Below are 51,523 nucleotides of genomic sequence, written 5' to 3'. Positions count from 1 at the left end.
ATCAACTCCTGATCACCGGGATTATTAAAAGGGGCGGCAAGGACGCTGCTTGGCACAATGCTCAAGCACAACAGGCAAGACAATACCTGACACAACCTCATCCCGAGGGTGGAGAGAGACATATTCGATCCTTCGAAATACAGCTACAGCGTCTGGCGTGAGCGGCGATGCTAAATAGCCACTACTTGGACGTCAAATGAGCTGCCCGCGAGATAGACCCACGGAGAAAGATCGAAATAAACCACTCAATCGGAAATGGAAATAAAAATCCTTATTAATCATGAAGTTAAAAAAATCAGGCAGACCAGCCACCGAGTAGACCTTCAGAGCCCCGTAGCATTTGGACCAACGCTCAATTTCGGGATAGAACACACCGGTCAGACTTTTGAAGTATCAAGAGAAACCAAACTAAAACAGAGGGTTATAGGACATATAGTGATTTATTATTAGAGGGCAATAGCGATGAAATGGCCGTTATAAAAGCCTACAAATCAACTAAGACACAATTACTAATAACTACACTAACAACTTGATAACTAACTACTTTTCAAGAATTCAAAGAAAATTCGAGTGCCGTACCAATAAAAACAGACGAACGGTATATAGCAAAAAGTCTGGATAGCGCGCTCAGGCCTCTCGCCTGGAGTTGCATCACAACAATGCTGGTGGGAGCGCACTGGAGGTTTCCGACCTGAAACCAGGCCCTACCTCATAACTTGCCCTCATCACCCTCCGAACGCAGATGAATCACCCGGGCTGGCGGCTCCACGATCAGCGGCGGATGCTGTACGTCCTCAGGACTGATCCGGAAAAACTGCGTGGTGACATGGCTGATACCGCCCTCTTCATCGTTGTGCACGATTATGGTTCCGGGCTGGCGCATCTGGGCGAAGGTCTCGTCGCTGAGCTTGAAGCTTTCACTCAAGCGCTGGTTGTCCACCACCGGTGCCGGCAGCCGCGCTGGATAACTCTTGTTACGGCGCTGGCGGTAACGCGCCCAGGAAATCAACAGCACCGCATTGAGCAGCGCGACCCAGGCATAGAACTGCAAGGTGGTCAGGGCATCGAGCATGCTCGCTTCGATGCGCGGTCCCTCGTGGCTGTCCAGCAAGGGGATGAGCCCGCGAATGAGCAAATACAACAGGCCCACCCAGGCCAGCACGGTGAGGATAACGTCGACCACAACCATGAAGGGACGTTGGCGAGTCCGGATGATTTTCATCAGCGCACCTCCTCTTCGTCATCTCTGGGCTTGATACCGCGATCCGGGCTGACCCAGCGCGCACGCTTCTGATGCTCGCCGAACAACACTCTGGGGAAGCTGACCAGGGTGGTGAGCAAGCTGATCAACCAGAACACCAGGGGGTACCAGACCACCCAGAACATGGTTTTCCACAGGTCTTTTTCATAACGCCGGTCGATCAGGATGCTGACCGCGAATTGGGCCAGGCAGACAATCGCCAGCACCAGGCCGGTAAAGGCTGGCGGCACAATGCTGTGCACCGCGATGGCCTCGGGCATGACGATGAACTTGCCCAATGCCCAGAAGATCACCGACAGCAGAAAGGTGAAGGCCCAGCCAGTGGACAGGCAGTAGTCGAAGAGCAGTGTCCACAGATAGCGATGACGCCACTCCCAGATGCCCCGGATGTTCTTGAACAGCACCTCGGCGCCGCCCTGCGCCCAGCGCAACCGCTGCTTCCACAGGCCCTTGATGGTTTCCGGCATCAGAATCCAGCACAACGCCCGGGGCTCGAAGAACACGTACCAGTGATCGAGTTGTAGCTTCCAGCTGATGTCGATGTCTTCGGTGATCATGTCCGGGCTCCAATAGCCCACCCGGTGCAGTGCCGTGCGGCGAAAGGCGACGATCACCCCGGAGACGGTGAAGACTTTGCCGAACACTCGCTGGGTGCGCTTGATCAGGCCGATGATCGACGAAAACTCGCCCACCTGAATCCGTCCCACCAGGGTCGAGCGGGTACGGATCCGTGGGTTGCCGGTCACCGCGCCGAGGCGCGGGTTGACCAGCATCGGTGCCACCAGGTACGCCGCAGTGTTGGGTGCCAGCAGTGCATCGCCATCGATGCACACCAGGTATTCACTGTGCGCCGCCACCGCACCCATGCGCAGGGCCACGGCCTTGCCCTGGTTCTGTGCCAGGTGCAGCACCCGCAGGCGCGGGTCCTGGGCGGCAATGGTGTCCAGGACCTGGCCGGTGTTGTCCTTGGAACCATCGTTGATGGCGATCACCTCAATGTTCGGATAATGCTGGGCCAGCGCTGCCTGAATGGTGTCGGCGACGTTGTCCCCTTCGTTGTAGCAAGGGATCAGAATGCTGATCAGCGGCTCACCGGCCAGGGGCGGCGGCAGGGTGTCGTCGGTCCAGGGCCAGTGACGTTCCCAGTGCAGCCAGAAATACAGGCCGCCAGAGATCCACAGTGCGGACATGAACAGCGGGTAATAGAAGACGAAGTCCATGAGGAACTCGCCGGTCACCAGGAAGATCAGCCCCAGGGGTACCCCGAGCACCAACGCCAGCACTACCAGGGCGAAGACTCTATCCATCATGATTCAAGGACTCCATTTGTTGGAGAGTGCGGGCCGCAGGGTTTTCAGGTCCGGGGTGTTGTCGAGGAAGTTGTCCGGGTAGTAACCGAAGTGGATGGCGCCCTGGCGCTTGAGCCGGCCCATCCAATCGGCCAGTTGCGCGGCGGGCAGGTCAGTGGTCGGTTGCCGGCTCCAGTCCCGGGCCTGAAGCTCGAACACCGTGCGCTGCAAGGCTCCGGGCCGGGTCCGCACCTGGTCCACCAGGGCCTCCAGCCAGGGCCCGGAATGCCGTGGGCTCTGGCCTTCCATCAGCGGCATGGCCATGGGCGCCGTCCAGTCGTAGCTGGCGAGGAAATCATCGAGGTTCTGGGCGAACCAGGTTTCGCTCTGGGGATTGATGATCGGTTCGGCATATATGTTTCGCGCCGTCAGTACCTGAGGCCCGCGAATCGCCCGGACCTTGGTGGTCAACTCGTTGGTGAAGTCGATCAGGTAGCGGCTCTTGAAACGGGTCCAGCGCTGCAGGGTCGCCGGATCATCACGCAGGGCCGCGATGGAGCCGGGCAGGCCATTGGCTGCATAGGCACGCAGGGCTTCGGGGCTGGCGTCTTCGTAATCCGAAAGCAGCGCATCATCGTGAAACAGGACGCCGTCGACCGAGGTCATGCGTGCCATGTCTTCATAGAGCTCGCCGATCAGCCGCCGGACGTTCGGATCGAAGGGCGACAGCCGCTGATACTGCTTGGGATCGAGCGCTGCCTGGCCAGTGGCCGGGTCCCAGCGAGTGACCCTGGGCAACCGCGCATCCAGGGCATAACTGAGCACCGGCATCCAGGCGAAGACCTTGACGTGGGCCCGGGTACGCAACTGCCAGGCAACCCGGTTGAACAGGTCGGCCCGCATCGGCAGATGCCGGTTGGGGAAGTACAGCTCGCGCGCCAGCCCATCGCCCTGGGGATCGGCAAAAGCCTGGAGGAACACGGTGCTGGCTCCCAGGTCGGCCATGCGTTGCACCAGCTTGCCGAGATTGATCTCCTGCTGTTTAGGGTCCGGGTCGTAGACGTTGTCCAGGTCCACATGCACCACGCGCATCGGCGCCCTGCTCTCGACACCGACAATACTGTTGGAGAAGTGCGAGCCATCAGGATCCGACACCACCAGCAGGCGCGGACTGCTCATCAGGTTGTCGAGAGTATCGAGGCCATCATCCAGGGTCATCGCCATCTGGAATCCCTGGCCATCGATCACCTGCAGGGTAGTGCCGTCGGCGGTACCGTACGGCCAGACCCAGACCCGGGGACGGTAGCCGGCGACGGCCTGGATCTTGTCGGCGATAGCGGTGATGTCGTTGCGCATCCGCGCCTGGAACTGTATTTCGCTTTCATAGCGGCCACTGGCTGCATCGTAGCGTCGAGTCGCAGCCGCCGGCTGCAGGTTACCCTGCGGATTGGCCAGGATGCCCAAATGGCTGTGGTCAGTATGGGCGGCCAGTTCTACCAGCCCGGAACGGGAGATCTCACCGATCTGTGCCCAGTTCAGAAACTGTACACGCGGGCGCATGTCGCCGGAAAAATCCACCAGCCGGTTGGCCGGGGTATCCATCCACATGCCCACCGGGGCCAGCAGCGCGTGCCACTGATAGGCACGCAACACCGGCAATACCCGGGTGTAGAAGCTCGAAAAACCATCGTCGAAGGTCAGCAGGATGGCCTTGGCCGGCAGCTCCGGGCCGCCTTTGCGGGCCGCAAGGATCTGGTCCACAGTGACCGGCCGGTAGCCGTTCTCCCGCAGCCACGCCAGTTGCTGGATCATCCGTTCGGTGCGCACACCCACTACCCGTGGATCAGGGTCGCGATCGGCGATGTCATGGTAGGCAATCCCCAGCACATGGTTCTTCGGCCATGGCGCCTCGGTATGGGGCAAGGGTCGTTGTGCCGGGACGACAAAGTTAGCTGCAGGCTGGGAACAGGCGCTGAGAATCAAGGCTCCCAACAGGAGGACGCAACGGTTGATCAAACTCATCGTCCCACTCTCCTCTAGAAGCGATAGGTAAGGTCGACCGCCAGGCGCAGATCGGTTTCCCGCTCGCCGTCGTAAGGCCGGTTGATCACGCTCAGCACACCGCCGATATCGAACACGTCGTTCCAGCTGTAGCGCTGGCCGTAGCTGAGCAGCCCGACGGCCCCCGTGGAGTAGCCACGCTCGCTGTAGGTCCCGGCACCGGCCTGGAACTGTTGACTCCAAGTGGTTTCATAGCGGTGATAAAGCACGTGGTTGACGGTCACGGTAGGCAGGACGCTTAAATCCGCCTCGGGGTTGTAGTAGGGCGTGTCTTGCAGCGTGTTATGACTGGCGCCCACTTCCAGTCCGAGATCGACCTGCACTTTCGGTGAGCGGTAAACCCCTTCACGCCCGGTGAGCAATGCTTCGAAACGGTTGTTACCGTCACTGAAATGCGAAGGGCTGAGGGACAGTTTCCATTCGCGGCTTTCATTGGCGCGCCAGCGCAGGAAGGCACTCCCGCCATTGGCGCTGATGTCACTGTTGAGCGCCCGCAGCGGGGTGTTGGCCGAGAGGTAGTCGAGGCTGCCGCCGTATTGCCAGTGATCGTCGATATCACGGGCCAAGGACACCCGGGCACCGGTCTTGTCGCCGTAGCCGTAGGAGTGATTGGAGACTTCGGCTTCCAGGGTCATGTCACGGGTTCGCCGCTCCACCCCCAGGACCTGCCAGCGGTGGTTGCCGATGCCTTCAGAGAAATCTCCCATGGCATAACCGATCCCGCCGAACAGTCGCCAGTCCTCGGCAATGGGCGGCGTATAAAGCCGGCTTTCGATGCCGAAATCCCGGCTCCCGGCCACGGCACCGGCACCACTGCTTCCCCCTCCGTAGCTCTTGCCGCCGTAGGTCGAGACTCGCAACTCGGCCATGTCATGCACTTCGCGCTCGCGGGCCAGGCGTTGCACCTGACGGCTTTCCGGGAAGCGCTCAAGCACGTCGTCGGTCAGGGCATCCAACTGCCGCCACTCTTGCAGGTCCAGAGCGGTGTGTCCCTGGGACACTTCCAGGTTGACGTCCCGCGGCGCCACGCTCTCGGTTTCCTTGAGCAGGCTTTCCGACAGCCGCGGCCACTCACGGGTCCGGTATAGGTCGGCCTGGGCCAGGCGCACACTGGTGTTGCCCGGAGCAAGCTCCGCCAGGCTCGCCAGACGTTGCTCGGTACCCGTCAGATCAGCCCCGGCAGCGGCGGTGGCACCGGCCTGGGCGGCCAGCAACTGAGCATCGACCCAGTCGTCGTTGAACTCGCTGACCGATTGCCTGGTCCGCTGAATTCGTTGCGGCACACTGTCGGCCAGTTCATTGGCGAGGTTCAGCGCCTCTTCCGGGCGTTCACTTTCCAACAAGGCGTAGTACAGACCGGTGGTGTCCTCCAGGCGGGACGTCGCATCGGCTTGCGGAGCAGCCAGCACCCGACGATACAAATCCGCGGCCTCTTCCGGCTGACGCTGATCAAGATAGGCCGCAGCCACCCAACGCAGGGCATAGGTGGGAATACTCGCCCCATCAGCGGTCAACTGCTGGTATTCGCTGATTTCCTCGGCGGTACGGGCACGGGCCTTGAGCGCTCCCAGGCGATCGATACGCCAGCGGGTGAGATCCTCCTTGGCCTGGGAGTCGGTGCCCCATGCGGCAAACAGGGCATCGTAATCCGCCAGGGCGCGGTCGGCGATCACGAAGCGTTCTTTCTCGCTGCGGGTGGCCAGCTCCGCCAGCCTTACCCGCTCGGCGGCCAGATCGCCCTGAATTCGTCGCTGAACCAGCGGATCGATCAACCCCGGGTGCTGCTGGGCCAGGCGCAGGGCCGGCTCCGGCAAGCGTGCCCGTTGCAGGGCATAGATGTATTCGCGGATGACGTCGGGCTTGTCACCGGCGCGGATAAAGGCCTGGTCGTATTCGCTCAGGGCATCGTAAGGCTGGTTGGCGCGGGTCAAGGCGTAACCCAGGGCCAGGCGCCGGGTCGGGTCGTCGGGCTTGGCCGCCACCAGGGCCTTGGCCCGAGCCACCGCTTCGGCCGGCTGGCCAGCATCGGCCTGGGTCAGGGCCAGGCCCAATTGCAGGTCGGCATTTTGCGGATCGCGCTCCAGGGCCTGGCGATACAGGCGAGTGGCGTTGTCCCATTGCTTGAGGTTGCGATAGGCCCTGGCGGTGGCTACCAGTGCCTGCACCGGCAGCGCGCGATTGCGTGCCTGGGTCTCATAGACGTTCACCACCTCGGCATCGAGCCCGGCCCAACTGGCGATCTGCAGGTGGTCGCTGACCAGGCCGCTGGTCAACTGACTGGCCGGCACCTGGCGCAAATGAGTCAGTGCCGGGGTATAGCTGCCGGCACGGGCCTGGATGATCAGTTGGTCATAGGCCGCGTCGGCGAACACCAACCCAGGCCAGAGCAATTGACTGCACAGCGCCAGACGAAACAACGGACGAAGGCCATAACGGCGAGCGGGATGAACAGTGTATTGCATTTCGTCAGCATCCTTACATGGCTAGCCGGAGTTCTGCGCCCCGCCCTTACGCCCCAGCAAACGGGATCAAATGATCCAAAAACGCTTTCTGGGTGAATTCTTCCACGAAGGTTAGTCGAGAAACTGGACTGCCATAATTATTCAGAATCAGCCGCAGCAAGCACTGTAGAAGCCCGATCTGCAGTGCCAGCCAGCCTTGCCCGGCAACCTCCAGACAGCACAACGCCCGACCTGTGCTCTGCACAGCGCCGGGCGCCGGGGATTGACCTGAAGGGTCGCCAAGGGCGACCCACACAGTGCTTACTGCAGGGCGCCTGCGCCCCCCAGCTTGCTCATGACAAAACCAACGAACTGCTCGACCGTCATTTTCTGGCCGTTGAAATTCACTTCGTTGTTGGCGTAGTGCAGGGTCGACACCACGTTATTGCCATCGAGCTTCGCCAACTGGGTAGCCAGGGCCATGGCGCTGAGCATTTCCGCGGTGGCGGCACTTTGCTCGGCGATCTGCTTGGCATCGGTCTGGCCTTCAGCCTGGGCCTGCAGCGCTGCAATGTCCGCCACCATCGGCTTGGACAACAGCAGTTTGGTGTCCAGCTGGCTGATCAGTTGCTTGCCCAGCTCCGCCGGAGGCAGTTCCAGGTTCTGCGGCTTGGCCAGGTCCAGGCTCAGGCTGAAACGGCTTTCGCCACTGCCGGTCTTGAGTGCCAGGCTTTCCAGGGCGATCTGTGGCTTGGCTTCCAGCACCTTGTTCACCGCACCACGAACCTTGGCCTGTTCGGCGTCGGTCATCTGCAGTTCCGGAGCCGGCTCGCCACGGGAGGCCGCATCGGTCGCGGCTGTCTGGTATGGCTGCAAGACAGTCTGGTAGACCTGCATCAAATCGAGCATGCCCTGGCTGTCAAGGTTCTTCATGCTCCAGAGCATTTCGGCCGAACCAACGCTCTTGCCGTCGAAAGCAATCTCACCGATCCGGTAATCCGCGCGCCCGGCCACTGTGCTACCGGCTTCTTCGCTGGAGGTCTTCTGCTCGAAGTTCTTCAGGGTCAGCACCGACTGCTTGTCACCGAAGGTGGCCTTGGCGCCGCTGAGTTCCACGGTGTTCTGGCCCAGGTAGTAGCCGAAACTGCTCTTCTGCAGGTTGCTGGCCAGGGTCAGGCCGTTGATTTCCAGCTTGCCCGGAGCCTGATCCGGCGCACTGATCGACAGGCTCAGGCTGTCCATGTAGCCATCGATCTTGGCCTTCTGTCGGCTGTCGCTGACGGAGACGTTGAGGTTCATGCCGGAGAACTTGAGGTTGGAGTTCTCATCCAGGACCAAGTCCATGGGGGCGAATTCCAGGGTGCCTTCAGCGGCGAGGTCGTAGCCGACATTGACGACGCCCTTCAACGGTGCCGCGCCCTTGGTGGCGGCGAACCACTTCTCGGTCTGTGGGCTTTTTTCCAGCTCATAGTGACTGGTAGCCATGACTGGCAACCACTTCAGGCGCACCAGTCGGGAGAAGGGCAGCGGACCGTGCTCGATGTGGTCGGAGACCAGCAGTTCCAGATCACCATGGAACACATCGCCCTGGCCCTTGACGCGATAGCGGGCGTTGCTGCTGAACAGGCCACGATCCAGGGACACCAGTTCCAGGGTTGCGGTGGCGTCGTAACCGAGCAGCGCCGCCTGCAGCTCCTTGTTGCTCTCGATGATCTGCTGTTGCAGAACCCCTTCCAGCTTGGTGCCGGTGTACCAGGCGCCGCCGGCACTGATGGCACCTACTGCGACGACGATTCCTAACAGTACGCCTGCTGATTTATTCATGTCTGACCCGATCAATATCCGTTGTTTGAAGGTGTGGTCGTCTTCCCTGAACCCATGACGGGTCGCGGCTCGACTCCGCGTAAAACCGGCGCAGATTACCACTGGCGGTGAGCGGGAGCCCAATCTTTGAGTGTGAAAAACCGTTGATGGGCCGCTAGGCAGGGCGCAGGAACACCCGTTGGAAGGCAGGATCGGCGCGCACTCCCACCGCTGCCGCAGGCTCGACCGCGGCAGCGCGACAAGATCCCGAAAGGGCTTCGACGATCTCAACAGCGCGTCAGTTTTGCTGCTACTCACAGCCTGCGACAGCGGCTCCAAAGAGCCGGGGCAGGCTTCAGGAATACTCGACTTCCAAGGCATCGAGCTGATGGTCGAAGCTCTTGAGCCGCGCGCTCCAGGTGTACACCAGCACTTCGAAATCCCGATCGATCACCGCGCTGTTGTTCCGCGACTCACCACGGGGGTCGCAGAAATCCAGCTGATAACGCTCCCGGGCCATGGCGGTGGCGACATCTGATAGCTCCCGGGCATTGCTCAGCCAGTGGCGACCGTCATCCGCCTGCTTGTCCAGCAGGATGCACTGCTTCTTCAGCGCTTCCAGGCTCTTTTCCAACGGCGTGCCGGTGAGCTCGCCCATGACTTCGGCGAAGGTCCGCCCCGGTTGCCAATAGCTGCCCCAGAAGTAGCGGTCAAACACGGTCTCAACCCGGCGCAAGGCCACCTTGGTGTCCCAGATGACCACCAGTGTCTTGCTCTGTTCGAGCTGTTTTTTCTTGATTTTCTGGCCCTGGAAGGAAGCCCAGGCCACCACGCCGATGGCCATTACCGCAATCAGCGCACTGGCGCTGTCGAGGAACACCAGGGCCTTGTCGATCTGGTGGGCCAGCATGATGCCGTAGAAGTAGGTGGCAGACAGCAGCACCAGGGCGCAGAGCGCGCACCAGAAGCCCGGAGCATAAGGGTTTTTCATTATTGGAATCCCCATGACCATCACATGCTTTGATCGCTTTAAGGCGCGTTGCACGCGGCGCCTTGGCAACTGATCAAAGCATAGCAACGGCCTCAGGGTTTCGCGTGCTGCGAGCCTTGCGTTCGTCCGCTTTCCCAACCACCGCCCAGGGCCAGGAACAGATCAATCTGACTCATTGCCACCTGGGTATTGGCGGACGCCAGTTGCGCGCGCATATCGGTGTAGGTGCGGGTGGCCTGCAGGTCGGCAAGGAACGAGGCACGACCGGCCTGGAAAAAACGATGGGTCTGGTCCGCCGCCAATTGCGCCGACTGCTCGGCGTCCGCCAGGGCCTCGCGACGCTGCAATTGCGCGCTGTACTGCGCCAGGCCGGTCTGGGTTTCACGAATGGCGTTGAGCACCACACCGTCAAAATGCGCCAGCGCGCCCTGGCTGGCCGCCTCGGCTTCGTGGATGCGCTCACGGGCACCATTGGCCGGCACGCTCCAACTGATCAACGGACCGAACCCCCAACGGTTGGTGGACGCCTTGCCAAGGTTGTCGAGGATGCCCACGGTACCGATGGTCGCGCCGATGCTGATATCGGGATACAAGGCCCCGGTGGCCACGCCGATTTGCGCCGTGGCAGCGGCCAGGTGACGCTCGGCCTGCCGCACATCGGGACGCCGCTTGAGCAACGCCGCACCGTCGCCCACCGGGAGCAGTTGGGCGATCTGCGGCAACTCGGCGCAACCGCCGGTGCCGGCCGGCAATTGCTCCAGCGGCTTGGCCAGCAGCATCGACAAGCGGAACAGTGCCGACTGGCGTGCCGCCTCGTAGCGCGGCAGTTCGGCGCGCAAGGACTTGAACTGGGTCTGGGAGCGGGTGACCTGGGTTTCGTCGCCACGCCCGGCATCGCGCAGGCGCTGGGTCAGCTCGGTGCTCTGGGCTTGCAGGCTCAGGGAATGTTCGGCGATTTCCCGCTCTTCATTGGCCGCGCAGACCTGGGTGTAGGCCCGCACCACATCCGCCACTAGGGTGATGCGCGCAATGTCTGCCGCGGCCTGGGTTGCATCGGCATTGGCCTGGGCCGCCTCGATGCCACGCTGCAAAGTGCCGAACAGGTCGAACTGATAGGAGGTGCTGATGGACAGGTTGCCGACATTGGCCACCGGTACCTTTTCCGGTAGCAGGAAGGCTTCCCCGGATTCCTGCAGGCGTTCGACCCCGGCCTTGACTCCGCCGCTCCAGCCGCCAGCGGCCTGGGCCTCATCCACCTGAGCTCGGGCCCGGGACAGGTTGGCCGCCGCCACCCGCAGGTCGGTATTGGAGGCCAGGGCCTGCTGCACCAGCTGGTCCAGGCGCGGGTCCCGGTACAGCCGCCACCAATCGGCAGGCACCGGCGCCGAGATCACATTGGCGCCCTTGGCCGCCAAGTCGCCCTGTAAGTCCTGGCGTTGTACCGCCGCGTCCTTGGGCAACTGGTAATCCGGCCCGACCATCTGGCAGGCAGACAGCATCAGGCCGAGTCCGGCCAAGGCCCAGCGTGTGCCGCCGTTCATTTCCCGGGCTCCTGCTTGGCCTGATCATTGAGGATCGACACGGTAGCGGTGCGCCCGGCGATCATGCGGAAATCCGCTGGCACGTCATCGAAGGCGATGCGTACCGGAATCCGCTGGGCCAGCCGCACCCAGCTGAAGGCCGGGTTGACGTTGGGCAGCAAATTGGAGCCGCTGCTGCGGTCGCGGTCTTCGATCCCCGCAACAATGCTTTGCACATGCCCGCGCAATCGCGCGCGGTCACCAATCACCCGGATATCCACCGTCTGGCCGACATGGATGCCGTCGAGCTTGGTCTCCTCGAAGTAACCGTCGATATGGAAGGAATTGCTGTCCACCACCGACAACACCGGGCGCCCGGCAGTGACGAACTCCTGAGTCCGCGGCGCGCGATCGTTGACGTAGCCGTCTACCGGGCTGCGCACCACCGAGCGATCAAGGTTGAGCTGGGCACCGTCCACGGCCACTTGAGCCTCGGCCAGCGCTGACTGGGCACGGGCCTCGCGGGACTGGCTCTCTTCCAGTTGCTCGCGTGGCACCAGGTTGCCCAGGCCACGGTTGCGCTTGGCCTCGCGCTGAGCCTGGGCCAGGGTTTCCTGACGATCGGCCAACCCCGCCCGGGCTTGGCGCAAGGCCAGCTTGAAACGGTCCTGGTCGATACTGAACAGCACCTGGCCACGTTTCACTAACTGGTTGTCACGCACCTCCACCTGCTGGATCAGCCCGGACACGTCCGGGGCGATCTGCACGACATCGGCGCGGATATGCCCGTCCCGGGTCCAGGGCGCGAACATGTAGTACATCACCATGCGCCAGACCACCACGACCGCGAAGGTCACCACCAGTAACGTCAGGACCACACGGCCAATGGTCAATAAAGGTTTTTTCATGTCATCAGGTATCGACTGAGAGAGTCCACAGCGCCCAGCAACAGAGCGTAGAGACCCACGTTGAACAGTGCCCGGTGCCAGACCAGGCGATAAAAGTGCAAGCGCGTCAGCACCCCGTGCACCAGCAGGTACAAGCCATAAGTGATACCCATCAGCACCAGTAGCGTGGGCAGGAACACCCCGCTGATATCCAGATCACCGATCATAAAGGCGCTCCATCGATGCCATGGGGAAGAGGTTCTTCGGGTTCGCCCGAGCCCACGAATTCCACCCCCGGCAGCAGCGCCAGGCGTAGGCCACTGAGGGCGTGCAGCAGGTGCAGGCGGGTTTCGTTATCGCCTTGCAGGCCCTGGCTGTTGAGGGCCCGGCGAGTACGGTCGAGGGTCATCAACAGCGCACTGGGCGCCGGCAAGCGTTCACCGGCCTTGAGGCACGCCTTGAAGTATTCGCCGACCTCGGCCACCACCTGGCGCAGCAGGCTTTGCGCTACCCCCAGTACCCGCGGCGCATAGGCCAGCAGGTCCAGCAGGTTGAGTGCCACCCGCAACTCCCGCAGAGCGGCGCCGGTGTCCTGGCCGGTCATGGCCAGGCGCGGCAAGTGTTGCATCAGCCGGTCGAGCATCTGCGCACCCATGTGCCGGTGCTCGGCCAGGGTCGCCGGCTCGGTAAGGCTGACGATGTCGCGCCAGCTGAAGCGAGTCAGGCGCTTGGCCGCCAGCTCCGAGCCGAACGGGCGGGCGATCAGGGTCCAGACAAAGGCGAACAGCAGGCCCATGGGTCCGGCCAGGTTGGAGTTGGCAAAGCTCAGGAAGTCAGCGTCGTAGGCGCCCTGGATGCTGATGAAGGATGAGGTGTTGACGATGGTCAGGAGCATCCCCAGGTAGAACCGCGGTTGCACCGTCAGGGTGCCGACGCAGATGAAGGGCACTGCGAAGGCCAGCACCAGCATCGGGAAATCATGCAGGTTGGGCAGGATCAGGAACAGATAGAGACTGGCGAACAGCACCGACATCGCGGTCCAGAAAAAGAACCGGTAGATCTGCGGCGCCGGGTCGTCCATGGCGGCAAAGAAGCTGCAAGCCACCGCCGCGAGGATGACTGCGCTGCCGCCGTCGGTCCACCCCAGGAGGATCCACAGCACCGAGGCAACGATGATCGCGAGCACCGTCGAGCCCGCCGAATACAGCATCAGCCCGCGGTCGAGAAACGGTGTCAGCCGGCCCAGTCGCCAATGCCGGTAGACCGCACGCCAGGTGTCTTGGCTCTCGCTTTGGATGGCGTGCTGCAGGCTGCGGCAGTCCTGCCACAGGTCGATCCACTCGCCGAGGCGGTACAAGGCGTTGGAGAACAGCAACTGGCGCCGGTCGTCCAAGGCTTCGGCGCTTGGCTGCAGGGCTTCGAGTTCACTGCGCAGGGCCTGCCAGCGTTCCACCGAGGCGTCCTCGGCGCTGGCCTGCAGCCATTCATCGGCCTTGGCCAGCAAGGGTGCAAACTGCGCCACCAGTTCCGGGGTGCGTCGCTCCAGGGCGTACAAGGCATCGTCAAGGGCATCCACCACCGGCAGCAGATGGATCATCCGTCCACGCAGCTCCTTGGTGTTACGTACCGTCTGCGGCCGAGCGCCTTCGTGGGGCAACTGGCCGATCATCAATTCCAGGGTGTTGAAGGTGCCTACCATCGACGCACGCAGGGCACTGACTGCTTCAGGTTGGACATTGCGGGCCAGGAAGCGCTGGCTGTAGATCGCGGCATCGGCGAACCACTTGGCGGCAGAATCGACGAACACCGGGGCCAGCCGCCGGGGCCAGAACATGCTGCCGATCACCGCGGCGCAAACGATGCCGAGGAAGATCTCCTCGGTCCGCGCCTCGGCTACGTCCCATACCGCCAGCGGGTTGTCCACCACCGGCAGGGCGATCAGCGGCAAGGTGTAGCCGGCCAGCATCAGGGCGTAGTTGTTGGCGGTGCGCAAATGCATGGAGAGGAACAGCAGGATGCCGGTCCACAGGGCGATGATCACCACCAGCAGGTAGGGGCTCTGCACGAACATCGGCACCAAGAGCACCGCCGCGGCCGCGCCGAGAAAAGTACCGATCGCCCGATACAGAGCCTTGGAGCTGGTGGGACCGACAAAGGGGCTGGAGACGATGTACACCGTGGCCATCGCCCAATAAGGACGGGGCATCTGCATCAGCATGGCGATGTACAGCGCGACCATCGACGCGGCGAAGGTGCGTACCCCATAGAACCAGTCGCGTGCGGGGGGCATGTCGGTGAAAAAGCCTTTCAAGAGGGCAGCACCGGCACGTGGCTAGCGGACTCGAAGGCACGGATCACCCGCAACGCCGCTTCCAGGTCGGGTGCACTGATGCCTTCGAGGACTTCCTGGCGCAGCCGCACCAGCTCGCCCTCCACCGCCTGCACCAGCTCGCGGCCGGTGTCGGTCAGGCTCAGGCACTTGGCCCGGCGGTCGTGAGGGTCTTCGCTGCGGCACACATAGCCGGCGCTGCACAGCTGATCCAGCAGGCGCACCAGGGACGGGCTTTCCATCCCCGCGGCCTGAGCTACGGTGACCTGGCGCACGCCCTCGCCCAGGCGCCCGATCATCAACAGGGGCACCGCGCAGGCTTCGGAAATACCGAAATTGACCAGGGTGGTCTGGCAGATCCGCCGCCAATGCCGCGACGCGACCACCATGCCACTGCTGATATTCATGTGGAGTGATTCAAGGGAGTTGGACACAAGACGGTTTGCACACTGTTAGCTTGCTAACTATCAATATGTCATTGCCGGATAAATCCAGTCAAGTTTTGTAACAAATACCCAGGCCATGCATCCGCTTGAGCGGTTCCAACACAGAGCCCGTACTGAAAAGGTATATACCTTTTCAGCACTATTTGAGGAAAGCTCCCATGTCCAAGCACGCCGTCTTTACCATGAAACTGGAAACGGAACTGCGGGATCAGTTCATGGCAGAAGCGCAGGCCTCGCATCGCCCTGCCTCGCAGATCGTTCTGCGAAATGATGCGCGAATTTGTCCAGAAGCAGCATGAATCCCGGGAATACGAGGCATTTTTGCAGCAGAAATTTCAGCTGGCCCGAACCTCCGTCGACGCTCAACGCGGGCACAGCCATGAAGAAGTTGAAGCAGAGTTCGCTGCCAGGCGCGCCCGGGCATAGAGGCTGGAATGAAAGTTGTATGGGTTCCCGAAGCCATACATGACCGCACGGACATCTGGGATTACCTGTAAGCCCTCAACCCAAGGGCAGCGCTTGAAATGGACCAGCGTTTCAGCGAATGCCTCGGACATCTGATCCTCAATCCCCATATAGGCTCTACGGGGCGGGTGGCCGGAACCCGGGAACTGATTCCCCACCCCAGCTATCGCCTGGTCTATCAGATCGGCCAGGACAGAATCTGGATCCTGACCCTGGTACACACCACGCGCCAATGGCCGCCACTGGCTTAGCCCCCGCGCCCCGTCCTCAACAACACATCCAGTTGATCCACCACCTCCGCCCAGTCGGAATCATCCAGCACTTCCGTGCGCAAAAAGTCGGCCTGGCTCTCGCTCCAGAAAAACGCATCCGCCAGGTGCAGCGCAGGCTTCAACGGCGAATGGGTGGCGATGAAACGCTCGATGCTCACCGGGTCATCAGCCAGCCCCAACTGCTTGAACAGCGCTGGCAGGGTGTGTGTCGGTGACTCCATGGTCGGCTCCTGATCAGTGAGAGACTTCGCAGACTTCGGCGTGGGGCACCATTTTCAGATACTGAGCCACGCTCATGTGCACCAGGTTGTGGTGATTGCCGGCCTCCAGGTAAATGTCTTTCTGCCGGGTCAGCAACGGGTCGATGACCACGTCCAGCCCATAGGATTCGCCCAGGGCCGGCACCGCGCCGCGCTCGCAGTCGTTGAACAGATGGGCCAGGGTGCTTTCCCGGGTGACCTGCCATTCGCCGCTGCCGCGTACCTTGCTCAGGTCCAGGTGACGACTGGCGGGCAAGACTGCCATCAGATAGTGACCGTGGTGATCGTCGAGGATCACCGACTTGGCCACCCGCTCCGCAGGCACCCCTGCCACTCGCGCCGTTTCCAGGCTGCTGGCCGAGTGCGGGTGGGTCACCAGGTCAAATTCGCAATGTGCCTGTTCCAGGCTACGTTGCACGGTTCTTGCCATACGCATGATGCACCTCAGTGCCCCGAGATGGATTCGAGACGGTAGGTTGACGTCCTGTTGCTCCCTGCGATGAGTCTAGATCCGGCAACGAGGCGTACGGGCATTAACTTCCGAACGGCAATCCCCCTGCGTCACGCGGGTAGCAGCGCTCAACTAAACTCAGGTCAGAGCCGTTAGACGCCCCGTGAAACAAGGTGCGTGCTGCACCGGGAGGTGTCGGATGAACAGAGGTGGCTGGCTAGCGTTGTGGTTGGGACTGCTGATCGGATCAAGCGCCGGAGCCGCCCAGGCTGTGGACCCGGTGGTGGTGCTGACGGTCAGCGACGTGATTACTCCCGCCAGTGCTGATTACCTGGTACGAGGCTTGAACCAGGCCGCCGATGAACATGCGCAACTGGTGGTGATCCGCCTCGACACACCGGGCGGCCTCGATACATCGATGCGCACCATCATCCAGGCCATTCTCGCCAGCCCCGTGCCAGTGGCCAGTTTCGTCGCCCCCAGCGGTGCTCGGGCCGCCAGTGCCGGGACCTACATTCTCTATGCCAGCCACATTGCGGCCATGACCCCAGGCACCAACCTGGGCGCGGCGACACCGGTGCAACTCGGCCTCCTGCCGGAGCCGCCCAGCGCAGCACCAAACACCCACAACCCGCCCACCAACGCCAGCCACAGCAGCCTGGAGCTCAAGCAAATAAACGACGCGGCCGCCTACATCCGCAGCCTGGCGCAACTGCGCGGGCGCAATGTCGAGTGGGCAGAGCAAGCCGTACGTGAGGCCGTCACCCTCTCGGCCCAGGAAGCACTCAACATCAAAGTCGTGGACTATGTGGCCAACGATCTCGACAGCCTGCTCAAGCAAGCCGACGGCAAGACTCTGGTGGGCGCAGGGCATGAGGTGCAGTTGCATACCCAGGGGGCGGCACTGATCCAGCACGACCCCGACTGGCGCACCCGGCTGCTGTCGGTCATCACCCATCCCAGCATCGCGATGATTCTGATGATGATCGGCGTGTATGGGCTGTTCTTCGAATTCGTCAATCCCGGCACCACCCTGCCCGGGGTACTGGGCGGGATCTGCCTGTTGCTGGGGCTGTATGCGATGCAACTGCTGCCCGTGAACTACGCCGGCGTGGCATTGATTCTGCTGGGCATCGGCTTGATGGTGGCCGAAGCCTTCCTGCCGACCTTCGGTGTGATCGGCTTGGGCGGCATCGCCGCCTTTGTCGTCGGCTCGGTGATTCTCATCGACACCGACGTGCCGGGGTACGGCATCCCCCTGCCCCTGATCATCGGCCTGGCGCTGCTCAGCGCCATCGTCCTGGTGGCATTGGCCGGCCTGGCCATCAGGTCCAGACGACGCCCCACGGTCAGCGGCGATGCCGGGCTGGTGGGCAGCCTCACCCCGATCAACAGCGTACAACCCGGCAACGCCTATGCCGGCCGGGTGCTGTTGCAAGGTGAGCATTGGCAAGTCGCAAGCGCCACGCCTCTGAGCACCGGGCTACGGGTACGGGTGGTGGCACGCAAGGGGCTGCTCTTGGAAGTGACGCCTGCCGAAGCAGCGTCACGAGGAGGATGAAATGATTGGACAATGGCTATTCGGTGCATGCCTGGCGTTGTTGATTGCCCTTGCCGCGTCGACCTTTCGCATCCTGCGCGAGTACGAGCGCGGGGTGGTGTTCCAGCTTGGGCGCTTCTGGCAAGTCAAGGGACCGGGCCTGATCCTGCTGATCCCGGTGGTCCAGCAGATGGTCCGGGTCGACCTGCGCACCGTGGTCCTGGATGTGCCGCCGCAAGACGTAATCACCCGTGACAACGTCTCGGTCAAGGTCAACGCGGTGCTGTACTTCCGCGTGCTCGACCCACAGAAATCCATCATCCAGGTTGAAGACTTTCTCATGGCCACCAGCCAACTGGCGCAAACCACCCTGCGCGCAGTGCTGGGCAAGCATGAGCTGGATGAACTGCTGGCGGAACGCGAGCGCCTCAACCTCGACATCCAACAGGTGCTGGATGCACAGACCGATGCCTGGGGCATCAAAGTGGCGAACGTCGAGATCAAACATGTCGATCTCAATGAGTCCATGGTCCGGGCTATCGCCAAACAGGCCGAGGCCGAACGTGAGCGGCGGGCCAAGGTGATCCACGCCGAAGGCGAGTTGCAGGCCTCGGAAAAACTCATGCAGGCAGCAGAGATGCTCGGCCGTCAGCCCGGCGCGATGCAGTTGCGCTACATGCAGACCCTGGGCGCGATCGCAGGGGACAAGAGTTCGACCATCGTCTTCCCACTGCCCATAGAACTGCTCAAGGGCATGGCGGACCTGTCCTCAAGACCTTGAGCCGGCACCCGCAGGCTCGCCCCGGTGCGTCCTGCACCAGGGCTGCCGCACCTGCTTCAAGGGCACTGCACGCTGGCAAACTGCGCAACCGCCGCCGAACCGCAGAGAACGAACAAGCGCGCACGGGTGTTGCCCGCGGCCAGCTCACTGACCTTGTGCCAACCCGCCGGCAAGGGGGCGAACTCCTCGGGTTGATCATCGGTCCCTACCAGCCAGATACGGCCGCTGCCCACCGGTAGCGCAGTCAACCGATCCAGGTAGACTTCATCCGTCTCGCTCACCAGCGTGCCGAAACCGTAGCTATTCGGTCGGCTGGAAGCCCCATCCGGCAACGGCGGCGTATAGAGCATCGGCTCGGCATCGGTGCGGTTGTAGTAGACGTAGCTCAGGTACCAGAGCATGTCGCTGATGACAATGCGGTCTCCCGGGGCATAGTGGGTATTGACGAAGTCGACCATCACGCTGATCTGGTCATTGACGTCGACATCGATGTTGTTTTTCAGGCCGACCCCTTCCAGGCCGACAAACAGCACCAGCAGCGCAATAGCGGCGATCCGCGCCGTCTTGAGCCAGCGGTCGATGACGATCGCCATGATCATCGGCAGGCCCAGGGCGTAGGCCGTCAAGTAACGCTCGATGAATACCGGGGAGATGAACGACACCGCGAACACCAGGAACAGCGGCAACAGACTGAAGCTCACCAGCAACCCGCCAAACCTGTGGGGAAGGTTATCGCGCCACGCGAGGAGCGCGCTGACCGCCAGCAACAGCAGGGGCATACCGATGAACAGTGGCCCGGGCAGGCTGTCGCCTTCATCCTGGATCAGCAATTGCCAGACCATCGCCGGCAGCGATGACCAGGTAACCGGTGGCTCCCAACCCACATCGCCATTGGCCTTCAACTCGTCCATGTGCCGCAGCAGATCCAGCAATTCCGGAACCCAGGGCAGGTACAGCAAGACAATCGCCGCGTTGGCCAGCCACCAGCTCGGACGCCCCAGCAAGCGCGCGCCGTTTTCGCTGCGCAGCCCTGGCAGCGCCAGGTACAGCCAGTGCGCCAGCACGCAGAACGCCGTGAAGTAGTGGGTATAGAACGCCAGGCTCATCAACAGTGTGTAAATCACCAGGTAGCGCCAACGCTGCGGCTGGCGGACCCAATACACCAGAGCCAGGGTCGCGCCCAGCAGCAGCATGCCCAGCAAGGCGTACATGCGTACTTCCTGGCTATAACGCACGGCAGTGGGCAACAAGGCCAGCAGCACCCCGGCGAGAATCGCTGCACGACGAGTGGCGACCAACGCTACCAGCCAGACACCCAGGCCCACTGTAACGATCCCCGGTAGCGCACTGAAGGTGCGGACCGAAAAAATGCCGTCGCCAAACAGTTCGATCCAGCCATGCAACAGCATGAAATACAGCGGCGGGTGCACGTCGTGGGCCGCGTGGAACCAGATCTCGCCCAAGGAGTACTGACTGAGCAACAGACTGGAACCTTCATCTCCCCAGATAGCTGCAGCGGTCAGGTCATAAAACCTGGTAAACCCGGCCAATAGCAAAACCGGCAGCAGCCAATAGTCGAGCACCAGGCGAATCAGCCCCTGGACTCCCTTGCCCTGACGAACCGGGACGGACCCATCCAAACGCCCGATCAACTCCGGCGCTCTACGAAATTCCATTGCTCCTCCCCATTACCTGCATGACCTCGCCGTGCTCAGCCTCCACAGCATCTTCTTTTGCCTGAAAAACCGCAAAGGCCAGGCACGTCGGCGCTACCAATGCCATCGAGAGCGTAGTGGACGCGCCCCGGGCGTGCCCTCACAGCGCTCACGCAAGTGCCTAAACACTCCTGCCCTGCCCCCAGAAACAGGATCGCAGCCTACGGCAACAACCGATAGCGTCAAGCAACGGATAGGCCGCCAGTGCATGCGCGCGGCACTATCACGACCGACGGTACAAAGCGCCGGAATCTTTAACCGAGCACGTAGGTACGAAGCGGCTCCTTCTGTATGATTTTCCCCACTTCGGGACCCGCCCTCCAGGCCCTCTGGATTAAGGATAATTCGTGCGTATCGCTCTTCTCCCATCATTGACTTTGGTCCTGGGCACCTTGTGTACCACCCTCGCCCAGGCCAGCTCAGATGACATGTGCTTCCCGAGCTGGAAGCTCTATTCCAACCAGTTGGACGCCTGCGGCAACCTGCCCTTCCTCAACCCCGGCAATGACAGCCGGGTCAACCTGCGCCTGCTACTGGCCGATCAGGGCAGCCTGCCGTTGACGCCCCGGGCCTTGACCAAGGATGGCCTGGGCCTGGGTTTCGGCCCCGTGCCCTTCCCCGCGTATCGCCTGCGTCCGGCGGACCCCGAAAGCGATTCCGGCAGCGCGCCCAAGGCCGGCCCAACGCCCGCCACCGAGCAGCTCGACAGCCAACTGCAGGCCCTGGGCTTGAGGCGCGATAGCAAGGAAACCGCCGGGGACGGCTTTTTGTCCGGCGAAGGTAGCCGCTGTCGCAGCAACTCGGACACCAGCGCCCTGGCGTTTGTCGAACAGCTCAACGAGGCCCAACTAAGCCAGGAGGAACGCCAGGCCCTGGCCGAGGCCAGGGTGCAACTGCTGGCCAGCTGCGACTGGAACGCCAGCGAGATGAGCAGGCTGCTGCCGGGCAACCTCAACTCGGCAGGGGCCAAGGCGTTCGCCAGCTACCTGCAGGCCGCCGCCGACTTCTATAGCGGCCGCTTCAGCGACGCCGGCAACGGTTTTGCCGCCCTCAAGGACAATGCCCAGCCCTGGCTGGCCGAGACGGCGGCCTACATGAGCCCGCGCACCACGCTCAACCTGGCCCAACAGAACGCCTTCGATGAATGGAACATGGTCAGCCTGGAGCATGTGGACAAAACCGTCCTGCAACAGGCCGGAAGCGGTTTCGAGGCCTATCTGAAAGCTTATCCACAGGGACGTTATGCCGTGTCCGCCAAGGGCCTGATCCGGCGCGTGCACTGGCTGGAGGGGGATTTCCAGGCCCTGGCCGAAGACTATTCCCGCCAGTTGACCCAGGCTCCGGGCACCCCGCGCAACATGAGCCTGGAAGACGTGGTGGAAGAGGTCGACTACAAACTGCTGAGCACTTCCGACGACAACTTCCAGGCCCCGCTGCTACTGGCGGTCAGAGACCTGATGCGCATGCGCAGCGAATCGCCTCCAGCGCTGACCCGGGAAGCCCTGCAACAGCAGAAAAGCCTGTTCGAAGGGCAACCGGCGTTGTTCGACTATCTGCAGGCGGCCTTCAGCCTGTATGTCGAGCAGCAACCGGCCGCAGCGCTCAAGCAACTGCCGACCCAGCTTCCAGCGCAACTGGACTACCTGAGCTTCAGCCAGCAGACCCTGCGCGGCCTGGCCCTGCAGGCCCAGAAGGATTGGAAAGGCGCCGAAGCGCTGTGGCTGCAATTGCTGCCCCTGGCCAAGCAGCCCCTGCAACGGGAACAGCTGGAACTGGCCCTGGCCTTCAACTACGAGCGCAGCGGGCAACTGGCCAAGGTGTTCGCCGCCGACTCGCCGATCAAGACGACCCAGGTCCGCGACATTCTCCTGCGTCAGGTGGCCTCTCCCAAACTGCTGCGCCAACAGGCACAGCGGGCCGACTCCGCCACTGAGCGCAACACCGCCTGGTTCGTCCTGCTGTACAAAGACCTGACCCGCGGCCAGTACGCAGCCTTCGGCGAAGACTTCAAGCGACAGCCCATCCCGCTGCCCGAGGAACAACTCAGTCGCGGCTTGGGCTACCTCTTCGACTATGGCCCCTCACTGGCGGTATTCCAGTGGTACGGCAAGCCAGCCAGCAGCGACACATCCGACTACGCGTGCCCGAGCATCAAGGACACCGCCGCAACCCTGCAACAGGATCCGAAAAGCCCGATCGGGCTGCTCTGTCTCGGTGAGTTCATGCGCCTCAACGGCTTCGACCGCATGCCCCTGGACACCCCGCCTGACGCCCAGTCCCTGGGCGGCACCGCTGACACTTTCCCGGGCAAGCCCTTTTCGCGACTCGATGGTTATCAAGTGGTGATCAACAACCCCAAGGCCAACAGTGATGAGCGCTCCTATGCCTTGTACCGTGCCATCAACTGCTATGCCTCTTCCGGTCATAACAACTGTGGCGGCAAGGGCGTCGAGCCTGCGGTGCGCAAGGCCTGGTTCCGCCAGTTGAAGACCAAGCTGGGAGATACCCCGTGGGGGCAGTCACAGCGTTACTACTGGTAAGCGTGAAGCGCCTGGGCTACTGCCTGCTGCCGCTCTGGCTGTGGTGGGCAACCCCGGCGGCCGGCGCGGTAGAGGCGGCCGAGTACGACGCTTTCTGGCTGTGGAGCGGGGTCAAGACCCAGCCGGTGCTGGCCCAGGCCAGGACCCTGTACATCCTCCAAGGGCAGATCAGTCACTCGCGGCGCCATCCCGGGCGCGGCGTCGAACTCATTGCACAGGGGCTGCCGGTGTCGCGCCTGCCCCAGGAACAGGTCTGGGTGGTCTACCGCGCCCACACCCTGGCCTGGCCGGAACCGCTGTATCGCCAGTTGCTGGGCCAAGTGCAGCGCTGGCAGGCCACGGGGACCTCGGTAGCAGGCATCCAGATCGATTTCGACAGCAGCACCCGCGACCTCGAACGCTACGTGAGTTTCCTCCGTGACCTGCGCCAGCGCCTGCCGCCGCAATACCGCCTGAGCATCACCGGCCTGATGGACTGGGGCAGCAACGCCGACCCGCAAGCCATCAGCCAGCTCAAGGGCGTGGTGGATGAAGTGGTGGTGCAGACCTACCAGGGCCGCCATAGCATTGCCAGCTACGCGACCTACCTGCCACGCCTGGATCGCATGGGCCTGCCCTACAAGGTCGGCCTGATCCAGGGCGGTGACTGGCAGGAGCCGCAGGCGCTGCGCGACAGTCCCTGGTTCAAGGGGTATGTGGTGTTTTTGCAGAATCCTTGAGCGCGGGACGCGCCTGACGGCCGCTTTCGCTGGCAAGCCAGCTCCTACAGAGTTTGCCGTTTTTGCAGGAGCCGGCTTGCCGGCGAAAATCCGCTACGCCTTACCAGTCATACGTCAGGCTCGAGACCATGGTCCGCCCTTCGCCGTAGTAGCAGTCCCAGATGCTGGTGCAGTTGGCGACGTAGGTCTTGTCGGTGAGGTTCTTCACGTTCAGCGCCAGCTTTACGCCCTTGAGTTGCAACGGCGACTTTTCAAGGTCGTAGGACAGGCTGGCGTCGTACACGGTGTAGGACGGGATCTGGAAGGCGCCGTCGTAGTCGGTGCCATAGCTGCCCTTGACGTAGCGTGTCCCCACTCCCGCTCCCAGGCCCGCCAGAGGCGTGTCGCCGAGAATCGTGTAGTTGAGCCACAGCGACGCGGTCAACGGCGGCATTCCTGCCGGATGACGCCCTTCGCGCCCGTCATTGTCCTTGGTGTATTTGATGTCGTTGCGCGACGCCGAGGCAATCACGTCCAGCGACTCACTGAGGCTGGCCTTGGCTTCAAGCTCGATCCCCCGGGAGCGCAGTGCGCCACTCTGGATACTGAATCCGGGGTTGGCCAGGTCGGAGGTCAGGATGTTCTCCTGATCCAGTTGGTAGGCCGATACCTGGACGAAACTCTCCTGGCCCGGAGGCTGGAACTTCACCCCCACTTCGTACTGCTTGCCGCTGGACGGTTCGAAAGCGCCACCCTGCACACTGGTGCCACTCAACGGCAGGAAGGATTCCGAATAGCTGACAAAGGGCGCCAACCCATTGTCGAACAGGTACACCAGCCCCCCGCGCCCGGTAAAGGACTGGCTCTTGGCGTTGGTATGGCCACCACCGAGCGGCACCTTGTTATCGGTTTCCGCCCAATCGTTGCGACCGCCCAGCACCAGCACCCACTTCTCGTACTTGATCTGGTCCTGCACGTACAGGCCAGTCTGGATGATGGTGTTGTCCCATTGGTAAGGGCTGCCGAGATTCAGCGACTGGCCGTAAGTCGGGGTGAACATGTCGAGGATCGGCGGGTTGTAGTCGTACTTGCCGTGGAATTTCGAATTGTAGTGGTAGTAATCCAGCCCTACCAACAGGGTATGGCTGAACGGCCCGGTGTCGAACTCGGCCTGGGCGATGTTATCCACGCCGAGGACCTTGTTGTGCTGCTTCCAGTCGACCCCGTAGCGAGTCATGTAGCGCTGGTCGTTGAGCCCGGTCTTGGGATTGGCGACGAACTTGTAGCCGTGCAGCGGCGCGCGGTAACGGTCATCGACGTCGGCGTAGCGGGCGTTCTGCTTCAGGGTCCAGACATCGTTGAGGCGATGGGAAAACTCGTAGCCCAGGACGAACTGGTCGCGATCGTAGGCATTGACCCCGGGCTCGCCGAGAAACAGGTCGCGGTCGATCTTGCCGTTGGGGTTGGCGAACACCGTGCCGACGCTGGGCAGGCCCTGGGCCTCGGGTACGTCGTTGTCCTTCTGGAACTGGGCAAACACCGTCAGCTGGGTGTCCTGGTCCGGGCGCCAGGTCAGGCTCGGGGCGATGAACTGGCGCTGGCGCTGGACGTAATCGATGGCGTCCTGGCTGTCGCTGGCCAGCCCGGTCAGGCGATAGAGGAACTGTCCCTGCTCATCCAGCGGGCCGCCCAGGTCCAGGGCGATGCTCTTGTGGTCATAGCTGCCGGCTTCCAGCACCAGTTGATGCACCGGGGTTTCGGTGGGGCGCTTGCTGACCATGTTGACGATGCCCCCCGGCTGGTTCTGGCCGTAGAGCACCGAGGCCGGGCCCTTGAGCACTTCGATGCGCTCCAGGGAAAAAGGCTCGATCTGCAGGGCGCCACCGGTGCTGCCGCCGCCATAGGGCAGGTGCAGGCCATCGAGGTACATCGGGGTCGGGGCAAAGCCACGGGAGGTGGGCTCGTCGAAGATTTTCACCCGGTCGGAAAAGCCCCCGCCGGTCATGCCCGGGGTATAGAGCAGCGCCTCGGTCACGCTCTGGGCGCCACGGGCCTTGATTTCCTTGGCGCCGATCACGTTGATGGTCTGCGGTATCTCTACCAGCGCCGAGTCGGTCTTGCTCCCGGTGGCGCTGCGCTTGGCGACGATCCCCGGCACGGCGCCCCAGGCACTCTCATCGTTCTGCATCGCACCGATGCGGGTCGGCGCCAGTTGCAGGGCGCCGTCCTCGGCCACCGCTTGCAAGCCCCAGCTGGAACCGCTCTGCACGGCCTGCAAGCCGCTACCGGCAAGCAACGCCTGCAAGCCCTGGGCGACCTCATAGCGGCCCTGCAGGCCAGCGCTGTGCTTGCCGGCGGTCAGGCTCGCATCCACCGACAGGAGAATCCCCGCAGTGCTGGCGAAGCGGTTCAGGACCTGGTCGAGGTTACCCGCGGCGATCTGGTAGTTGCGTGCCTGGCTCTGGCTGCTGCTGTCGCCCTGGGCGATGCCCGGCAACACCGGGGCCACGGCCAGCAGTGCGACAAAGGCGCGGCGCCGGGCGGCGCTGCCCAGGTTCAAAATGGATGCAGTGGTCTGGTAAGGCATTCCTGAACTCCCCATGAGAATGCGTCTTGATCGGCTTTCATGGGGTATCCCGAACGACCCGGCAGAATCGACAATGGCCCGACGAACTATTTTTCTTTCAGCCTCGCGGCTTGAGGGTCACCCAGTAGCGGGTCACGGCGTGGGCCCGCACCGGCAGCGAGCGCTCCAGGGCGGCGAGCACCGCATCGCTGTCGGCCAGGGGGAAGACCCCGGTGAGCAGCAGGCCGGCAACCTGCTCATCACAGCGCAGTATTCCCGGCCGATAGCGCGCCAGCTCGGCGACGAACTGCCCCAGGGGCTGGCGTTCGGCAATCAGCCGCCCCTCGCTCCAACTGCTGGCATTGACCTCGGCCACCTGCCGGGGCGAGACCCGTCCGGCGTTGAACCACAGGCGTTCGCCGGCATTCAGTTGCAGGGCCGGGACATGCCGCGGGCTGATCCGCAACGCGCCTTCGTAAAGATCGACCCGGGAGCCGCCGTCCAGCTCACGCACGGCAAAGCGCGTGCCCAGGGCCTGGATATCGCCGGCGGCGGTTTCCACGATCAGCGGCCGCGACGGGTCATGCCCGCTGGTGAGCAGGATCTCGCCCTGGATCAGGCGAATGCGCCGCTCGCTAGCGCTGAACAGCAGGTCGACGGCGGTGGCACTGTTGAGGTCCAGGCGGCTGCCGTCACTCAGGGTCAGGTGGCGCACTTCGCCGGTGGCGCTGCGCTGCCCAGCGAAGTGCGCACGCCAGGGCTGGCTGTCCTGCACCAGGTAGCCGCTGCCACCGGCCACCAGCAGCAAGCCGAGCATCTTCAGCGCAGCACGGCGCTGCTGGTCAGGGGCCTTGGCCAGCAGCACATGGGCGCTGTGCTCCGGTACACCTTGCAGGGTCTGTTGCAGTTGCTGCAGACGCTGCCAGGCGCGCCGGTGCTCCGCGTCGGCCAGCTGCCAGGCCTCGAAGGCGGTGCGCTGCTGCGGGCTCAGTTCGCCGCTCCAATGCAGCATCAGCCATTCACTGGCCTGTTCGACGATGGACGGAGCAATGGGTGCCTGATGGGGTTTCATTCTGCGTAGAGCACCTGATAGCAGGCCTGGATGGCGCGGGTCATGTACTTCTGCACCGAACTGACGGAGACCTCCAGCCGCTCGGCGATCTGCGCATAGCCCAGCCCCTCGAACTGCGACATGACAAAGGCCTGGCGCACCTTGTCCGGCATGCGGTCGAGCATGGCGTCGATCTGCATCAGGGTCTCCAGAATCAGCGCACGGCTTTCCAGGGAAGGGGTCTGCGGCTCCGGCAAGTGAGCGATGCTTTCCAGGTAGGCACGCTCAATGCGCGCGCGCCGCCATTGGTCGACCACCAGGTTGCGGGCGATCTGCGCCAGGTAGCTGCGGCTTTCATGCTGCCCGGGAAAGCGCCCCGAGAGCAGCAGGCGCAGGAAGGTGTCCTGCGCCACGTCCGCGGCATGCTCGCGATCGCCCAGGCGCTTGCGCAACCAACCCTGCAACCAGCCGTGGTGATCCTGATACAGACGATGGAGCTGGGCGTTGCCGTCAGAGGTTGCTTGCATGAATGAAACTGCGCACATGATTGAGAGCAATTATCATTACACTTTTTTCTCTAACCAGGCAAAGACGCTTTTCAGCGCGCCCTGCCAGCGGCCTGCAATGAGTAAACCGATTCCCAGCCGCCGCCCAGCGCCTTGTACAGGCCAACCATCGCCAGGGACACCCCGGCCGAGCTTTCCACCAGTTGCTCCTGAGTTGCCAGCAGGGCCCCCTGCACGGTCAGCACGTTGACGAAATCCACCACCCCTTCGACGTACTGCTGCTGCGCCGTGCGCAGGGCGATCTGGTTCTGGCGCACTGCCTCGGCCAGGCTGTCGCGACGCAACTGGCTGGCGTTGTAGCGAGTCAGTTGGTCGTCGATTTCATGCCAGGCCCGCAACACCGTCTGTTGGTAGGCCAGGGCCGCTTCCTGCTGCTGAGCCTCGCGCAGCTGGAGCATGCCCCGCAGGCGGCCGCCATCAAACAGCGGCAAGCTGAACTGCGGGCCGATGCCGAATTGTCGCGAACTCCAGGAACCGAAGTCCGCCAGTTGCAGGGCCTGGGAACCGAAGTTGCCGGACAAGGTAATGCGCGGATAGAAATCGCCCTTGGCCACGCCGATGCTGGCCGTGGCCGCATGCAGGCGTGCCTCGGCCTGGCGGATGTCCGGGCGCCGCTCGGCCAGCTGCGAAGGCAAGCCGATCGCCACCTGGGACGGCGGTTGCGGCACCGGCGCGTCACTGGCCAGCTCCTGGTGCAGGGCCTGGGGCGGCTCCCCAAGAAGCAGGCTCAAGGCATTGATCAATTGCGCCTGGCGCTGTTGCAGCTCCGGCAGTTGCGCCTCGATGGTGGCGACCTGGGCGGCGGCTTCGGCCACGTCCAGGTCGGTAGCGACACCATCGGCCAGGCGTAGTTGCGAGAGCTTCAGGCTGTGGCGGGCGACGTCAAGGTTCTGCTCGGTGACCGCCCGGGTGCTCTGCACGCCGCGCAGTTGAATGTAGTCCTGGGCAGTTTCCGCCAGCACCGACAGCAGCACCCCGCGCCGGTCGTTCTCCGCCACTTCCAGGGTCGCGTCGGCGGCTTCGGTTTCGCGCCGCACCCGGCCCCAGAAATCCAGCTCCCAAGAGGCCGAGAAACCCGCTTCCCAGAGATTGAACGCCGACTTGCCGTTGTTCCCCGAAGGGTCATTCAGGCCCTCGGCGCTGTTGCGCTTGCGCCCGTAGCCGCCATTGGCCGAGGTGCTTGGGTAGCGCTCGGCGGTGATCACCTGGCGCGCTGCCCGGCTCTGCTGCAAACGGCTGGTGGCCAGTTGCAGGTCGAGGTTGTCGCTCAGGGCGCGCCGGCTCAGGGCCGACAGTTGCGGGTCGTTGAACACCTCCCACCAGCGCTCCTGCATGGCGTTGTCCACTGCCTGGCTGGCCGCAGCGTGGGCCGGGGCGGACCAGGCCTGGACCTGGGTCGCCTGGGGCCGCTGGAAATCCGGGCCGACATTGCACGCGGCCAGGGACAGCAGGCTCAGCGCCAGCAGAGCCCGGCCGCCGTGGCGAGGGAGCTTGCTGCCGTTCGAGTGCGCAGCACTGGCAAAGCGGCCTTCGCGAGTGGCCCGGGCAGCCGCGTCGAGTGTATCTGGAGTGGCTGCGCAACCCAGCGAGAGCTTGCTCCCTCGCCACGGGGCGCCCGTGTGCTTGCCTCTGACGGTACTCATCGCTGGGTTACCTCGCGGGCGCTGGTGGCCGAGCTGTGGGTGTCGACGCTGGCTTCCACCGACATGCCCACCCGCAGCCGCTCGGCCATGGGCTGGTTGGGCTCCAGAAGGATCTTCACCGGAATGCGCTGCACCACCTTGGTGAAGTTGCCGGTGGCGTTGTCCGGCTTCACTGCGGCGAAGGTCACACCGGTGGCCGGGGCCAGGCTTTCCACGCGACCGTGCAAGGTCTCGCCACCCAGGCTGTCGACCCGTACCTCGACCACTTGCCCGGCATGCATGGCGGTGAGCTGGGTTTCCTGGAAGTTGGCCAGCACGTAGGCCTGCTGCAAGGGCACCACGGCGAGGATCTTGCTGCCGGGAGTGACGTAGGCGCCAACCCGTACTGCACGCTCGCCGACCATGCCATCGAGCGGCGCGACGATACGCGTGTAGGACAGCTCGTAGCTGGCCATTTCCAGGGCCGCCTGAGCCCGTTTCAGGCCGCCTTCCGCCGCATCGCGCTGGGCAGTGAGAATTTCCACCTGCTTGCGCTCCGCCGCCAGGGCCGCAGTGGCCGTGGCCATCCGGGCGCTGGCCTGGTCGATGCGAGTCCTGGCCTGCTGAGCGTTCTGCACCGTGCCGGCGCCCACTCCGGCCAGGTGGTTGTAGCGATTGAGCTCGTGCTCGGCAAAGGCCACCTCGGCCCGGGCGGCCACCAGCGCCGCCTGGGCCTGGGCGATCACCGAACTCTGCCGGTCCAGGGTCGCCCGGGCGTTCTGCAACTGGGCCTTGGCCACCAGGGTTTCGGCATCCGCCGCCTGGGCCGCGGCCCGCAGGTCACGGTCGTCGATCAGCGCCAACAGTTGCCCGGCCTTGACCTGCTGGTTGTCCTCCACCAGCACTTCCTTGATGAACCCCGCCACACGCGGGGCCACCAGGGTGTAGTCGGCGGCGATGAAGGCATCGTTGGTGCTCTGCTCGCCGGTGCGGCCGAACAGCCCCGGCAGCGCCAGGTAGGCCAGCACGCCAAGGGCCGCCACGGCCGCTACCGCGATGGCGATTTTGTGTTTGCTCTGGGTCGTCATAACAAAGGTCTCGTTCAAGTCGGCGCCCGCGGTGGGTAGATCCGCGTCGGCAGCCAGAAAATCAGCAGGATCAGCACAGCGGCCAGCCCTGCCATGCAGAAATAGAGATCGGCGGAGGTCAGCACCACGGCCTGCTGGTGCAGGCGCCGGGCCAGGCCGGCGACGTTGTCGTCCACCAGGGGCGAGTTGCCCAGGCTGTCCACCAGCATGGTTGAGTGAAAGTGCAGGCGGCGAGTGGTCAGCACATCCAGCACACCGGTGGCGATCACCGCCGCCAGGCCTTTCACGGTGTTGAACCAGGCCGAGGCGAACGGCCCTTCCACCGGGGCGATGCTGCCGGTGGAAAGCATCAGCAACGGCAGCACCGCCATGGGCTGGCCGAAGATCTGCAGCAGTTGCAGCACATAGAAGTCGTCACGGATCCAGGCCGAGGTCAGGTGCGTGCCGCCCAGGCAGGACAGCACCAGCATGCCCAGGCCGATCCCCAGCACCCAGCGGCAATCGACCCAGCGCAGGTTGCACAGGGCCGCCACCAGCGGCAGCGCCAGCAACTGCGGCAAGGCCATCACCAGCATCACCGGCGCGGTCTGCAGCGGCCGGTAGCCCTGGACCTGGGCCAGGTAGGCGGACGGGATGATGATCACCGCCGTCAGCACCACCAGCACCCCGGCCAGGGTCAGCAGGGCGAAAGACAGGTTGCGGATGCCGAGCATCTGCAACTTGAAGAACGGAATCGGCTGCGACCATTCGTTGATCATGAACAGCACCAGCAGCACCAGCCCGCCGACCAGCAACACACTGATCAGCGGCGATTCGAACCAAGCCAGGCGGTTGCCCTGGAGGATGCCGATCACCAGCATGCAGATCGCCGGAAAGCCCAGCAGCAGGCCACGCCAGTTGAACTGCTTGAAGCGCTCCAGGCGCAGCGGGTCCTGCGGCAGGCCGTAAGCCACTGCCGCCATGGCCAGCAGGCAGGGCGCCACCACCTGCCAGAATGCCCATTGCCAGCCCACATATTCGGTCCAGAGTGCCGCCAGTGGCGTGCCCAGGCTCGGGCCGAAGGTGGCGGTCAGGGCATAGCCGGCCAGACCGTAAAGCTTGACGTTGGCCGGCAGGAAACGCAGGGCCACGGTCATCAGCATCGGCGGTAGGGCACCACCGGCCAGGCCTTGCAGAGTGCGCAGCAGCAACAGGCTTTCGTAGTTGGGCGCGAAGGGGCACAGCACCCCCAGCAGGGTGAACAGGCCAATGGCACACAGGGTGAAACGCCGCAGGGAAAAGGTCACCGAACACCAGGGCGCAAAGGCCATGGCCGCCACCGAGGTGGCGGTGTAGCACGCCACCAGCCAGGTGCCTTCGTCGTAGCCGATGAACAGCGCCCCGCGAATGTCCGCCAGGGCGATCTTGGTCACCATCTCGTTAAGACCCGAGACCAGCACCGCCAGCAGTACACCCACCAGGCCGATGATGATCCGCGGCCCGAATACCGGCGGCGCAATGGCTGCCGGCTTGCTGGCGACTTCGACCGAAGCAGGCGCAGCGACAGCGAGGGAACTCATGGAAATACTGCTCCAGACAAGAAAACCAGAGCAGTTTATGAACAGCCGATGCTGACGAAAACTGACTTATCGACAGCTTATAAGTGCACCAAACGCAACGATTAACCCTATTGACCGTAGGAGCTGGCTTGCCAGCGAAGAGGCCTTAAAGATCGCTTTCGCCGGCAAGCCGGCTCCTACAGGGGTGGCGAAGGCTGCAGATGGACCGTAGGAGCTGGCTTGCCAGCGAAGGGGCCCTCAAGACCGCATTCGCCGGCAAGCCGGCTCCTACAGGAGTGGCGAAGGCTGCAGATAGACCGTAGGAGCTGGCTCGCCAGCGAAGAGGTCCTAAAGATCGCTTTCGCCGGCAAGCCGGCTCCTACAGGAGTGGCGAAGGCTGCAGATGGACCGTAGGAGCTGGCTTGCCAGCGAAGGGACCCTCAAGACCGCATTCGCCGGCAAGCCGGCTCCTACAGGAGTGGCGAAGGCTGCAGATGGACCGTAGGAGCTGGCTCGCCAGCGAAGAGGCCCTAAAGATCGCTTTCGCCGGCAAGCCGGCTCCTACAGGAGTGGCGAAGGCTGCAGATGGACCGTAGGAGCTGGCTTGCCAGCGAAGGGGCCCTCAGGACCGCTTTCGCCGGCAAGCCGGCTCCTACGCAGACGCGGGCTGGGCTTCCTGCCAGGTGGCCTGGCAGGAGCTGCGCAGGGTCTCGCGGAACCATTTGTGCGCTGGGTCCTTGTCGTAACGCGGGTGCCAGGCCTGGGTCAGGACTAGGGTCGGCAGGGAAATCGGCAGGACGAAGGAGCGCAGGCGCAGCCCCAGGCGCGAGACGCTGAGCAGGGTTTCCTGGGGCACCGGCAGGATCAGGTCCGAGTCCGGCAGCATGAACATGGCGGCGTGAAAGCTCGGGGCAATCAGCGGTACCCGGCGCTCCAGGCCCTGCTCGGCCAGGGCCGCATCGATCGGTCCGCGGGCAATGCCGCGGCGGGACATGCTGATATGGGGAAACGCGGCAAAACGCTCGGCCGTAATGTCTTCGTCCAACAGCGGATGGTCTTCGCGCACCAGGCCGACAAAGGCCGTGGTGAACAGGTTCTGCACCTTCACTTCCGGGGTCAGGGGCCGGGTGTTACTGATCCGCAGGTCGATCCGCCCTTCGCGCAAGGCCTCGTCGTCACCGTCGCCTTCGGGCACGAAGCGCAGTTCGCACAAGGGCGCCTGGCGTTCCAGGGTGTCGATGAGGCGACCGCCATAGACTCCGACGAAAAAGTCGTTGGCGCGCACATTGAAGCGCCGCCGCAACGAAAGCAGGTCGACCTGATCCGCCGAGCGGAACAACAGTGCGGCCTGCTCCACCAGATCACGTACCTGGCTGCGCAGCTCCAGGGCCTTGGGCGTGGGCACCAGGCCCCGTCCGGCACGCACCAGCACCGGGTCGCCCAAGGCTTCGCGAATTCGCGTGAGGGTGCGGCTCATGGCGGCGGGGCTGAGGTTCATGCGCCGCGCAGCGCCGACTACGCTGCCCTCGTCGAGCAGGGCATCGAGAGCGACCAGAAGGTTCATATCCGGGAGTTGCATGGCAAGCACTCATGACTGATCAGGGATGATCCATGCGCAATGCTAGCAGGCTTGCCACCGAGGCAAATGAGGGAGATCAATCCTTGCCCACAAACCCACCACTACCCGTAGGAGCCGGCTTGCCGGCGAAGGGGCCTTCGAACCTTGCATCGCCCTTGAGGACGCCTTCGCTGGCAAGCCAGCTCCTACGGTCGGGTGGTGGTGGCTCCGGTGGGTGGGGAATTCAGCGTTGCATGCCCCAGCGTTTCACCGTGACCCGCTCCAGGGTGTCGAAGATCAGGTTCTCCACCAACAGGCCGATGATGATCACCACGGCCAGGCCGGCGAAAACCTTGTCGGTGTACAGCTCGTTGCGGTTCTGGAAGATGTACCAGCCCAGGCCGCCCTTGCCGCTGGTGGCGCCGAATACCAGCTCGGCGGCGATCAGGGTGCGCCAGGCGAAAGCCCAGCCGATCTTCAGCCCGGCGAGGATCGACGGCAGCGCCGCCGGGATCAGGATGAACAGCACCAGGCGCAGGCCCTTGAGCCCGTAGTTGCGCCCGGCCATGCGCAAGGTTTCGGAAACCCCGAGAAACCCGGCGTAGGTATTCAGGGCCAGGGCCCAGAGCACCGAATGCACCAGCACGAAGATCAGGCTGTTCTGCCCCAGGCCAAACCACAGCAGCGCCAGGGGCAACAGGGCAATGGCCGGCAACGGGTTGAACATCGAGGTCAGGGTGCTCAGCAGGTCGCGGCCAAAACGAGTCGAGACCGCCAGGGTGGTCAAGGCAAACGCCAGGACGATGCCGATCAGGTAGCCCTTGAGCAGCACCACCAGGGAAATGCCCACCTTGCCCAGCAATTCGCCGCTGAGCAGGCCCTGGTAAAGGGCGCTGGCGGTTTGCAGAAAACTCGGCAGCAGCAAGTCGTTGTCCTGGTAGCGGGCGACGGCTTCCCAGAGCAGCGCCAGGAGCACCAGGATCAGGCTTTTGCGCAGCCAGCCTTGTTGCCAGAGGCGCTGAGCCAGGGGCAGTTCGCGCTCCAGGGGAACTTGCAGCAAGGGCTGCAGAACAACTTCATATTCTTCGCGCACGGGGGATGACTGGCTCATCGGGCGTTCCTCTTTCAACGACAGCCTGACGGCTCAATAGGCGATACGGATATCGGCGAAATCCAGCTCGGCTTCGGTTTCAGGGCCCTGGCCTTCATCGAACAGCAGGTGGTGGATGCGTCGCGCGGTCTGCTGGAAGGCCACGCCACCGAGGCTTTGCAGGTCGTACTGGTGGCTGTGGACTTCCGCCCGCACGCGCCCCGGATGAGGCGACAGCAGGAGGATGCGATTGCCCACCACCAGCGCTTCCTCGATGGAGTGAGTGACGAACAGCAAGGTGAAGCGCACCTCCTCCCAGAGCAGCAGCAACTCCTCCTGCATCTTGCGCCGGGTCAGGGCGTCGAGGGCGGCGAAAGGCTCGTCCATCAGCAGGATCTTCGGCTGCATGGCCAGGGCGCGGGCAATCGCCACCCGGGCTTTCATGCCACCGGACAGGGTGTGCGGGTAGGCATCGGCGAACGCCGCCAGGCCGACTTTATCCAGGTACTCCAGGGCGCGCTCTTGGGCCTCGCGGCGACCGAGGGTTTTCGACGCCAGCAGGGGAAACATCACGTTCTGCTTCACGGTTTTCCAGGGTGGCAACTGGTCGAACTCCTGGAACACCACGATACGATCCGGCCCGGGCTGGCTGACCCGCCGGCCTTGCAGGCGGATCTCGCCCTCGCAGGGCTGGATGAACCCGGCCACCGCCTTGAGCAGGGTCGACTTGCCGCAGCCCGAAGGCCCCAGCAGGACAAAACGATCGGCGGGATCGATCTCGAAACTCACCTGGTGGGTGGCCCGCACCACGCGCTGCGGGGTGCGATATTCCAGGCTGACCCGGTCCACCGCCAACAGTGCCTCGGCGGTGGCGGTGGGGTTGCTGGCCGTGTGGCCTGGCAAGGGGGCATTCATCGCAGTCAGCTCCCTTGCAACGGCTTGGCGTCCTGGAAGAAGTAGTCCTTCCACGATTCCGGCTTGTTCTTGATGGCACCGACGCGATAGAGGAACTCCGCCAACGGGTAGGTGTTTTTCGGCGTTACGCTGAACTCGAACTGCGGGTTGTCGATGATCTTCAGCAAGGCGGCGCGGTCGATCTTGGCCTTGGTCACGCGGATGTAAGTGTCGGCGGCCGCGCCCTTGTCGTTCTGGGCGAACTCGGCAGCTTCAGCCAGGGCTTCGGTGAAAGCCTTGTAGGTCTTGGGGTTGTCGTTGCGGAACTTCTCGGTGGCGAACAGCACCGTCGGTGAGTTGGGCCCCAGCAGGTCGTAGGTGTTCAGCACCACGTGCACATTGGGGTTTTCCAGGGCCTGATCCTGGAACGGCGGGTTGGAGAAGTGCCCGGTCAGCTCGGTACCACCGGCAATCAGCGCCGCGGTGGCGTCCGGGTGGGGAACGGCGATGGTGTACTTGTCCAGGCGATTGAATGCCTGGTCGCCCCATTGCTTGGCGGCGGCGTATTGCAGGAAGCGCGACTGCACCGAGACCCCCACCGCCGGCACCGCGATGCGGTCCTTCTCGGTGAAGTCTGCAATGGTCTTGACCTTGGGATTGTTGCTCACCAGGTAGTAGGGAAAGTTGCCCAGGGACGCTACTGCCTTGACGTTCTGTCGGCCACGGGTGCGGTCCCAGATGGTTAACAGCGGGCCGACGCCGGCCCCGGCGATATCGATGGAACCCGACAGCAATGCGTCGTTCACCGCGGCGCCGCCGGACAGTTGGGTCCAGTCGACCTTGATGTCGATACCCTCCTGCTTACCGTACTTTTCGATCAGTTGCTGATCGCGAACCACGTTGAGCAGCAGGTAGACGATGCCAAACTGTTCGGCGATGCGGATCTCGCCTTCGGCATGGGCCGCCGTAGGGGCGACCAGGCTGCCGGCCAGCAGGCTGAAACCCAGGCCGATGGCGGTGGCCAGCGTGCCCAGGCGCGCAGTGAAGCGAATGGATGAAGACATGGTGATTCTCCTGCCGTGCCTGGCTGATCAGTAAGGGGCGTCGCCCTGGATGGTGGTGCGATACAGCTTGCGGCGCAGATGGCTCGGGCAACCGGCGGCCAGGTGGATCAGCGAACGGTTGTCCCAGAACACCAGGTCGTGGGGCTGCCATTGATGGCGGTAAATGTTCTCCGGCAGCACGCTGTGGGCGTACAACTCGGCCAGCAACTGGGCGCTTTCGTCTTGCGGCAAACCGATGATGCGGGTGGTGAAACCTTCGCTGACGAACAGCGCCTTGCGGCCGTTTTCCGGGTGAGTGCGGACGATGGGGTGCACCACCTCCGCAACCTGGGCCAACTGCTCCGGGGTCAGGGTCGGGCGCCAGTTGCCCTCGAACTTGGTCTCGCTGTAGCGGGCCGTGTAGGAATGCGCGGCGCTGCGGCCTTCGAGCGCCTTGCGCAGCGCCTCGGGCAGGTTGTCCCAGGCTTGGTGCATGTCGGCGAACAGGGTGTCGCCGCCTTCGGCCGGCAGTTCCTGGGCGTGCAGCATCGAGCCCAGGCTCGGCAGCTCCTTGTAGGACAGATCCGAGTGCCAGAACTTGCCGGCGTCACCCAGGCCGATGGATTGGCCGTTCTCGATGATGTTGGAAACGATGAGGATTTCCGGGTGCCCGGCCAGCAGGAACTGCTTGAGCACGTGGATCTGCAACACGCCGAAACGGCGGCTGAAGGCGATCTGTTGTTGGGGGCTGATGCGCTGGTCGCGGAACACCACGACATGGTGATCCAGGTGGGCGCGGTGGAGGCGGGCGAAGTCCTGGTCGTTGACCGGCCGGGACAGGTCCAGGCCGATGATCTCGGCGCCCACGGCGCCATTCAAGGGACGGATTTCGAAGGCTTGTGCGGCGATGGGCGCGGCACTGGCTGATGCAGACATGACTGAAACTCCCGCGCAGGCGCGCCCAGGGCGCGCACGTCGTTCAGAAACTCACGGAGATCCCGTGTGGGTTCATTACGTGCGGCGCGCCGATTGGTCGGCAGGTACGCAGGGAGTTGACTTTATAGATATAAGAAAACGAATTTAAATACCGTTAGCGAATAACGATATGTTGATTCGAGCGATGCGGCGGTTATGGACGGTACGCCACCGATGGCCCCCATGGCATTGGCGGACGGCGCGGTCCTGCAGAAGCCGGCTTGCCGGCGAAGGCGGTCTCACGGGCCCCTTCGCTGGCAAGCCAGCTCCTACAAGGCAGGCTCCCGGCGAAGGTCGTTTTTTACCCGGATCAGCGTTCGTGCAGGGCTTCGGCGCGAGCGCGGATGATCGGCTTGAGCAGGTAGCTGAGGATGCTCTTCTTGCCGGTGATGATGTCCACCGAGGCGACCATCCCGGGGATGATCAGCAGCGGTTTCTCATCGGTGCCCAGGTGGCTGCGGTCGGTGCGCAGCTTGATCATGTAGTAGGTGGTCTTCTTGTCTTCGTCGGTGATGGTGTCGGCGCCGATCTGCTCCAGGCGTGCCTTGAGGCCACCGTAGATGGTGTAGTCATAGGCGCTGAACTTGACGATCGCTTCTTGCCCCGGATGCAGGAACGCGATGTCCTGGGGGCGGATCTTGGCTTCCACCAGCAGGGTGTCGTCCAGGGGCACGATTTCCACCATGTCGCTGCCCGGCTGGATCACCCCGCCGATGGTGTTGACCATCAGCTGCTTGACGATACCGCGCACCGGCGAGGTCACCAGGGTCCGGCTGACCCGGTCTTCCAGGGCCTTGCCGGTGGCGCTGGCCTTGTTCAGTTCGGTGCGCGCCTCGTTGAGCTGGGTCAGGGCCTCGCTGCGGAACTTGCCGCGGGTCTCGTCGATCTTGCGCTGCACTTCCTTGATTGCCGACTCGGCGCGAGGAATGGCCAGGGTCGTGGCATCCAACTGGCCACGGGTTTCCACTTCGGCGCGCTTGAGCCGCAGCACTTCCACCGGCGATACCGCGCCCTGGGCCACCAGGGGCTCGGACATGTTGATTTCCTGGCGTTGCAAACCCAGTTGCTGGCGGTACTGGGCCTGCTTGGAGGTGAACTCGCGCAATTCCTGCTGTTTCTGGATCAGTTGCTCCTGGAGGCCACCAATCTCGTCATGCAGTTGCTGGCGCCGGCTCTCGTACAGGGATTTTTCGCTGGCAGCCTGGCCTGGTACGTCCTTGAGCACGTCGGCGGGGAAGTTCAGTGGCCGCTCCTCGACCTCGGCACTCAGGCGCTCGACCCGCAGCAGCATCGACAGACGCACGGTCTCGGTTTCACCGACGTTGGACTGGAAGCGCGTGTCGTCCAGGCGGATCAGCGGCGCGCCGGCCTCCACCACCTGGCCTTCCTTGACGAACAGCTCGGAGACGATACCGCCTTCCAGGTTCTGGATCTTCTGCACCTTGGACGAAGGAATCGCCTTGCCTTCGCCCTTGGTGACTTCATCGATGACCGCGAAATTGGCCCATAGCACCAGGAACAGGAAGAACCCGATGATGCCCCAGATGGTCAGGCGAATGACCCGTGGAGCATCTTCGATCAGGGCCTTGTTGACCTCGGGCAACGGCTGGCCCTGGAGGGAATCGGAGCCTTTGAAATAACGGCGGATCGAGTCCTTGAATCCCGACTTAAGCAACACTGATCTGCCCCTTCTTCAACGCTTCCATAACCACTGCTTTCGGGCCATCGGCGAGGATCTGTCCGCGGTCCACCACCAACAGCCGATCCACCAGCGACAGCAATGAGGCACGGTGGGTGACCAGTACCACGGTCTTGCCCTGCACCACGGCTTCGAGGCGCTGCTTCAAGCGCTCCTCGCCGGTGTTGTCCATGGCACTGGTGGGTTCGTCGAGCAGCAGGATCTGTGGGTTGAGCAACAAGGCCCGGGCCAAGGCGACGTTCTGGCGCTGACCGCCAGACAAGTTCTGTCCGCGCTCGCCCACTTGCAATTCATAGCCCTGGGGATGCAGCCGGGCGAATTCGTGAACCCCCGCCAGCTCGGCGGCTTGCAGCACCAGTTCGTCTTCGACGTAACGGGCGCCGGAGGTCAGGTTGTCGCGCAGGGTGCCGGCCAGCAACTGGATATCCTGGGGCACATAACCGATGTTGTGGCGCAGCTCGCTGACGTCGATCTGGCGAATGTCCACGCCGTCCACCAACAAGGCTCCGGAGTCTGCCTGATAGAGCCCCACCAGCAGCTTGGCCAGGGAGCTTTTGCCCGAGCCACTGCGGCCGATGATGCCAACCTTTTCGCCCGGCTTGATGATCAGGTTGATGTTCTTCAGCGCCGAATTCTGCTGCCCCGGATAGGTGAAGCTCAGTTGCCGGCATTCGATGGCGCCCTGCAGCACGCTGCGGCTCAGGGGACGCTCGTCGAAATTTCGTTCTTGAGGCAGCTCCATCATCTGGTCCACCGAGGTCATGGTGACCCGGGCCTGCTGGTAACGGGTCAACAGCCCGGACAGCGAAGCCAGCGGGCTCAGAGCCCGACCGCTGAGCATGTAGCAGGCGATCAGCCCGCCCATGCTGAGGTTGCCGTCGATGATCTGGTACACACCGAAGATGATCATGATCACCCCGGCCAATTGCTGGATCAGCAAGGTGATGTTCATCGCCAGGCTGGAGAGCATCTTCACCCGCAACTCAAGGCGGCTGAGGGTGCCAATGGTCTGCTCCCACTGGTACTGGCGCTCGCTTTCAGCGTTGTTGACCTTGACCGCATCCAGCCCGGCCAGGGTTTCAATCAGGCTCGACTGGCGTTCGGCGCCCAGGGCCATGGTTTTTTCCATGGTCGCCACCAGGGGCTTCTGCAGCGCGTAGCCGATCAACAAGGCAATCGGGAACGCCAGCACCGGAATCCACACCAGGTGCCCGCCGAGGATCGCGATGACCATGAAGATCAGTAGGGTGAACGGCAGGTCGATCAAGCTGGTGAGGGTCAGCGAAGCGAGAAAGTCCCGCAGGCTCTGAAACTCATGGATGTTCTGGGCAAAGCTGCCGACCCGTGCCGGTCGGTACTTCATCGCCATGCCGACGATGCGCTCGAACAGCGTGGCGGAGATGATCAGGTCGGTCTTCTTTCCCGCAAGGTCCAGGCACAGGCTGCGCAAGCCCTTGAGGATCAGGTCGAAGATGTAGGCGCCGATGATGCCGATGGACAGCATCCACAAGGTCGAGGTGGCCTGGTTGGGTACAACCCGGTCGTAGACGTTCATCACGAACAGCGGCGCGGCCATGGCAATGATGTTGATCAGCAGGCTGGCGGCGATGGCATCGATATATAGCCAGCGCGAACGCTTGAGGGTATCGCGAAACCAGGAGCGGGCCCGGGGAATCAACGAGCCGTGATTGACGTCGAACTTGTGCTGGGGTTGGGCGAAGAACACCTGCCCGCTGTAATCGTCGGCCAACAGTTCGCGGCTGACGCAGACTTCACCGCCATCGCTCTCGCTGAGCAGTAAACGCGCCTGGTCCTCGCCCTGCCAGCCCAGCAACACAGCACTGCGACCATCCTTGAGCAACAGCAAGGCGGGCATGGCGATCGCCGGAATCTGCTCGAGCTTGCGGCGCAGTACCCGCCCCTGCAACCCGGCCCGGGCTGCTGCGCGGGGCAGCAACTCGGCACTCAAGCGCTGGGACGGCAATGGCAGACCGGTGGTCAACATTGCCGCACTGGCGGGTTTCTGGTGCAGGAAGCAGAGGGTCAACAAACCATCTAGCAGGGGGTCGTCATGCATACCACGTGGATCATGATTGAGTTGCACTCGACTGACTTCTGATTCCACGCTCGACACTCTTGACTGACTGTTGGATGAGATTGGCTCAATTCATCCCAGGCAGTTGGACCTTGGGCTTCACATCATTTTGCACGACGGACGCCATAGGTGCGACCACTCCCTGGCTCTTGAGCAACTCGCCCATGGTCGCCTTGATTCGATACTGAGTAAATAACTGAATGTTTCTGATTTCCGCCAAACGCCGGGAAGCAGTGAACAGTTCGTTTTCACTGTCGAGCAAGTCCAGCAAGGTGCGTTCGCCCAGGCTGAATTGCTTCTGATAAGCGGTGCGCACGCTGGTGCTGTGATCAACGTACTGCTGGGCGATCGGCACCTGGGCGTTGGCATTGTTCAAGGCGTTCCAGGCCAGGCCCAGCTCTTCGTTCAACACCCGCAGGGCATTGTTGCGGATATCCAGGGCCTGGTTCGACTGGTAGGCCTTGGATTCCAGGTCGGCCTTGTTGCTGCCACCGGCAAACAGGTTGAAGCGCATGCGCAGCATGGCCTGCCACTCATTGTTGTGACCGACCTGACCGTCGAGGTTGTTATCCGCGGTACGCCCCAACTCCGCATCGAAACGCGGGTAGAACGCCGACTTGGCGGCGTCGTACTGCTTTTCGGCGGCGACGATATCGGACTCTGCGGAACGCAGGATCGGGCTGTTTTCCAACATCTGTCGCCGGGCCTCATCGAGGTTCGCCGGCAGCATCGCCATGAAACTGGCAGGCCGCTCCAACTGATCGGGCATCTGCCCTACAGCACTCAGATAGTTGGTCTGGGAGTCCGCCAGGTTGGTCTGTTCGGTGATCAGGTTGTTGCGGGCCTGGGCCATCCGCGCTTCGGCCTGGTCGAGGTCGGCGCCGCTGCCCACACCACGCTGGGTGCGCAGCTTGATCTGGTCGTAGATGCGTTCGTGGTTGCGCAGGTTGTCTTCCGCCAGCTGGACGAATTGGCGACGGGTCAGCACATCCAGGTACACCTGGGCCACGGTCAGGGCCGTGCGTTCGGACGCGCCCAGCAGGGAGTAAGCCCGGGAATTGACGGTGGCTTGTTGACGCCCTACTTCGCTAGAGGTAGCAAAACCGTCAAAAACCATTTGCTGGAGACGTAAACTTGACTCCCCACGGTTCAATGTCTCCCAGTGGTTGTTGCCAGTACCCGCACGAGAACTAGGGTTATCGGTGCCTTCGCGACCGTAACCGGCCAGCGCATCGACGCGTGGCAGATAGCCACCTTTCGCCGCTTTCAGCTGGTAGTCAGCCGCCAGGCGGCTGTTCACTCCGGCTTGGATCTCTGGATGCACATCCAGTGCTTTCTGCATGGCTTCGGGGAGTGTCTGTGCCTGCACGAAACTAGCAGCAAAGGCTAATGGCAGGGCCTTGAACAGGTGAAAACGCATGGTAAGAATTTCCCTCGGACAGCGTGTCCAGAATCACGTCAGAACGTGGCGCCACATCGAATGATTACAACCACAACGACCGTCTGTCGGAAAGCTCAAACTAAGAACTGGTTCACATACTTCAAGTCAGGTTAACGCGTGAATATCAATGTGACATTAATCAGGCGATTGTTTAGGATGGCACTCATAAGGTCAATACTTTGGCATAAAGTTAATTGCGAAAATTCATAGCCAAATTATTGACACGCCAAAACGTCAAATCAACCGTTTCCGCTAATTACTCAATAGCGAATACACATCCAGACTGAGTTGCGGCCAGCGCCCAAGCCGGTACATGGAAGTCAACTGAGCGGTACACCGGAGAGTCCTCAATGAGCAGTGTTGTTGCCATCGTCAAAAGCATTGTCGGTCAAGTTTTCGTGGTATCCCCGGAAGGGATCCGGCGCGTACTCATTGAAGGTGACCGACTGTTCGTGGGTGACCAGGTGGATACCGGCTCGGCCGGGGCTGTCACCCTGGAGCTGACCGACGGGCGCACCCTCGACCTTGGCCGTGACACACAGTGGAGCGGCGCCGCGCCTGATTCCGGCACCGACCTGGCCCAGGCGACCGCCCAAGCCGCGCCTTCGGTTGCCGAATTGCAACAAGCCATCGCTGCGGGTATCGACCCGACCACCGAGCTCGAAGCTGCCGCTGCCGGCCCAAGCGCCACAGGTACTGGAGGCGCCGCTGGGGGTGGCCACAGTTTTGTCCAGCTTGAGGAAACGGCGGGCCGGGTAGACCCGACCATCGGTTTCCCCACTGCCGGCCTGGGGCTGGCCACTTCGGCGCAGAACAATACCGTCGGCGGCCTGACTAACAACGCCGGCCAGGCCAACGGCAATGGCAGCGGCAGCGATACCTTGCGTCCGGCAACCCTGACCCTGGGTGCCACCCCGACCATCACCGAGGCCGGCGGCACGCTGGTGTATACCGCGACCCTGACCCAGGCCCCGCTGACCGACCTGAGCATTACCCTGTCCAACGGCGCGGTCATCGTGATCAGCGCCGGCCAGTTGACCGGCAGTGTGCAGGTGCCCCTGGCGCCCAATGACAGCGTCTATATCGATCCGGGCCAGATCAGCGTCAACGTGACCGGCACTACTGGCGGCGGCGGTTTGCTGATCACGGTCGATCCAAGCCCGGCGGTGACCCAGGTCACCGACACCATCGACACCACCACCGTCACCCTGGCAGCGGATACCAGCGTCAGTGAAGGCGGGCAGATCACCTACACCGCCACCCTGACCAATCCGGCGCAGACCCCGGTGACCATCACCCTGTCCAATGGTGCGGTGATCACCATCGAGGCGGGCAAGTCCAGCGGCACCGTCGACGTGGCAGCGCCGGCCAATGATGTCTACAAGAACGGCGGCACCATCGAGGTCGGCATAACCAAGGCCGAAGGCGGCAACTTCGAGAACCTGGAACACAGCACCGACAAAGCAGTGACAACCGTCACCGACACCATCGACGACACCGGCCTGAAACTGTCGGCCACTGCCGAAGTCGCTGAAGGCGGCAGCATCGTCTATACCGCCACCCTGACCAATCCAGCGGGTACCGCGCTGACTGTCACCCTGTCCAACGGTGCGGTGATCACCATTGCGGCCGGCGCCAACAGCGGCAGCATCAGCGTCCCCGCACCCGCCGATGACGTCTATAAGGACGCCGGCAAGGTCGAAGTGACCATCAGCAAGACCGAGGGCGGCAACTTCGAAAACCTGGTGACCAATCCGGCACCCGCAGTGACTGACGTCACTGACACCATCGACACCTCGACTGTCAGCCTGACCGCCACCCCAACTGTCGCCGAAGGCGGCATTGTGGTGTACACCGCATCGGTTACCGCGCCAGTCACCGGCTCCCCGGTGGTAGTCACCCTGTCCAACGGACAGACCATCACCATTCCGGTCGGTGAGTCGACTGGCAGCGTGAATTTCACTGCGCCAAACGACGCACTGAATGGCGGCAGCTCCTTGAGCACCACCATCACCAAAGTCGACGGTGGCAACTACGAGAAGCTGGAGTTCAGCGACAAACCAGCGGACACCGCGGTCACCGACACCCCAGATACAACGACCCTGAGCCTGACCGCCACCGAGACCGTGGCCGAGGGCGGTTCGATTGTTTATACCGCGACCCTGACCAACGCCGCTGGCACTCCGGTGACCGTAACCCTGAGCAACGGTGCAGTAATCACCATCGCGGCCGGTGCCACCTCGGGTACTGCGACCGTCGCCGCGCCAGCAGACGACGTCTATAAGGATGCGGGCAAGGTCGAAGTCACCGTCACTAAAGCCGACGGCGGCAACTTCGAACACCTGGAAACCAATCCGGCACCAGCAGTGACTGACGTCACTGACACCATCGACACCAGCACCGTCTCTCTGACCGCCACCCCAACTGTCGCCGAAGGCGGCACCGTGGTGTACACCGCCTCGGTCACTGCGCCAGTAACCGGCTCCCCGGTTGTGGTCACTCTGTCCAACGGACAGACCATCACCATTCCGGTCGGTGAGTCGACTGGCAGCGTGAACTTCACCGCGCCAAACGACGCACTGAATGGCGGCAGCTCCTTGAGCACCACCATTACTAAGGCTGAAGGTGGTAACTACGAGAAACTGGAAGTCAGCGATAAACCCGCTGACACCACAGTGACTGATACCCCAGACACCACGACCCTGAGCCTGTCGGCTACCGGCGAAGTGGCCGAAGGCGGCTCGATCGTCTACACCGCGACACTGACCAATGCCGCCGGTACTCCGGTGACCGTAACCCTGAGCAACGGCGCAGTGATCACCATCGCGGCGGGCGCGACCTCCGGGACAGTGACCGTTCCAGCACCGGCCGATGATGTCTACAAAGACGCCGGCAAAATTGAAGTAACCGTCACTAAAGCTGACGGCGGTAACTTCGAACACCTGGAAACCAATCCAGAGCCTGCCGTCACCAATGTCACTGACACCATCGACACCAGCACCGTCTCTCTGACCGCCACCCCAACCGTCGCCGAAGGCGGCATTGTGGTGTACACCGCCTCGGTTACTGCGCCAGTCACCGGCTCGCCGGTTGTGGTCACCCTGTCCAACGGACAGACCATCACCATTCCGGTGGGTGAATCCACTGGCAGCGTGAACTTCACCGCGCCAAACGACGCACTGAATGGCGGCAGCTCGCTGAGCACCACCATTACCAAAGTCGACGGCGGCAACTACGAGAAGCTGGAGTTCAGCGACAAGCCGGCGGACACCGCGGTCACCGATACCCCTGATACAACGACCCTGAGCCTGACCGCCACCGAGACCGTGGCCGAGGGTGGTTCGATTGTTTATACCGCGACCCTGACCAACGCAGCTGGCACTCCGGTGACCGTAACCCTGAGCAACGGTGCAGTAATCACCATCGCGGCAGGTGCTACCTCGGGTACTGCGACCGTCGCCGCGCCAGCAGACGACGTCTATAAGGATGCGGGCAAGGTCGAAGTAACCGTCACTAAAGCTGACGGCGGTAACTTCGAACACCTGGAGACCAATCCAACGCCTGCCGTCACCAATGTGACTGACACCATCGATACCTCCACCGTGTCGCTGAAAGCCACGCCTGCGGCGGAGGAAGGCGGCAATGTCACTTACACCGCTACTGTCACGGCTCCAGTGACCGGTTCGCCCGTCGTGGTGACCTTGGCTAACGGTGAGAAGATCACCATCCCGGTCGGCGAAATCAGCGGTTCGGTAAGCATCAGCGCACCGAACGACGTGCTGATCGGCCATACCCCGCTGACCAACTCCATCACCAATGTCAGCGGCGGCAACTACGAAAACCTGGTGGCCGACAAGTCGCCGGTCAGCACCACGGTGACCGACACTGTCGATACCACCCACCTCAGCCTCAGCGCCACCGGTACTGTGGCCGAAGGCGGCCAGATCATCTACACCGCGACCCTGACCAATGCCGCCGGTACTCCCGTCACCGTGACTTTGTCCAATGGTGCAGTGATCACCATCGCGGCCGGTGCTACCTCGGGTACTGCGACCGTCGCCGCACCTGCTGATGACGTTTATAAAGACGCCGGCAAAGTTGAAGTAACCGTCACTAAAGCTGACGGCGGTAACTTCGAACACTTGGAAACCAATCCGGCACCAGCAGTGACTGACGTCACTGACACCATCGACACCTCGACTGTCAGCCTGACCGCCACGCCAACTGTCGCCGAAGGCGGCATTGTGGTGTACACCGCCTCGGTCACTGCTCCAGTCACCGGCTCCCCGGTTGTGGTCACCCTGTCCAACGGACAGACCATCACCATTCCAGTAGGTGAATCCACTGGCAGCGTGAATTTCACTGCGCCAAACGACGCACTGAATGGCGGCAGCTCCTTGAGCACCACCATTACCAAGGCTGAAGGCGGTAACTACGAGAAACTGGAAGTCAGCGATAAACCCGCTGATACCACAGTGACTGATACTCCAGACACCACGACCCTGAGCCTGTCGGCTACCGGTGAAGTCGCCGAGGGCGGCAGCATCGTCTACACCGCTACCCTGACCAATGCGGCCGGTACACCGGTCACCGTGACCCTGTCCAACGGTGCAGTGATCACCATCGCGGCGGGCGCGACCTCCGGGACAGTGACCGTTCCAGCACCGGCCGATGATGTCTACAAAGACGCCGGCAAGGTTGAAGTAACCGTCACTAAAGCCGATGGCGGTAACTTCGAACACCTGGAAACCAATCCGGCACCAGCAGTGACTGACGTCACTGACACCATCGACACCAGCACCGTCTCTCTGACCGCCACCCCAACTGTCGCCGAAGGTGGCACCGTGGTGTACACCGCCTCGGTCACTGCGCCAGTAACCGGCTCCCCGGTTGTGGTCACCCTGTCCAACGGACAGACCATCACCATCCCAGTGGGTGAATCCACTGGCAGCGTGAACTTCACTGCGCCCAACGATGCACTGAATGGCGGCAGCTCCTTGAGCACCACCATCACCAAGGCTGAAGGCGGCAACTACGAGAAACTGGAAGTCAGCGACAAGCCAGCGGACACCACAGTCACCGACACCCCTGATACAACGACCCTGAGCCTGACCGCCACCGAGACCGTGGCCGAGGGCGGTTCGATTGTTTATACCGCGACACTGACCAACGCCGCTGGCACTCCGGTGACCGTAACCCTGAGCAACGGCGCGGTGATCACCATCGCCGCCGGCGCTACTTCGGGTACTGCAACCGTCGCCGCACCTGCTGATGACGTTTATAAAGACGCCGGCAAAGTCGAAGTCACCATCACTAAAGCCGATGGCGGTAACTTCGAACACCTGGAAACCAATCCGGCACCAGCAGTGACTGACGTCACTGACACCATCGACACCAGCACCGTCTCTCTGACCGCCACCCCAACTGTCGCCGAAGGTGGCACCGTGGTGTACACCGCCTCGGTCACTGCGCCAGTAACCGGCTCCCCGGTTGTGGTCACCCTGTCCAACGGACAGACCATCACCATCCCAGTGGGTGAATCCACTGGCAGCGTGAACTTCACTGCGCCCAACGATGCACTGAATGGCGGCAGCTCCTTGAGCACCACCATCACCAAGGCTGAAGGCGGCAACTACGAGAAGCTGGAAGTCAGTGATAAACCAGCGGATACCACCGTCACCGACACTCCGGATACGACCACCCTCAGCCTCTCGGCTACCGGTGAAGTCGCCGAAGGCGGCAGCATCGTCTACACCGCGACACTGACCAATGCGGCGGGTACGCCAGTCACCGTGACTTTGTCCAATGGTGCAGTGATCACCATCGCGGCCGGTGCTACCTCGGGTACTGCGACCGTCGCCGCGCCAGCAGACGACGTCTATAAGGATGCGGGCAAGGTCGAAGTCACCATCACTAAAGCCGACGGCGGCAACTTCGAACATCTGGAAACCAATCCGGCACCAGCAGTGACCGACGTCACTGACACCATCGACACCAGCACCGTCTCCCTGACCGCCACCCCAACTGTCGCCGAAGGCGGCATTGTGGTGTACACCGCCTCGGTCACTGCTCCAGTCACCGGTTCCCCGGTTGTGGTCACTCTGTCCAACGGCCAGACCATCACCATCCCAGTGGGTGAATCCACCGGCAGCGTGAATTTCACTGCACCGAACGATGCACTGAATGGCGGTAGCTCCTTGAGCACCACCATCACCAAAGTCGACGGCGGCAACTACGAGAAGCTGGAGTTCAGCGACAAGCCGGCGGACACCGCGGTCACCGATACCATCGACACCACCCACCTCAGCCTCAGTGCCACCGATACTGTGGCCGAAGGCGGTTCGATTGTTTACACCGCAACCCTGACCAATGCGGCGGGTACGCCCGTCACCGTGACCCTGTCCAACGGCGCGACCATCACCATCGCCGCGGGGGCCACTTCCGGTACCGTAACCGTCGCCGCTCCTGCCGATGACGTCTACAAGGATGCCGGCAAGGTTGAAGCCACCATCACCAAGGCTGATGGCGGCAACTTCGAGAACCTGGTGCCGAGCACTACACCCGCGGTAACCGATGTTACCGACACCATCGACACCTCCACCGTGTCGCTGAAAGCCACGCCTTCGGCGGAAGAAGGTGGCAACGTCACTTACACCGCCACTGTCACCGCCCCAGTGACTGGCTCACCAGTGATCGTGACCCTGGCCAATGGCGAGAAGATCACTATCGCGGTCGGCGAGACCAGCGGCTCGGTGAGCATCAGCGCGCCAAACGACGTGCTGATCGGCCATACCCCGCTGACCAACTCGATCAGCAACGTCAGCGGTGGCAACTACGAGAACCTGGTGGCCGACAAATCCCCGGTCAGCACCACCGTGACCGATGTCGTCGACACCACCAATCTCAGCCTCAGCGCCACCGGTACTGTGGCCGAAGGCGGCCAGATCATCTACACCGCAACCCTGAGCAACGCTGCTGGTACGCCAGTGACCGTGACCCTGTCCAGCGGCGCGACCATCACCATCGAAGCCGGTAAAACCACCGGCACCGTGACCGTCCCAGCGCCTGCCGATGACGTCTACAAGGACGCCGGCAAGGTTGAAGTCACCATCAGCAAGGCTGACGGTGGCAACTTCGAGAAGCTGGAGACCAATCCGGCGCCAGCAGTGACCGACGTCACTGACACCATCGACACCAGCACCGTCTCCCTGAAGGCCACACCGGCCACTACCGAAGGCGGCAACGTTACCTACACCGCCACTGTCACCGCCCCAGTGACTGGCTCACCAGTGATCGTGACCCTGGCCAATGGCGAGAAGATCACTATCGCGGTCGGCGAGACCAGCGGCTCGGTGAACATCACCGCACCGAACGATGTACTGGTCGGCCATACCCCGCTGACCAACTCCATCACCAATGTCAGCGGCGGTAACTACGAGAACCTGGTGGCCGACAAATCCCCGGTCAGCACCACCGTGACCGACACTATCGACACCACCACCCTCAGCCTCAGCGCCACCGGCACCGTGGCCGAAGGCGGTTCGATTGTTTACACCGCGACATTGAGCAACGCTGCTGGTACGCCAGTGACCGTAACCCTGAGCAACGGCGCGGTGATCACCATCGCCGCCGGCGCTACTTCAGGTACTGCAACCGTCGCCGCACCTGCTGATGACGTGTACAAGGATGCCGGCAAGGTTGAAGCCACCATCACCAAGGCTGAAGGCGGCAACTTCGAGAAGCTGGTACCAAGCACCACCCCAGCGGTGACCGATGTTACCGACACCATCGATACCTCCACTGTCTCGCTCAAGGCCACGCCTTCGGCTGCCGAAGGTGGCAACGTTACCTACACCGCCACTGTCACCGCCCCAGTGACTGGCTCACCAGTGATCGTGACCCTGGCCAATGGCGAGAAGATCACTATCGCGGTCGGCGAGACCAGCGGCTCGGTGAACACCACCGCACCGAACGACGTGCTGATCGGCCATACCCCGCTGACCAACTCCATCACCAATGTCAGCGGTGGCAACTACGAAAACCTGGTAGCCGACAAGTCACCGGTCAGCACCACCGTGACCGACACCGTCGATACCACCAATCTGTCGCTGACGGCCACGCCTTCGGTGGCAGAAGGCGGCCAGATCGTTTACACCGCAACCCTGACCAATGCGGCCGGGACGCCAGTGACCGTGACCCTGTCCAACGGTGCGGTGATCACCATCGCCGCCGGCGCTACTTCGGGTACTGCAACCGTCGCCGCTCCTGCCGATGATGTCTACAAGGACGCCGGCAAGGTTGAAGCCACCATCACCAAGGCTGAAGGCGGCAACTTCGAGAAGCTGGTACCAAGCACCACGCCAGCGGTGACTGACGTTACCGATACCATCGATACCTCCACTGTCTCGTTGAAGGCCACCCCTTCGGCTGCCGAAGGTGGCACGGTTACCTATACCGCCACCGTCACAGCCCCTGTGACCGGTTCTCCGGTTGTAGTGACCTTGGCCAACGGTGAGAAAATCACCATCCCGGTCGGTGAATCCAGCG

At 62.8% G+C, this 51,523-nt stretch carries 33 protein-coding genes and 2 pseudogenes; 7 read left to right on the top strand and 28 right to left on the bottom strand.

The window, feature by feature from the left end; translation table 11 throughout:
- Positions 1 to 709 precede the first annotated feature (709 nt).
- The 11 genes from pgaD to GV819_RS30530 form a co-directional block, all read right to left on the bottom strand.
- On the bottom strand, positions 710 to 1,222 hold the full coding sequence (gene pgaD, locus GV819_RS30580) for a poly-beta-1,6-N-acetyl-D-glucosamine biosynthesis protein PgaD (protein WP_161759757.1): 513 nt from the start codon (positions 1,220 to 1,222) through the stop codon (positions 710 to 712).
- Positions 1,222 to 2,571, bottom strand: coding sequence for a poly-beta-1,6-N-acetyl-D-glucosamine synthase (gene pgaC, locus GV819_RS30575; RefSeq protein WP_161759756.1), 1,350 nt, complete (start codon positions 2,569 to 2,571; stop codon positions 1,222 to 1,224). Before pgaC ends, pgaD begins: the two co-directional genes overlap by 1 nt.
- 3 nt (positions 2,572 to 2,574) lie before the next feature.
- Positions 2,575 to 4,572, bottom strand: a complete 1,998-nt coding sequence (gene pgaB / locus GV819_RS30570; RefSeq protein WP_161759755.1) for a poly-beta-1,6-N-acetyl-D-glucosamine N-deacetylase PgaB — start codon at positions 4,570 to 4,572, stop codon at positions 2,575 to 2,577.
- 14 nt (positions 4,573 to 4,586) lie between these two features.
- The gene (gene pgaA / locus GV819_RS30565) at positions 4,587 to 7,073 is read right to left on the bottom strand and encodes a poly-beta-1,6 N-acetyl-D-glucosamine export porin PgaA (protein ID WP_161759754.1); all 2,487 of its coding nucleotides are present in this window, start codon (positions 7,071 to 7,073) and stop codon (positions 4,587 to 4,589) included.
- Positions 7,074 to 7,373: 300 nt separating this feature from the next.
- Positions 7,374 to 8,876 carry a YdgA family protein gene (locus GV819_RS30560; protein WP_161759753.1) on the bottom strand — a complete coding sequence of 501 codons (1,503 nt, stop codon included), beginning with the start codon at positions 8,874 to 8,876 and terminating at the stop codon, positions 7,374 to 7,376.
- Positions 8,877 to 9,210: 334 nt separating this feature from the next.
- A complete protein-coding gene (locus GV819_RS30555) occupies positions 9,211 to 9,846 on the bottom strand; it encodes an NADH:ubiquinone oxidoreductase subunit N (RefSeq protein ID WP_161759752.1) in 636 nt (211 codons plus the stop codon).
- A 92-nt stretch (positions 9,847 to 9,938) separates the two neighbouring features.
- On the bottom strand, positions 9,939 to 11,387 hold the full coding sequence (locus tag GV819_RS30550; RefSeq protein WP_161759751.1) for an efflux transporter outer membrane subunit: 1,449 nt from the start codon (positions 11,385 to 11,387) through the stop codon (positions 9,939 to 9,941).
- Positions 11,384 to 12,274, bottom strand: a complete 891-nt coding sequence (locus GV819_RS30545) for an efflux RND transporter periplasmic adaptor subunit (RefSeq protein ID WP_161759750.1) — start codon at positions 12,272 to 12,274, stop codon at positions 11,384 to 11,386. Before GV819_RS30545 ends, GV819_RS30550 begins: the two co-directional genes overlap by 4 nt.
- Positions 12,271 to 12,480 carry a DUF1656 domain-containing protein gene (locus GV819_RS30540; protein ID WP_011058538.1) on the bottom strand — a complete coding sequence of 70 codons (210 nt, stop codon included), beginning with the start codon at positions 12,478 to 12,480 and terminating at the stop codon, positions 12,271 to 12,273. The genes GV819_RS30545 and GV819_RS30540 overlap by 4 nt, the downstream gene beginning before the upstream one ends.
- Positions 12,477 to 14,564, bottom strand: a complete 2,088-nt coding sequence (locus tag GV819_RS30535) for an FUSC family protein (protein ID WP_161759749.1) — start codon at positions 14,562 to 14,564, stop codon at positions 12,477 to 12,479. The genes GV819_RS30540 and GV819_RS30535 overlap by 4 nt, the downstream gene beginning before the upstream one ends.
- A complete protein-coding gene (locus tag GV819_RS30530) occupies positions 14,561 to 14,989 on the bottom strand; it encodes a MarR family winged helix-turn-helix transcriptional regulator (protein WP_161759748.1) in 429 nt (142 codons plus the stop codon). Before GV819_RS30530 ends, GV819_RS30535 begins: the two co-directional genes overlap by 4 nt.
- A 197-nt stretch (positions 14,990 to 15,186) precedes the next feature.
- Between GV819_RS30530 and GV819_RS30525 the strand changes: the two are divergent.
- Both GV819_RS30525 and GV819_RS30520 read left to right on the top strand, forming a co-directional pair.
- Positions 15,187 to 15,454 (top strand): annotated as a pseudogene (locus GV819_RS30525) (antitoxin of toxin-antitoxin stability system).
- 89 nt (positions 15,455 to 15,543) lie between these two features.
- Positions 15,544 to 15,744, top strand: a pseudogene (locus GV819_RS30520) (type II toxin-antitoxin system RelE/ParE family toxin); the annotation flags it as partial.
- On the opposite strand, the gene GV819_RS30515 reads toward GV819_RS30520, so the two are convergent.
- Both GV819_RS30515 and GV819_RS30510 read right to left on the bottom strand, forming a co-directional pair.
- Positions 15,741 to 15,986, bottom strand: a complete 246-nt coding sequence (locus tag GV819_RS30515) for a DUF2789 domain-containing protein (RefSeq protein WP_161759747.1) — start codon at positions 15,984 to 15,986, stop codon at positions 15,741 to 15,743. The pseudogene GV819_RS30520 and the gene GV819_RS30515 sit on opposite strands and share 4 nt — an antisense overlap.
- A gap of 13 nt (positions 15,987 to 15,999) precedes the next feature.
- Positions 16,000 to 16,461 carry an aminoacyl-tRNA deacylase gene (locus tag GV819_RS30510; RefSeq protein ID WP_161759746.1) on the bottom strand — a complete coding sequence of 154 codons (462 nt, stop codon included), beginning with the start codon at positions 16,459 to 16,461 and terminating at the stop codon, positions 16,000 to 16,002.
- A 214-nt stretch (positions 16,462 to 16,675) separates the two neighbouring features.
- Between GV819_RS30510 and GV819_RS30505 the strand changes: the two genes are divergently transcribed.
- Both GV819_RS30505 and GV819_RS30500 read left to right on the top strand, forming a co-directional pair.
- Positions 16,676 to 18,037 carry an NfeD family protein gene (locus tag GV819_RS30505; RefSeq protein ID WP_161759745.1) on the top strand — a complete coding sequence of 454 codons (1,362 nt, stop codon included), beginning with the start codon at positions 16,676 to 16,678 and terminating at the stop codon, positions 18,035 to 18,037.
- Between the two features lies 1 nt (position 18,038).
- Entirely contained in the window at positions 18,039 to 18,797 is a 759-nt protein-coding gene (locus GV819_RS30500) for a slipin family protein (protein ID WP_161759744.1), read from the top strand.
- 56 nt (positions 18,798 to 18,853) lie between these two features.
- Here GV819_RS30500 and GV819_RS30495 read toward each other — a convergent pair whose 3' ends face one another.
- Positions 18,854 to 20,473, bottom strand: coding sequence for a glycosyltransferase family 39 protein (locus GV819_RS30495; protein ID WP_161759743.1), 1,620 nt, complete (start codon positions 20,471 to 20,473; stop codon positions 18,854 to 18,856).
- Between the two features lie 386 nt (positions 20,474 to 20,859).
- Between GV819_RS30495 and GV819_RS30490 the strand changes: the two genes are divergently transcribed.
- Positions 20,860 to 23,052 (top strand): outer membrane assembly lipoprotein YfiO, encoded by a 2,193-nt coding sequence (locus tag GV819_RS30490; protein WP_161759742.1) that lies wholly within the window; start codon positions 20,860 to 20,862, stop codon positions 23,050 to 23,052.
- Positions 23,022 to 23,771: a DUF3142 domain-containing protein gene (locus tag GV819_RS30485; RefSeq protein ID WP_161759741.1), complete on the top strand. Its 750-nt coding sequence runs from the start codon at positions 23,022 to 23,024 to the stop codon at positions 23,769 to 23,771. Before GV819_RS30490 ends, GV819_RS30485 begins: the two co-directional genes overlap by 31 nt.
- Positions 23,772 to 23,871: 100 nt before the next feature.
- Here the strand turns inward: GV819_RS30485 and GV819_RS30480 are convergent, their stop codons facing one another.
- From GV819_RS30480 to GV819_RS30415, 14 genes are all read right to left on the bottom strand, one after another.
- Entirely contained in the window at positions 23,872 to 26,337 is a 2,466-nt protein-coding gene (locus tag GV819_RS30480) for a TonB-dependent siderophore receptor (protein WP_161759740.1), read from the bottom strand.
- 97 nt (positions 26,338 to 26,434) lie between these two features.
- Entirely contained in the window at positions 26,435 to 27,388 is a 954-nt protein-coding gene (locus tag GV819_RS30475) for a FecR domain-containing protein (protein WP_161759739.1), read from the bottom strand.
- Positions 27,385 to 27,894, bottom strand: a complete 510-nt coding sequence (locus tag GV819_RS30470) for a sigma-70 family RNA polymerase sigma factor (RefSeq protein WP_161759738.1) — start codon at positions 27,892 to 27,894, stop codon at positions 27,385 to 27,387. The genes GV819_RS30475 and GV819_RS30470 overlap by 4 nt, the downstream gene beginning before the upstream one ends.
- A 71-nt stretch (positions 27,895 to 27,965) precedes the next feature.
- A complete protein-coding gene (locus GV819_RS30465) occupies positions 27,966 to 29,576 on the bottom strand; it encodes an efflux transporter outer membrane subunit (protein ID WP_256667669.1) in 1,611 nt (536 codons plus the stop codon).
- A complete protein-coding gene (locus GV819_RS30460; protein WP_161759737.1) occupies positions 29,573 to 30,643 on the bottom strand; it encodes an HlyD family secretion protein in 1,071 nt (356 codons plus the stop codon). Before GV819_RS30460 ends, GV819_RS30465 begins: the two co-directional genes overlap by 4 nt.
- A 14-nt stretch (positions 30,644 to 30,657) precedes the next feature.
- Positions 30,658 to 32,202 carry an MFS transporter gene (locus GV819_RS30455; protein ID WP_161759736.1) on the bottom strand — a complete coding sequence of 515 codons (1,545 nt, stop codon included), beginning with the start codon at positions 32,200 to 32,202 and terminating at the stop codon, positions 30,658 to 30,660.
- Positions 32,203 to 32,833: 631 nt separating this feature from the next.
- Positions 32,834 to 33,760, bottom strand: coding sequence for a LysR family transcriptional regulator (locus GV819_RS30450; protein ID WP_161759735.1), 927 nt, complete (start codon positions 33,758 to 33,760; stop codon positions 32,834 to 32,836).
- 223 nt (positions 33,761 to 33,983) lie between these two features.
- Positions 33,984 to 34,850, bottom strand: a complete 867-nt coding sequence (locus tag GV819_RS30445; RefSeq protein WP_161759734.1) for an ABC transporter permease — start codon at positions 34,848 to 34,850, stop codon at positions 33,984 to 33,986.
- A 33-nt stretch (positions 34,851 to 34,883) separates the two neighbouring features.
- Entirely contained in the window at positions 34,884 to 35,744 is an 861-nt protein-coding gene (locus tag GV819_RS30440; protein ID WP_161759733.1) for an ABC transporter ATP-binding protein, read from the bottom strand.
- Between the two features lie 5 nt (positions 35,745 to 35,749).
- Positions 35,750 to 36,787 carry an ABC transporter substrate-binding protein gene (locus tag GV819_RS30435; RefSeq protein WP_161759732.1) on the bottom strand — a complete coding sequence of 346 codons (1,038 nt, stop codon included), beginning with the start codon at positions 36,785 to 36,787 and terminating at the stop codon, positions 35,750 to 35,752.
- A 27-nt stretch (positions 36,788 to 36,814) separates the two neighbouring features.
- On the bottom strand, positions 36,815 to 37,702 hold the full coding sequence (locus GV819_RS30430) for a TauD/TfdA dioxygenase family protein (RefSeq protein ID WP_161759731.1): 888 nt from the start codon (positions 37,700 to 37,702) through the stop codon (positions 36,815 to 36,817).
- A gap of 349 nt (positions 37,703 to 38,051) precedes the next feature.
- Positions 38,052 to 39,419, bottom strand: coding sequence for an HlyD family type I secretion periplasmic adaptor subunit (locus tag GV819_RS30425; protein WP_161759730.1), 1,368 nt, complete (start codon positions 39,417 to 39,419; stop codon positions 38,052 to 38,054).
- The gene (locus GV819_RS30420) at positions 39,409 to 41,565 is read right to left on the bottom strand and encodes a type I secretion system permease/ATPase (protein ID WP_161759729.1); all 2,157 of its coding nucleotides are present in this window, start codon (positions 41,563 to 41,565) and stop codon (positions 39,409 to 39,411) included. The genes GV819_RS30425 and GV819_RS30420 overlap by 11 nt, the downstream gene beginning before the upstream one ends.
- Before the next feature lie 37 nt (positions 41,566 to 41,602).
- Positions 41,603 to 42,955, bottom strand: coding sequence for a TolC family outer membrane protein (locus GV819_RS30415; RefSeq protein WP_161759728.1), 1,353 nt, complete (start codon positions 42,953 to 42,955; stop codon positions 41,603 to 41,605).
- Positions 42,956 to 43,326: 371 nt separating this feature from the next.
- Here GV819_RS30415 and GV819_RS30410 point away from each other — a divergent pair.
- Positions 43,327 to 51,523, top strand: an 8,197-nt coding sequence (locus GV819_RS30410; protein ID WP_161759727.1) for a retention module-containing protein, incomplete at its 3' end; no start/stop codon positions are given.

It is taken from the genome of Pseudomonas sp. Fl5BN2, from assembly GCF_009908205.1.
In the GTDB taxonomy this organism is placed as follows: Bacteria; Pseudomonadota; Gammaproteobacteria; order Pseudomonadales; family Pseudomonadaceae; genus Aquipseudomonas.
The sequence above is the reverse complement of the archived record's forward strand: the minus strand, read 5'-3'. Positions and strand labels throughout refer to the sequence as shown.

What these genes read in the sequence shown, in the direction of transcription:
- pgaC (WP_161759756.1), bottom strand. Translation starts at nt 2,571, where the DNA reads ATGATGGATAGAGTCTTCGCCCTGGTAGTGCTGGCGTTGGTGCTCGGG.
- GV819_RS30545 (WP_161759750.1), bottom strand. Translation starts at nt 12,274, where the DNA reads ATGAAAAAACCTTTATTGACCATTGGCCGTGTGGTCCTGACGTTACTG.
- GV819_RS30465 (WP_256667669.1), bottom strand. Translation starts at nt 29,576, where the DNA reads ATGAGTACCGTCAGAGGCAAGCACACGGGCGCCCCGTGGCGAGGGAGC.
- GV819_RS30470 (WP_161759738.1), bottom strand. Translation starts at nt 27,894, where the DNA reads ATGCAAGCAACCTCTGACGGCAACGCCCAGCTCCATCGTCTGTATCAG.
- GV819_RS30450 (WP_161759735.1), bottom strand. Translation starts at nt 33,760, where the DNA reads ATGCAACTCCCGGATATGAACCTTCTGGTCGCTCTCGATGCCCTGCTC.
- GV819_RS30480 (WP_161759740.1), bottom strand. Translation starts at nt 26,337, where the DNA reads ATGCCTTACCAGACCACTGCATCCATTTTGAACCTGGGCAGCGCCGCC.
- GV819_RS30515 (WP_161759747.1), bottom strand. Translation starts at nt 15,986, where the DNA reads ATGGAGTCACCGACACACACCCTGCCAGCGCTGTTCAAGCAGTTGGGG.
- GV819_RS30435 (WP_161759732.1), bottom strand. Translation starts at nt 36,787, where the DNA reads ATGTCTTCATCCATTCGCTTCACTGCGCGCCTGGGCACGCTGGCCACC.
- GV819_RS30430 (WP_161759731.1), bottom strand. Translation starts at nt 37,702, where the DNA reads ATGTCTGCATCAGCCAGTGCCGCGCCCATCGCCGCACAAGCCTTCGAA.
- GV819_RS30460 (WP_161759737.1), bottom strand. Translation starts at nt 30,643, where the DNA reads ATGACGACCCAGAGCAAACACAAAATCGCCATCGCGGTAGCGGCCGTG.
- GV819_RS30555 (WP_161759752.1), bottom strand. Translation starts at nt 9,846, where the DNA reads ATGAAAAACCCTTATGCTCCGGGCTTCTGGTGCGCGCTCTGCGCCCTG.
- GV819_RS30530 (WP_161759748.1), bottom strand. Translation starts at nt 14,989, where the DNA reads ATGAATATCAGCAGTGGCATGGTGGTCGCGTCGCGGCATTGGCGGCGG.
- GV819_RS30540 (WP_011058538.1), bottom strand. Translation starts at nt 12,480, where the DNA reads ATGATCGGTGATCTGGATATCAGCGGGGTGTTCCTGCCCACGCTACTG.
- GV819_RS30560 (WP_161759753.1), bottom strand. Translation starts at nt 8,876, where the DNA reads ATGAATAAATCAGCAGGCGTACTGTTAGGAATCGTCGTCGCAGTAGGT.
- pgaB (WP_161759755.1), bottom strand. Translation starts at nt 4,572, where the DNA reads ATGAGTTTGATCAACCGTTGCGTCCTCCTGTTGGGAGCCTTGATTCTC.
- GV819_RS30415 (WP_161759728.1), bottom strand. Translation starts at nt 42,955, where the DNA reads ATGCGTTTTCACCTGTTCAAGGCCCTGCCATTAGCCTTTGCTGCTAGT.
- GV819_RS30500 (WP_161759744.1), top strand. Translation starts at nt 18,039, where the DNA reads ATGATTGGACAATGGCTATTCGGTGCATGCCTGGCGTTGTTGATTGCC.
- GV819_RS30510 (WP_161759746.1), bottom strand. Translation starts at nt 16,461, where the DNA reads ATGCGTATGGCAAGAACCGTGCAACGTAGCCTGGAACAGGCACATTGC.
- GV819_RS30445 (WP_161759734.1), bottom strand. Translation starts at nt 34,850, where the DNA reads ATGAGCCAGTCATCCCCCGTGCGCGAAGAATATGAAGTTGTTCTGCAG.
- pgaD (WP_161759757.1), bottom strand. Translation starts at nt 1,222, where the DNA reads ATGAAAATCATCCGGACTCGCCAACGTCCCTTCATGGTTGTGGTCGAC.
- GV819_RS30440 (WP_161759733.1), bottom strand. Translation starts at nt 35,744, where the DNA reads ATGAATGCCCCCTTGCCAGGCCACACGGCCAGCAACCCCACCGCCACC.
- GV819_RS30505 (WP_161759745.1), top strand. Translation starts at nt 16,676, where the DNA reads ATGAACAGAGGTGGCTGGCTAGCGTTGTGGTTGGGACTGCTGATCGGA.
- GV819_RS30495 (WP_161759743.1), bottom strand. Translation starts at nt 20,473, where the DNA reads ATGGAATTTCGTAGAGCGCCGGAGTTGATCGGGCGTTTGGATGGGTCC.
- GV819_RS30550 (WP_161759751.1), bottom strand. Translation starts at nt 11,387, where the DNA reads ATGAACGGCGGCACACGCTGGGCCTTGGCCGGACTCGGCCTGATGCTG.
- pgaA (WP_161759754.1), bottom strand. Translation starts at nt 7,073, where the DNA reads ATGCAATACACTGTTCATCCCGCTCGCCGTTATGGCCTTCGTCCGTTG.
- GV819_RS30475 (WP_161759739.1), bottom strand. Translation starts at nt 27,388, where the DNA reads ATGAAACCCCATCAGGCACCCATTGCTCCGTCCATCGTCGAACAGGCC.
- GV819_RS30455 (WP_161759736.1), bottom strand. Translation starts at nt 32,202, where the DNA reads ATGAGTTCCCTCGCTGTCGCTGCGCCTGCTTCGGTCGAAGTCGCCAGC.